General features: G+C 61.0%; 50 protein-coding genes and 1 tRNA gene (2 of these 51 cut by a window edge). 37 read left to right on the forward strand and 14 right to left on the reverse strand.

Annotation, left to right across the window (positions count from 1 at the left end):
• Both EJ076_RS31325 and EJ076_RS31330 read right to left on the reverse strand, forming a co-directional pair.
• Positions 1-13, reverse strand: the 5' portion of a protein-coding gene (locus tag EJ076_RS31325; protein WP_126070471.1) for an amino acid ABC transporter permease. 767 nt of this gene lie to the left of the window's left edge; only the first 13 of its 780 coding nucleotides appear in the window; it begins with the start codon at positions 11-13; the stop codon falls past the left edge of the window.
• Positions 14-22: 9 nt separating this feature from the next.
• Positions 23-832: an ABC transporter substrate-binding protein gene (locus EJ076_RS31330; RefSeq protein ID WP_126070472.1), complete on the reverse strand. Its 810-nt coding sequence runs from the start codon at positions 830-832 to the stop codon at positions 23-25.
• Between the two features lie 172 nt (positions 833-1,004).
• On the opposite strand from EJ076_RS31330, the gene EJ076_RS31335 reads away from it, so the two are divergent.
• Together EJ076_RS31335 and EJ076_RS31340 are read left to right on the forward strand one after the other, a co-directional pair.
• Positions 1,005-1,676 (forward strand): FCD domain-containing protein, encoded by a 672-nt coding sequence (locus EJ076_RS31335; protein WP_126070473.1) that lies wholly within the window; start codon positions 1,005-1,007, stop codon positions 1,674-1,676.
• 834 nt (positions 1,677-2,510) lie between these two features.
• Positions 2,511-3,110, forward strand: coding sequence for a sulfotransferase family protein (locus EJ076_RS31340; RefSeq protein ID WP_126070474.1), 600 nt, complete (start codon positions 2,511-2,513; stop codon positions 3,108-3,110).
• 917 nt (positions 3,111-4,027) lie between these two features.
• Here EJ076_RS31340 and EJ076_RS31345 read toward each other — a convergent pair.
• A complete protein-coding gene (locus EJ076_RS31345) occupies positions 4,028-4,252 on the reverse strand; it encodes a hypothetical protein (protein ID WP_126070475.1) in 225 nt (74 codons plus the stop codon).
• Positions 4,253-4,368: 116 nt separating this feature from the next.
• Between EJ076_RS31345 and EJ076_RS31350 the strand changes: the two genes are divergently transcribed.
• Entirely contained in the window at positions 4,369-5,109 is a 741-nt protein-coding gene (locus EJ076_RS31350) for a hypothetical protein (protein ID WP_126070476.1), read from the forward strand.
• A gap of 90 nt (positions 5,110-5,199) precedes the next feature.
• Here EJ076_RS31350 and EJ076_RS36175 read toward each other — a convergent pair whose 3' ends face one another.
• Positions 5,200-6,075 carry a PAN domain-containing protein gene (locus EJ076_RS36175; protein WP_348639805.1) on the reverse strand — a complete coding sequence of 292 codons (876 nt, stop codon included), beginning with the start codon at positions 6,073-6,075 and terminating at the stop codon, positions 5,200-5,202.
• 366 nt (positions 6,076-6,441) lie between these two features.
• On the opposite strand from EJ076_RS36175, the gene EJ076_RS31355 reads away from it, so the two are divergent.
• From EJ076_RS31355 to EJ076_RS31425, 15 genes are all read left to right on the forward strand, one after another.
• On the forward strand, positions 6,442-7,377 hold the full coding sequence (locus EJ076_RS31355) for a hypothetical protein (protein ID WP_126070477.1): 936 nt from the start codon (positions 6,442-6,444) through the stop codon (positions 7,375-7,377).
• Entirely contained in the window at positions 7,374-8,615 is a 1,242-nt protein-coding gene (locus EJ076_RS31360; protein WP_095804222.1) for a hypothetical protein, read from the forward strand. The genes EJ076_RS31355 and EJ076_RS31360 overlap by 4 nt, the downstream gene beginning before the upstream one ends.
• A gap of 37 nt (positions 8,616-8,652) precedes the next feature.
• Positions 8,653-11,778 (forward strand): virulence factor SrfB, encoded by a 3,126-nt coding sequence (locus tag EJ076_RS31365; RefSeq protein ID WP_126070478.1) that lies wholly within the window; start codon positions 8,653-8,655, stop codon positions 11,776-11,778.
• Between the two features lie 10 nt (positions 11,779-11,788).
• Positions 11,789-14,491, forward strand: coding sequence for a virulence factor SrfC family protein (locus EJ076_RS31370; protein WP_126070479.1), 2,703 nt, complete (start codon positions 11,789-11,791; stop codon positions 14,489-14,491).
• Entirely contained in the window at positions 14,488-15,447 is a 960-nt protein-coding gene (locus tag EJ076_RS31375) for a hypothetical protein (RefSeq protein WP_095775720.1), read from the forward strand. Before EJ076_RS31370 ends, EJ076_RS31375 begins: the two co-directional genes overlap by 4 nt.
• 62 nt (positions 15,448-15,509) lie before the next feature.
• Positions 15,510-16,253, forward strand: coding sequence for a PAN domain-containing protein (locus tag EJ076_RS31380; protein WP_126070480.1), 744 nt, complete (start codon positions 15,510-15,512; stop codon positions 16,251-16,253).
• A gap of 107 nt (positions 16,254-16,360) precedes the next feature.
• Positions 16,361-17,191 (forward strand): PAN domain-containing protein, encoded by an 831-nt coding sequence (locus tag EJ076_RS31385; RefSeq protein ID WP_245318361.1) that lies wholly within the window; start codon positions 16,361-16,363, stop codon positions 17,189-17,191.
• 3 nt (positions 17,192-17,194) lie between these two features.
• Positions 17,195-18,373 carry a glycoside hydrolase family 3 protein gene (locus EJ076_RS31390; RefSeq protein WP_126070481.1) on the forward strand — a complete coding sequence of 393 codons (1,179 nt, stop codon included), beginning with the start codon at positions 17,195-17,197 and terminating at the stop codon, positions 18,371-18,373.
• Positions 18,374-18,449: 76 nt separating this feature from the next.
• On the forward strand, positions 18,450-19,040 hold the full coding sequence (locus EJ076_RS35365) for a PAN domain-containing protein (protein WP_224673650.1): 591 nt from the start codon (positions 18,450-18,452) through the stop codon (positions 19,038-19,040).
• 133 nt (positions 19,041-19,173) lie between these two features.
• Complete coding sequence (locus tag EJ076_RS31400; RefSeq protein ID WP_164548781.1) at positions 19,174-19,767, forward strand: PAN domain-containing protein; 594 nt, start codon at positions 19,174-19,176, stop codon at positions 19,765-19,767.
• Between the two features lie 36 nt (positions 19,768-19,803).
• Positions 19,804-20,796, forward strand: a complete 993-nt coding sequence (locus tag EJ076_RS31405; protein WP_224673596.1) for a PAN domain-containing protein — start codon at positions 19,804-19,806, stop codon at positions 20,794-20,796.
• 346 nt (positions 20,797-21,142) lie between these two features.
• The gene (locus EJ076_RS31410; protein WP_126070483.1) at positions 21,143-21,547 is read left to right on the forward strand and encodes a hypothetical protein; all 405 of its coding nucleotides are present in this window, start codon (positions 21,143-21,145) and stop codon (positions 21,545-21,547) included.
• Between the two features lie 41 nt (positions 21,548-21,588).
• Positions 21,589-21,870, forward strand: a complete 282-nt coding sequence (locus EJ076_RS31415) for a hypothetical protein (RefSeq protein ID WP_126070484.1) — start codon at positions 21,589-21,591, stop codon at positions 21,868-21,870.
• A 58-nt stretch (positions 21,871-21,928) separates the two neighbouring features.
• Entirely contained in the window at positions 21,929-22,252 is a 324-nt protein-coding gene (locus EJ076_RS31420; RefSeq protein WP_126070485.1) for a hypothetical protein, read from the forward strand.
• Between the two features lie 256 nt (positions 22,253-22,508).
• Positions 22,509-23,195, forward strand: coding sequence for a hypothetical protein (locus EJ076_RS31425; RefSeq protein ID WP_126070486.1), 687 nt, complete (start codon positions 22,509-22,511; stop codon positions 23,193-23,195).
• A 173-nt stretch (positions 23,196-23,368) separates the two neighbouring features.
• Here the strand turns inward: EJ076_RS31425 and EJ076_RS31430 are convergent, their stop codons facing one another.
• Positions 23,369-24,547: a hypothetical protein gene (locus tag EJ076_RS31430; RefSeq protein WP_142886635.1), complete on the reverse strand. Its 1,179-nt coding sequence runs from the start codon at positions 24,545-24,547 to the stop codon at positions 23,369-23,371.
• A gap of 992 nt (positions 24,548-25,539) precedes the next feature.
• Between EJ076_RS31430 and EJ076_RS31435 the strand changes: the two genes are divergently transcribed.
• Positions 25,540-26,163, forward strand: coding sequence for a hypothetical protein (locus tag EJ076_RS31435; RefSeq protein ID WP_126070487.1), 624 nt, complete (start codon positions 25,540-25,542; stop codon positions 26,161-26,163).
• A 278-nt stretch (positions 26,164-26,441) separates the two neighbouring features.
• Here EJ076_RS31435 and EJ076_RS31445 read toward each other — a convergent pair whose 3' ends face one another.
• A complete protein-coding gene (locus tag EJ076_RS31445) occupies positions 26,442-27,767 on the reverse strand; it encodes a hypothetical protein (protein ID WP_126070488.1) in 1,326 nt (441 codons plus the stop codon).
• Between the two features lie 335 nt (positions 27,768-28,102).
• On the opposite strand from EJ076_RS31445, the gene EJ076_RS31450 reads away from it, so the two are divergent.
• The 6 genes from EJ076_RS31450 to EJ076_RS31475 all read left to right on the forward strand — a co-directional run bounded on the left by EJ076_RS31450 (position 28,103) and on the right by EJ076_RS31475 (position 34,907).
• Positions 28,103-29,380 carry a dsDNA nuclease domain-containing protein gene (locus EJ076_RS31450; protein WP_126070489.1) on the forward strand — a complete coding sequence of 426 codons (1,278 nt, stop codon included), beginning with the start codon at positions 28,103-28,105 and terminating at the stop codon, positions 29,378-29,380.
• Positions 29,377-29,985 (forward strand): hypothetical protein, encoded by a 609-nt coding sequence (locus tag EJ076_RS31455; RefSeq protein WP_126070490.1) that lies wholly within the window; start codon positions 29,377-29,379, stop codon positions 29,983-29,985. Before EJ076_RS31450 ends, EJ076_RS31455 begins: the two co-directional genes overlap by 4 nt.
• Positions 29,982-31,934, forward strand: coding sequence for a hypothetical protein (locus tag EJ076_RS31460; protein ID WP_126070491.1), 1,953 nt, complete (start codon positions 29,982-29,984; stop codon positions 31,932-31,934). The genes EJ076_RS31455 and EJ076_RS31460 overlap by 4 nt, the downstream gene beginning before the upstream one ends.
• Before the next feature lie 857 nt (positions 31,935-32,791).
• Positions 32,792-33,457 carry a thermonuclease family protein gene (locus EJ076_RS31465; RefSeq protein WP_224673595.1) on the forward strand — a complete coding sequence of 222 codons (666 nt, stop codon included), beginning with the start codon at positions 32,792-32,794 and terminating at the stop codon, positions 33,455-33,457.
• Between the two features lie 10 nt (positions 33,458-33,467).
• Complete coding sequence (locus EJ076_RS31470) at positions 33,468-34,073, forward strand: BRCT domain-containing protein (protein ID WP_095775707.1); 606 nt, start codon at positions 33,468-33,470, stop codon at positions 34,071-34,073.
• A gap of 186 nt (positions 34,074-34,259) precedes the next feature.
• Positions 34,260-34,907 carry a hypothetical protein gene (locus EJ076_RS31475; RefSeq protein WP_126070493.1) on the forward strand — a complete coding sequence of 216 codons (648 nt, stop codon included), beginning with the start codon at positions 34,260-34,262 and terminating at the stop codon, positions 34,905-34,907.
• Positions 34,908-35,274: 367 nt separating this feature from the next.
• Here EJ076_RS31475 and EJ076_RS31480 read toward each other — a convergent pair whose 3' ends face one another.
• Together EJ076_RS31480 and EJ076_RS31485 are read right to left on the reverse strand one after the other, a co-directional pair.
• The gene (locus EJ076_RS31480; protein ID WP_126070494.1) at positions 35,275-37,056 is read right to left on the reverse strand and encodes an ATP-dependent helicase; all 1,782 of its coding nucleotides are present in this window, start codon (positions 37,054-37,056) and stop codon (positions 35,275-35,277) included.
• Positions 37,049-38,845 carry an AAA family ATPase gene (locus EJ076_RS31485; protein WP_245463118.1) on the reverse strand — a complete coding sequence of 599 codons (1,797 nt, stop codon included), beginning with the start codon at positions 38,843-38,845 and terminating at the stop codon, positions 37,049-37,051. The genes EJ076_RS31480 and EJ076_RS31485 overlap by 8 nt, the downstream gene beginning before the upstream one ends.
• Before the next feature lie 46 nt (positions 38,846-38,891).
• Between EJ076_RS31485 and EJ076_RS31490 the strand changes: the two genes are divergently transcribed.
• A complete protein-coding gene (locus EJ076_RS31490) occupies positions 38,892-41,588 on the forward strand; it encodes a PD-(D/E)XK nuclease family protein (RefSeq protein WP_126070495.1) in 2,697 nt (898 codons plus the stop codon).
• Positions 41,585-44,833 carry a UvrD-helicase domain-containing protein gene (locus tag EJ076_RS31495; RefSeq protein ID WP_245462922.1) on the forward strand — a complete coding sequence of 1,083 codons (3,249 nt, stop codon included), beginning with the start codon at positions 41,585-41,587 and terminating at the stop codon, positions 44,831-44,833. Before EJ076_RS31490 ends, EJ076_RS31495 begins: the two co-directional genes overlap by 4 nt.
• Before the next feature lie 44 nt (positions 44,834-44,877).
• Here the strand turns inward: EJ076_RS31495 and EJ076_RS31500 are convergent, their stop codons facing one another.
• From EJ076_RS31500 to EJ076_RS31515, 4 genes are all read right to left on the reverse strand, one after another.
• On the reverse strand, positions 44,878-45,576 hold the full coding sequence (locus tag EJ076_RS31500; RefSeq protein ID WP_126070496.1) for an SMC-Scp complex subunit ScpB: 699 nt from the start codon (positions 45,574-45,576) through the stop codon (positions 44,878-44,880).
• A 2-nt stretch (positions 45,577-45,578) separates the two neighbouring features.
• Complete coding sequence (locus EJ076_RS31505) at positions 45,579-46,529, reverse strand: DUF1403 family protein (protein ID WP_126071192.1); 951 nt, start codon at positions 46,527-46,529, stop codon at positions 45,579-45,581.
• Between the two features lie 776 nt (positions 46,530-47,305).
• Entirely contained in the window at positions 47,306-47,683 is a 378-nt protein-coding gene (locus EJ076_RS31510; protein WP_126070497.1) for a hypothetical protein, read from the reverse strand.
• Positions 47,684-48,082: 399 nt separating this feature from the next.
• Positions 48,083-48,172 (reverse strand) — tRNA-Ser (locus EJ076_RS31515).
• A 360-nt stretch (positions 48,173-48,532) separates the two neighbouring features.
• Between EJ076_RS31515 and EJ076_RS31520 the strand changes: the two genes are divergently transcribed.
• The 5 genes from EJ076_RS31520 to EJ076_RS31540 all read left to right on the forward strand — a co-directional run bounded on the left by EJ076_RS31520 (position 48,533) and on the right by EJ076_RS31540 (position 52,229).
• Complete coding sequence (locus EJ076_RS31520) at positions 48,533-49,237, forward strand: hypothetical protein (RefSeq protein ID WP_245462923.1); 705 nt, start codon at positions 48,533-48,535, stop codon at positions 49,235-49,237.
• A gap of 115 nt (positions 49,238-49,352) precedes the next feature.
• On the forward strand, positions 49,353-49,676 hold the full coding sequence (locus EJ076_RS31525) for a hypothetical protein (protein WP_126070498.1): 324 nt from the start codon (positions 49,353-49,355) through the stop codon (positions 49,674-49,676).
• Positions 49,677-49,783: 107 nt separating this feature from the next.
• Positions 49,784-50,449, forward strand: coding sequence for a peptide-methionine (S)-S-oxide reductase MsrA (gene msrA / locus EJ076_RS31530; protein ID WP_126070499.1), 666 nt, complete (start codon positions 49,784-49,786; stop codon positions 50,447-50,449).
• Positions 50,450-50,660: 211 nt separating this feature from the next.
• The gene (locus EJ076_RS31535; protein ID WP_109661151.1) at positions 50,661-51,650 is read left to right on the forward strand and encodes a BMP family ABC transporter substrate-binding protein; all 990 of its coding nucleotides are present in this window, start codon (positions 50,661-50,663) and stop codon (positions 51,648-51,650) included.
• Positions 51,651-51,767: 117 nt separating this feature from the next.
• On the forward strand, positions 51,768-52,229 hold the full coding sequence (locus tag EJ076_RS31540; protein WP_126070500.1) for a GNAT family N-acetyltransferase: 462 nt from the start codon (positions 51,768-51,770) through the stop codon (positions 52,227-52,229).
• Here EJ076_RS31540 and EJ076_RS35925 read toward each other — a convergent pair.
• Entirely contained in the window at positions 52,152-52,622 is a 471-nt protein-coding gene (locus EJ076_RS35925) for a hypothetical protein (RefSeq protein ID WP_245462924.1), read from the reverse strand. The two genes, EJ076_RS31540 and EJ076_RS35925, sit on opposite strands and share 78 nt — an antisense overlap.
• A gap of 22 nt (positions 52,623-52,644) precedes the next feature.
• Complete coding sequence (locus tag EJ076_RS31550; protein WP_181956538.1) at positions 52,645-52,851, reverse strand: SlyX family protein; 207 nt, start codon at positions 52,849-52,851, stop codon at positions 52,645-52,647.
• A 203-nt stretch (positions 52,852-53,054) separates the two neighbouring features.
• Here EJ076_RS31550 and EJ076_RS31555 point away from each other — a divergent pair, with 203 nt between their 5' ends.
• From EJ076_RS31555 to EJ076_RS31575, 5 genes are all read left to right on the forward strand, one after another.
• Positions 53,055-54,587, forward strand: coding sequence for an ABC transporter ATP-binding protein (locus EJ076_RS31555; RefSeq protein ID WP_126070501.1), 1,533 nt, complete (start codon positions 53,055-53,057; stop codon positions 54,585-54,587).
• Positions 54,584-55,723, forward strand: a complete 1,140-nt coding sequence (locus tag EJ076_RS31560; protein WP_126070502.1) for an ABC transporter permease — start codon at positions 54,584-54,586, stop codon at positions 55,721-55,723. The genes EJ076_RS31555 and EJ076_RS31560 overlap by 4 nt, the downstream gene beginning before the upstream one ends.
• Position 55,724: 1 nt before the next feature.
• A complete protein-coding gene (locus tag EJ076_RS31565) occupies positions 55,725-56,696 on the forward strand; it encodes an ABC transporter permease (RefSeq protein ID WP_126070503.1) in 972 nt (323 codons plus the stop codon).
• Between the two features lie 62 nt (positions 56,697-56,758).
• Positions 56,759-57,151 (forward strand): cytidine deaminase, encoded by a 393-nt coding sequence (cdd, locus tag EJ076_RS31570; RefSeq protein ID WP_109658878.1) that lies wholly within the window; start codon positions 56,759-56,761, stop codon positions 57,149-57,151.
• Between the two features lie 30 nt (positions 57,152-57,181).
• Positions 57,182-57,671: the 5' portion of a purine-nucleoside phosphorylase gene (locus tag EJ076_RS31575; RefSeq protein WP_126070504.1), read on the forward strand. It continues 320 nt past the right edge of the window; only the first 490 of its 810 coding nucleotides appear in the window; its start codon is at positions 57,182-57,184; its stop codon lies beyond the right edge, outside the window.

Raw genomic sequence — 57,671 nt, forward strand, 5'->3', positions numbered from 1 at the left:
ATTCGAAGTTCATGAAGGCCGCCTATTCGATTGCGTCCCCTTCGAGCCCCCACTTCGCGAGTAACTTCTTGTAGGTACCGTCGGCCCTCATCGAATCGAAGGCCTTCTGAACGGCATCATGCATCTCGACCTCACCTTTGCGGGTGGCGATTCCGGTCTTGATCTTAGCGAACGGCTCGCCGCCAATGTCGAAAATATGGCCCGCTTTCTGGAGGAAGAAAGCAGCTGTTTCGAGAGTGGTTCCGTATGCATCCACCTGGCCAATTTGCAGCGCCTGGCGAGCATCGGAATCCTTTGGGAAGACCGTGACCGTTACCTCAGGTTTTCCAGCTTCCTTGAATTTCTTGTTCTGCTCGTCCAGCAGGCTCTGGATCGTCGTGCCATTGTCCACTGCGGCCTTGAGACCCGAAAGATCATCAAGTCCCTTGACATTCTTCGGGTTGCCCTTCGCCACTAAGAGCGACTGGCTCGAATACATGTAGTTGACAAAGTCGACGACCTCGCGGCGCGCCGGCTTGTCGAAAAGCTGCGACAGAATGGCATCGCACTGTTTCGCCAGGAGAGCCGGAACGATCGCGCTGAATGCAGTCTCCTTCCACTCGACCTTTACCCCCATCCGCTTCCCGATCTCTGTGCCGATATCGACATCCATACCGCCCAGAACCTGGTTTTCGTCGTAGAAACCGAGCGGCGGGTTCCCGAATTCGGCGCAATACGTGATCTTGCCCGCCTTGGCGATATCCGCTGGCGGCGCCACCTCAGCCGCATGAGCAACACCAACCGCGAAGACGAGCGCGATGGCACAACCGGCACTCTTGGAGAAACGAGACATCTGGCAACCTTCCCCTTGTTTATCGGCCCAACGATTTGGACCATTGCTTATTGGTCTATTTGTTGATAGTGTTCTTGTTATGAGTTTCATTATCTATTTCCCAACGCTTGCGCCCTGTCAACACACAGTGGGCGCTCGCCAATCAAAATAAGCCAATGCGGAATGGTCTAGTATGAAGAGGTCCGACTACGCTCACCAGAAGCTTGACGAAATGCTGCGTGAGAACCGTTTCCAGCCGCAGAGCCGGCTTCCGCCGGAACGCGATCTAGCGCGGCAGCTTGACGTCAGTCGAATGGGGTTGCGGGTGGCGCTTGATCGGCTCGAGGCGGAAGGACGGATCTGGCGCCATGTCGGTCAGGGTACCTTTGCTGGTTCGCGTCCCGAGAAAGCACCGACACAACTGTCGTTCGTTACCGCAAACACGAGCCCGGCCGAGGCGCTAGAGGCACGCCTAGCGATCGAACCTCAGATCGCCCGAATGGCAGCGCTGCGTGCGAGCGAACTTCAAATTTCCGATATGTTCGGACTAGTTCAGAAAGGAAGAGCCTCGGGAGATCCTGCAGCGTGGGAGTCTTGGGATGGGCAATTCCACCGGGCACTGTGTCTGGTCACGGGCAATCGACTCCTGCTTTCAATTTTCGATAGCTTTAATGCGATAAGACGGCAAAGGACGTGGAGCCAGCTGCGTCAGGCTGTACTCACGCCGGAGCGACGGGAGCACTATGCGCAGCAGCACAAGACCATTCTGGATGCCATCAGCGGTCGCGACGCCCTGCAAGCGGAAACCGCTATGCGCACGCACATAGAAGACGTAGCCCGCAGTCTGCTCGATCCCCGCAAGTAAGCGAGTATTCGGCTTCACAATTGCAGTCAGACGTATTCCAAATTCGCGCCTGAACACGTGCAGCCTGCGAAAATGGATCATATTGCTAGCCTGTCCGAGCTATCTTCGTTGGATCAGTGTTCGCGCTGCTAGCCCTGCTGGCCCTCCATGACCCCTCTGCCGAAGCGGTGGCGCATGTTGGGGTGCTACCGCAGTAGGAGTTATCCCACAGCCTTCCCTCACGGCTTGCGCCTTGGCGCAGCCTATGCATGCGCCGGTCGAGCTGGCGTGGGAGGCGGTCGGGCGGAGGGTTGGGCCGCAGCTTCGGTAACCTCGGCTTGCTCGTCTTTCTTAGTCGCCTCCACGCGCTATCCGGCGCACGCGCCAGAAGTCGATGCCTTCATAGCTATCCAAAACCCGAATCCCACTTTATCCATAAGCAACCGCAATTCGGGCTGAGGCGCGACCTAGAAAGTTCGAAAAGCTTCCAGGAGCACCGGTCGAATCCGAATTGTAGGACCATTCAACGACCCCCTCCGGGCCGGGAGCTGATAGGGAGCGTCCGGGCTGTGCAACGAGAATGCGGACATACGACCACCTACTGCCCGAGGCCGAAATTGCCCCGAAGCGACCCTTGTCGGGGCTATGATGTTGGAAACGAAGACTGCCGCCTAGTTCCTGCGGCTCGGATCGCTATCGACGCCGTAACCGGCCGGCCCGCTATGTAGCCTTCGGGCAGAGCGAGTTCGGCGCATCGCTCGATATGCCGATTTGGTCTCTCAGGGTGAGCGCCAGGACCATCCTCCCTTCCCAACCTCTGCAATCTATGATCCGCTCCCGCCACAGGAGGATTGCATGGCATTATCTGTTATCGGGGCAGGGTTCGGCCGCACCGGCACGCACACTCTGAACCTGGCGCTTGAAATGCTCGGGTTCGGGCCGTGCCATCACATGGAGGACGTCAACTCTAACCCCGAGCACCGCGACCTGATCCGCGCCGCGGGGCGCGGCGAGCCGGTGGCTTGGGACGTCGTCTATGCCGGCTACAAGTCGGCAGTCGACTGGCCGACGGCCTATTTCTGGCGCGAACTCGCAGAGTATTTCCCCGACGCCAAGCTGATCCTCACCGTTCGCAACCCCGAGGACTGGTACAGGAGCGCACGCGCCACGATCTTCAACACCATGGGCCAGACCTCCGACCCGCAAAGTTTTGGCCGGGCCGTCATAGAGACGAAAATTTTCAGCGGTCGTCTCGACGACGAAACCCATGCTATCGAAGTGCTCGAAGCCCACAACGCCGAAGTGATCTCGGCTTTCCCGCCGTCGCGCCTGCTGGTCTATCAGGTGGCCGAAGGCTGGCCGAACCTGTGCGCCTTTCTCGGCGTGCCGATCCCGGCCGAACCCTTCCCCCACAGCAACACCACTACCGAATTCCGAAGCCGCTTCGCCAAATAAGCCCCGCACCGAGTTCGACCCCGTAGCCCGGGTAACGCGCGTAGCAGCCTGTCCACGGCCGCTCCGATGCTTGTAACCAATAGAAGCGGGTGCACCAGCAAGGGGAAGGTGGCCGCTGTTGGGCGCAAAGGTGCCATTGCGGCTAGCCGCTCGGATGTCCGCTTCTGGACGGCGGCCATGATAAGTTCAATGGCCAACTTGAGGCGCATTGCCGAACGGCAGCCTTGGGCCAACTTGACGATCCGTAGACAGGCACACAAAACGGACGATGTTCAGTTTATGTGACGCGGCTTAGGCGATCGACATACCCCGCCCGAACCTGTTGCTCGCGACAGGCTCACCCAGCGCATCGAGCCGCGATCACGCCGAGGCCAGGGGGTCGTTGCGGGGACAGGATTTGACTCTGCTGATCTCGCTTGCGAAGTCCCGTCAGCAGACGAACTCGGTATTGGCGGTAGCTCTCTACCGACTCGAACCCAGTTGCACCACAGCGGATCCAGACAGCCCCACCTCCTTCAGAAGCGCGCGCATCTCAACGGGAGTCGCAAGACAGAAAGTTCGAAAACCTTCCAGGAACCCCAGGCAAATTGGACGCCGTATCGGACACAAAGGGCACGGATATCGCAGTGAACGTCCGCAATGGAACGGTCAATATCGTCGGCAAAAGAGCGTCCAAATAGGGCTGTCGGCGGCTTCATCGTGGGAACGAAAAAAGAAGAGAAGCGGAACTTTCGTGTGCGTTTTTTGCACACAGAGACTCGTAAATGGCCATCCATCATGGGTGCTATCGGCGTATCCGCTGCCGTGGAGCGCGATTGGATAACGCCTAGCTGGGCTGTCACGCGTGTGCCAATTCCAGTCTGCCATTTATGCGACTTTCTGAGAACAAAAAGAGATCATGTAATGCCAATGGCACGTCATGGTTCTGGCAAAGCTGCACCAGTGTGGTCTGCTGGCTTTGTTTCGACGATTTTGCGGTGACGACCGCGGAAATTCAGAGCGCGTTGATGCCAGCTGTTGCGCCGATAGGCATTGAAGCCTGCGTCCAGCAAACCCTTGCGGAACAAAGGATTAGGATCGCGCTGCCCCAAAGACGCCGCAGCAATCAAACCTGGCTGTGGGCAGAGAAGTATAATGTTCATTGAACATTTTAGTGACGATCGTTCTCGGAGACGACTGAGGGTTTATACATTTGGTCAAGTACCGGTTGAAGCCTCAATGAATGAATGCCATCAGTGGGCTTTTTGGGGAGCGACCTATGAGACGACTTGCGGCAAGCGTATTGATTTCCATAGCTGCGGCCAGCGGGGGCCAGGCCGCCTGTTACGATATCTCGAAAGGGCAGCCGTCGCGGCTGAGCGGCGATCTCCATCGACGAATACTTCCCGGGCCGCCGAACTATAAAGACGTGCAGACAGGAGACCAGCCCGAGCCGACTTACTTACTGGAGCTGGATGCCGACATTTGCCTTGAGGGCGAGGGCTTTGCTGATTCCGCCTCCAGCTTCCGCGAGGTTCACGTCGTGCCGGTCGGCGGCATGGAGGGCGCCATGGCATCATTGATCGGACGCCGCGTGACTGTCGGCATCGTTGATCGATGGGCTCCAAAAAACGCAAATCGCCGAGCCCCGCTGATGGCCATTGTAGGGAGCATCGCGCCTGAAGAGGACATCACTGAACAGCCCGGCACCGCAGCGACCGTTGTGCGGGCCTTTTACCTGGCCCTCGGCACTGGGGACGGCAAGGAGGCGGCGCGGTTTGTAGTCCCTGAAAAGAGCGCCAGGGGTCCTCTCTCCGCCGCGGCCCTGAGTGGCTTCTACGGAGGGATGCAGGCGCCCCTTAAGCTTCTCGGCATCGAAGCGAAGGGAGATGACTTATTCTTCGTCAGCTATGCGTTCAGGAAGGGTGCCACAGCATGTTCTGGCCGCGCGGAAGTGACGACCGTGAACGAGGGCGGCAAGGACTACATCAAAGGCATTAAGGCGCTCGACGGCTGCTGATACGATCGCACGGCTAGAACTGGGCAATTGAGCGGCTTACGCGCAGACATCAACGCCTAGCTGCTGCGCCCGATAGAGTAGCCGGGAAATTCACTCGTGGCTAAGCCATATGTCGATGCGGTATCGGTCGGAACCTTGCATGGGCAATAGACCGTCCGCCCGTGTTCCCACTCCGGCAGGACGAAGGAGCGGACGCATCTCCTCTAGCGCCGCTCCGATTCTCCACTCCTCGGCGCCCGGCGAGGCATACCCGACGGCCTTGGGTACGAGCGCACATTGCGGTGTGGTACTCCTGTCAAACTGTTCAATCCTGCCCGGAATGAGCCGCAATGACTCAAAAACAAATCCGTTGATAGAACTGCGAAGTGAATCCGCTTCCACCGGGGCTCCGCTGCAGACATTGATATACACCCAGCCTATCGGCCTGGGGTCGCCGGGAATCGATCGATAACTCACCTTGCGGCCGCTGATGTTCGGCGGCGCCGCGCGTGAAACTTGGGGTTTCGGCTGGGCGGCGGAAGGCGTTGCGGGCGGGTTTGAGGGAGGACGATACCCAATGATCAGATTCCGCGTAGCTGCTGTCGACGCCCGGCTTTCGCCGGCGGAGCTGACCCCTGCCAAAAGCCGACAACTGTTGTCGGCGGACGAGTGATCAAAACCTACGCAGCCCGAACGCGAGGTGCAAAGGGATCGACATGCCTGCAGGGGTGCGATGACCTGCGCGCTGACAACCCCGTTCAGTGAGGTCCCGGGATAGTCGAAGAACACTGCCGTGGTCTGCGCGCCGATTGGTTGAATGCCAACCAGAACGACGAGAGCTGCCAGAGACGAGCCAGCGGCTCTAAGTAGGAGCTCTCGGTATCCGCAGAAAAAAAGATGCGCAAACATGTTTCCCGTGTCACTATTATTCTGTTTCAAGCGGGTCTTGACCGACAAGTCAGCGCGGTTGGCTGACTTTGACGTCATGACTGGCGAGGAGGAAGGCGAGTTAGACGGCTAGCCAGAAACCTCATGACAGATCGCGATCTTTCCCGTTGCCCCATTTTCTTTTGACGTTGGCAATGCCCCTGTTGCGCTCGGCAAATTCGGCCCGGCGCGACCGTAATCCTCCAGTTTTTGCATTTCCACCCCAAATGGGGGATGTGCAATGCCAGAATGCAATTCAACTAGAATTGGCGCTAAGATGGGAAATAGGCTGCGGTCCGCTACAGGTTAAGCATCTGAGTCGAATCTACTTGAGCGCTCGTTGACACTACGTTTTTTTCCGTCGAAGTATGCCGGAGGGGATGCCGCATAGTTAACGATTTCTTGCGGCAAGGGGAAGGTGCTTAAATGGCTCGAGGGGGCAACGTCCACTTCGTTCGTTCAACGTCGGCGCTTTCCGGCGACGTGTTGGCCGTCGCCGGAAAGCCGATGTGGCGGGACTGCGAAACGACGTTCGCCCGGATAGACGAACTGTGCGGTGACAATGCGTCCCGGCTGTTCGCCGAACCGAACGCCAAGGAGCAGGAGGGCGGGCGCCTGGCAGTGGCGTGGTTCAGCAGCTTTGACGACGAGCCGAAGCAGCTGAGCGAAATCGACCGAGGAAAGCGCGCCAGGGTCGAATCGATTTTGGTGGCGCGGATCGACGCGCTGCGTCCGGCGCTGGCAGACCGGGAAATCGGCGAAACGGTTGGCGCGATGCTCAACGTCGCGGACGAAGCCTCGATCGTCGCCGTCGGCGAGAACGCCGTGCTCACGAATTGGGGGGTGCTGCCAGAGGAAGCCCGCTCCTCCCGCGCCGCATTCGTGCGGCACTGCGAGAAGACAATTGGCCCCTACCTTCCAAGCGGCATCTCTCCCTGGGTGCCGGGGCAGTCCTGGGCCGCCGTCGGAGGTTTCGCCACCGCCGGACTGTCTCCCCTGCGGCGCGTGATTGTTCCCGAACCCACCGCAGCGTCCGCCCAAGAGGCTCACCCAGCGGCCTCCGCAAGACATAGGCAGGCTTGGCTTTGGCCCATAGCTGCCCTTTCTCTAGTTTTCGCCGCCAGCCTGATCTACGCGGCTTGGCCTGGCAACCTCGTTTATCCGATGGCGCTTCCGCCGCGGACGGCAGCTCCCGTGAACAGCGATGAGGTCAACCGCATCATTGAAGAGCGGATCGCTAAAATGAATGCCGAGCTCACGAAGACTGGATGCGAGACAGATTCTTCTATTCTTGGTCCACTCCTCGACGACGGAAGCGGTGGACCCGCCGCCCCGGCGCCAGCCGGAGGCCCGGCCCAATGAGCCAGTTCGTTGCCACCACGACCCTCAGCCTGATGCGATCCCTCGGATCGACCGCGGAGCGCTCGGTCCATAGGCTTCAAGCCGTGCTCGGGCGGGAATTCCCCGGAGGCATCGGGCTTGAGCTGGCCGAACCAGTGCCACGCAAGGACGGCTCGGGGATCGACTGGTATACCGAACGGGACGAGACGCTTGTCCGCCTGACAGACCTCCCGCCCGAAACGGCGTCCGTCTACAAGGCGCGGCTGGACCAATCCGTCCGATCAGTTCTCCGTGCGGCCGCCGCGCACGAGGCTCGCACCGACCCGGCGGCCCGGTCGACGGCTACCGCGCTGCGCAACGCGGTGACATTCCCCGACGACGAGAACGTGTGGGTCTCCGGCGATTCCGACGGGGGCGACGGAGTGCTCGTCCTCACTGCATGGGGTTATGAAAAACATGACGCGGAGACCAGCGGCCGGGGGCAGATTGCTGCGGTCGCCCGGGACCGGCCCCCGACGCCCGTTCCGGATGCAGTGGTGGAGCGGCCCGTGCTGCCCGCCGGTCCTTCCCGGTGGCGGCCGATCGCCCGCTGGCTGCTTTGGCTTGTTCCCATAGCGCTCGCGGGGGCGACCGCGTGGCTGCTGCTGCCCGCCTGCGGCTTGGTCCTTCCTTTCGGCGTAACGGCATTCGGAAAGGGCGGGGGCGCGTATTGCGCACTTGTCGCGCCGGCGCCAGCCGTCGATCAAGCCAGCCTGCGAACGCAGGAGCTAATTTCTGAGGCCACTGTGATCGAGGGGCGGCTGCGCCAGCATATGAACTCGTGCCAGCAGGCCTCGCTAGATCAGGCGGCGATAGCCAAGAAGCGCGTCGACCGCGAGCAGGGACTGCACGGCAAGATGGAGGTAGCTCTCACTTGGAACAACCGCACGGATTTGGATCTTGCCGTGAAATGCCCCAGCGGGGAAATAGTGAAACGGCGACAACCCGCATGCGGCGGCACTCATGATATCGATATGAATGTCCCTGACCGAATGAGCAATGAGCCTATCGAACACATAAGGTGGGCGGACGATCCCCCGCCGGGCCACTACGAGGTTTTCGTAAACCTCTTCGACCGCCGGGATGACCCGTCGGTGCAAACCGACTTCACCGTCCTCCTGAAGAGGGGTGATTCCACTACCCCCCAGTCCGGTTCCCTGAGCGTAGTGAAAGCCAACGATGCTACGCAACTGAAGGTCATGGAGTTCGATATCCCATGACTACGGCAAGCCGAAACAAGCCTGACAGGACGACTCAATGCTGACCAACCTCGCCGATTTCAGCGATGGCTTCACGCTGGTGCCTGACAGTGGCATCCAGTTCGTCGAGTTCGGGTTCGACTTCGACGCTTCTCCGCGCCTGTCGAGGTCGTTCATCGAGCGGCTGTCGCCGGGCGAAACGGGTTCGGATGGAAAGACGCTGATCCGCCTGCTTCCGAACTGGAACGATGACGATCCTGACTCGGACCAGCCGCCCTACCCCCCGAAAGGCGACGACGTGGTGTACGACATCGCGAAATCGAGGGCGCTCGAGACCTTCCTCGACCGCTGGGTTCCGGTGCCGTTCTTCAAGATCGAACCCGGCAAAGACTCGCTGGGCAACGAAATATACGCGCAGGGCCCGACCGACTGGGTCCGGGTGAGGGTTACGGAGACGCGGAATGCCCACGGCGACCGCAAGGGAACGCACAGGGCGATCTTCGCGTTCGACAGCTCGCTCGCGCCCCGGAAGACGAACCGTCCCTACCTCGCTCCCTGTCCTGAGGACGCGATGCGGACCGAATCGTTCCGGTTCGTCAGCCAGCTCCCCGACGTCATCTCGTTCCTGTCGCACAAGCTCGACGTTCCCGGACAAGGGCCAGTGGACGCGCAGAAGTGGCTGGACGACTGGCTGAGGGACATCCTCTATTCCTTCAAGAAACTCCAGAGGAAGGGCAAGGAGCTGAGGCCCGAGGACTTTCCTTTCCAGTTCGAGCACCTCGCCCGGTACATAACTTTCGTTCAGTTTCTCGCCAGCGTGATTAAGCCCGTTCGCGTCACCCTCATCGATACGGTTAGCGACAACAGGAACGTCCATCCGGTCGATGTCGACCTGGTGCTCGACATCGGTAACTCGCGGTCGTGCGGCCTTCTGATCCAGTCGTTTCCCGACGACGTGAACGTCGATCTCAACAACTCCGTCGTCCTGGAGCTGCGCGACCTCTCCAAGCCTGAACTCGTCTATCGCGATCCCTTCGAAAGCCAGTGCGAGCTGGTGGCAGGGGAATTCGGCGCGGAAGACATAGCGAGGCGGTCGGGCCGCCCCCGGGCCTTCTTCTGGCCAAGCCTGCTCCGCATCGGTCCCGAAGCCTCGCGCCTGCGCGGAGAGTCCGAAGGCACCGAGGCCGCGACGGGGCTTTCTTCGCCGAAGCGGTACCTATGGAGTTCCGATCCGGTTCTCCAGGAGTGGAAGTTCCGTTCGGCTTCGGCGGGCCATGCGGGAACCGAGCCGCTGATCGAGCGCTCCATGTACCGCTTCATAAACGACCGCGGCGACGTCCTCGAGCAACTCGAGAGCGACAGGCGCCAGTTCAAGCTGAAAGTCAAAGAGAGCGAACTGCAGACGGCGAGCCGCTTCTGTTTCTCGAGGTCGTCCTTCTTCACCTTCATGCTCGTCGAAATCATCGCGCAGGCGATGTCGATGATGAACAACCCCGGCACCCGCCGGGAAAGGAGGTTGAAAGACTCTCCGCGCCGCCTGCGGAGGATCATCCTGACGATCCCGTCGGCGACCCCGATCCAGGAACAGCGCATTCTCCGGTCGCGCGCCGAAGCCGCGGTGAAGCTCCTCTGGTCCCTGTCGGGATGGGGCGACAGCGACAGTGGCATAAACAGCCAGCGCCCCGAAATCCACTGTTCATGGGACGAGGCGAGTTCGGTTCATCTCGTCTATCTCTACGGCGAGGCCGTGCACAAGCTGGGCGGGTCGATCAGGACGCTGTTCGACATGCTCGGCAAGGACAGGGAGAGGCCGAAAACGCTCCCGCCCTCCAAGGGCAAGGAGAAGCTGGAGCGGTCCCTTCGCGTCGCCAGCGTCGACGTGGGCGGCGGCACCACCGACCTTATGGTTACGACCTACTTCCAAACGGACAATGTCGCCCTGTTCCCCGACCAGAATTTCCGGGAGGGGTTCCGCATCGCGGGCGACGACCTTCTCAAGGTGGTCATCGAGCGGCTTGTCATACCGAGGCTGGAGGAAGGGCTCGCCCAAGCGGGCCTTCCGAACGCGCGGAACTATCTCAAGGACCGCTTCGCCGGCGACAACCCGAACATGTCGGAGCAGGAAAAGCACCTGCGCCGCCAGTTCGTGCTGCAGGTCCTGCAGCCGATCGCCATCGCGGTCCTGTCCGAATGCGAAGCCATGCCGGCGACGAGCCGTAAGACGGAAATCCGGAAGGCTGGCAGCTTCTTCGAAACCACGGGAAGGACGACGGCCGGAGGCGACATTCCGGTGGACGCGCGCATCCTCGGATATCTCAAGGACAGCATAGGCGCGCTCGGGGCCGGAGAGTTCACGATCGCCGACTGCGACGTAGCGGTCGACCCGCTTGCCGTCGAAGAGTGCGTTCTGTCGATCTTCGACACCGTCTTCGACAACATCGCGGAAGCGATCAACCATCTGGACGCGGACGTGGTGCTCCTGACCGGGCGGCCGATGCGGCTGCCGCAGATGATAAGCCTGTTCATGAACAAGATGTCTGTCCTGCCTGACCGCGTCATTCCGATCAAGGACTACCGGGTCGGCACGTGGTATCCGTTCCGGGGCGTCAGCAACACGCACATCGACGACCCGAAGACGACCGCGGTCGTGGGAGCCATGCTGTGCGCGCTCGCGGAGCGGCAGATCACCAACTTCACCCTCTACTCCCAGTATCTCCGGATGAAGTCGACGGCCCGGTACATCGGGCGGCTTCAGGGCAGCTCAGCGCTTCCGGACGAGACCCTGCTTTTCTCTGACATCGACCTCGACGCCGCCACGGCGGAAGCCGAGGCCGAGTTCGACTACCACAGCCCACTGCGCATTGGCTTCAGGCAGCTTCCGCTGGAGCGCTGGGTGGCGACGCCGCTCTACAAGCTGACGACCGCTCAGACGCGGTCGGCGCGGAGCGTGCGAAAGCCGGTCCGCGTCACGATCGCGCGCAACGTGCAGGCGCCGGAAGACGACGAGGCGAACGAGATCGCGCTTCTTACGAGCGAGGCGACCCGCGAGGAATTCGTGATCCAGGACGCGGAGGACGCCGACGGCTCTCCGGTCAAGCGCATCATGGAGCTGAAGCTGGACACGCTCGCGGTCGAGGCGGGCGACGGTTACTGGCTCGACACCGGAATTATCTCCATCCAGTGAAAGCTGAAGCATGCGTAAAGAATTGAAGAAGACCTGCGACACGGCGCTGAAATCGGCGCAGGACGGTCTTGCCTGGATAGGAGCCGCCGCGAACGCGGAGCGGGTCGGCAGCACGCGCCTGATCGCCGAGCAACAGCTCAGGAAGTCCATAGTCGCCACCCGGAAGGCGATGCTGGCCATCGACCGCCCCATGTGCGTCGGGGTGTTCGGACCCAGCCAGGCTGGCAAGTCCTATTTGGTGTCGGTCCTGGCCCGCAACGGAAGCGCGCCCTTGATGGCCCGTTTCGGCGATCTCGGGCGTGAGGTCGACTTCATCCGGGAGATCAACCCCGGCGGCGACCGAGAGTCGACCGGGCTCGTCACCCGCTTTTCGGTCCGGGAAGAGCCAAGTCCTGCGGGCGCGCCCGTCGTGCTGAGGATGCTGAGCGAAACGGACGTGGCCAAGGTGCTGGGCAACAGCTTCTTTCTTGACGGGGACGCGAAGAAACGCGCGCCGCTGACTTCCGACGCCGTCCTGTCCGCTCTTGAACAAGCAAAAAGCCGGGCGAGGCCGCAGGCAGCTTCGGATGGCCTGACAGAGGAGGACGTGTGGGACCTTCAGGAGTATTTCGAGAAGCAGTTCGCAGGCCTGGCCAACATCGAAACGCTGGGGGCCTACTGGGAGGAAGCGGCCTTCCTTGCCTCCCGGCTCTCCATTGCCGACCGCGCCGACCTCTTTTCCGTGCTATGGGGCGGACTGCCGGAATTCACCGATCTCTACGTTGAACTCGTCACCGCCCTCGAAAGCCTCGGGTTCGCCAAGGACGCCTACTGTCCCGTCGAGGCGTTGGTTCCCCGGGAAAGCAGCATCATAGACGTAGAGACTCTGCGGGGGCTCGGAAAACCCGGCCAGGACGAGCTGCTGATAAGGCCAATGAAGGGATCGGCGGTTTCATTGCCGAGACCTGTGATCACCGCATTGGTGGCTGAACTGCGGATAGCGATATCGGAACAGCCATGGCCCTTCTTCGAGCATACTGACCTCTTGGATTTCCCGGGAGCCCGCAGCAGGCAGAAAGTCGACCTTCAGGCCTTCATCGAGGGCAACCCCGACGCGCTCAAGGAGCTCTTCGTCCGGGGCAAGGTCGCCTACCTCTTCGACCGCTACGTGGCGGAGCAGGAACTTTCGAGCATGCTGCTCTGCATCAAGCCGTCGAACCAGGACGTGGCGACCCTTCCCGACATGATCGACGACTGGATCCGGACCTCGCACGGGGAGAGCCCGCTCGACCGCGCCCGGACCGAGACCGCGCTGTTCCTGGTGCTGACGATGTTCGACATGCACTTCAGCGAAAAGGCGGGCGAGGAGGGGCAGAGCCTGGCGGATCGTTTCAGCGCGCGCCTGGGCGCCTCGCTGACGCGCTTTTTCGGCAAGGCCCACAAGTGGCCGTTCGAATGGATGCCGGACAAGCCTTTCAACAACTCCTACTGGCTGCGCAACCCGAACTTCAAGGCAGAGTCCCTGATCAAGTACAAGGGCGGCACCGAGATCGAGATCCTGCCCGACAAGGTCGCGAAGGTCGCCGCCATGCGGGAGGCGTATCTTGAAGTCAGTGAAGTTCAGCAGCATTTCCGGGAGCCGGCCAAGGCCTTCGACGAGGCCCTTAGGCTGAACGATGGCGGCGTCAGCTATCTGGCGGAAAACCTCGCGGCCATCTGCCGCCCCGAGATCAAATACGGACAGATACGGGGCCGCGTCGGCAACATTGCCCACGATATCCGCCGCGTGCTCGCTCCGTATTTCATCGAGAGCGACATCAACAAGCGCATTGCCGAGCGCCGTGAGGTTTCCGACCAGATTCTCGCAAACCTCACCGAGGTCTGGGAACGGGACCACTTCGGAACCGCCATGAAGATGCTGCAGATATCGCAGAACGGAATCTCCGAACACCTTCACATCGAATACGGCAACCGCCTCAAGCGCCAGAACGCGCCGGAGGAAGGTTCCGAAGGGCGAGCCGAAGCCGCGGCGAAAAAGCGCCCGACCCCGCCGCGCCCGGGAGCCCCTCCCTTGCCCGGCAAGAAGAAGGTGGCCGCAGCCGCGGTTTCCTCCGGGGGAGCGGTTTCGCAGAAAGCCTTGCCTCGCGAGACCTATCTCGCCCGCTCGGCCATCAGGCATTGGACGGACAGCCTCTTCGCCCTCGCGAGAAACGACAATGCGCTGCAGGCCATTGGCCTCGGCCAGGAGTCCGCAAGCGAACTGGTAGCCGAACTGACTGCCGCAGCCCGGCGGTCGGGCCTCGAAGCACGCATAGCCGCGGATCTCGCCAAGCTATCGGGAAGTTCGGTCGAGCGGTCCGATGTCCTGCTCGAAAAGGCTGGCTTTCTCGCAACGAGCCACATCAACCGTTTCGTCAGCACGCTAGGCTTCGACGCGATGCCCGAGAATAAGCGGCCACTTGCTCCAGACGGCACTGAGAACGGCGAAGTCAGGGTGTTCGCGCGCCGTCCGAGCGTTTCCGACTGCGACGGCCTTGGCGTGGAGCGGCGGAACTTCTCCTACCTCGCGCTCTCGGAATGGATGTACGCCTTCCACCAGGCGGTCACCGACAACGTCCTCTCGGGCGAAGGGATCACCATCAACGTCGAGGAGAACGAGCGCCTGAGAGCCATCCTGGACGTGCTTGATGACTCGGCGCCGCTGCTTGCCACGCCCGCTGGGACGGTTCGATGAACAAGGTTGCCGTCAAAGTCAGCGAGGACGAGACACGCCTGTTCGGGCATGCCCTGATCACGTTCCCGCAGGAATTGGGCAGCTCCCAAAGGGTGCGGCTGTCGATTATGCGCAAGTCCAAGGACGCTCCCTATCTTGGCGGCGCCGGTTGGCAGGCGCGTCCGGCAACCGTAGATGCGGCGGTGGTCAGCCGCGGCGCTAATTCGGCCACGGTAGTTGTCGGACCCGAGGTCTGCGACCAGATTCCGGTCGACCTGCAGGTGAAGATCGAAGTCGAAGGCCATGACATAGAGGGGAGCGCTTTCTGGCCGCCGATCCCGCCCAGCCCGGGGGCTTGGTCACAGGAACTGACCCCTTTCAAGACAGCGTCCCCCCAAGCCATAGAGCGGGAGATGGAAGAGGCTGTCGAACAGGCCGTGGAGCTCCCTCGGGCGGCGGAGCCGCCGAAACCCCAGCCTGTGACCCCGCCGCCGAAGTCGAAGTGGCGGTTCCTGTACCTCCTGATCCCGCTGGCGCTGCTCGTGGCGGGCGGAGGGTACTACATCGCCGACAGCAGGGGCTGGTTCAACAAGCCCGAGCCTTTGCTCGCGCGTTTCGAGAGGCTGAAGCTGACGGACACCAACGGCGCTGAACTGTTCGCCCTGAGCGGCGAGGCATACCGGGAAGGCGACGGCGGAATTGGCTTGCAGGCGATTAATCTTGCGATGGAGCGGGGCAACAAGGACGCGAAACTCGAAATCGCGCGCTGGTACGATCCAGGTTCCTTTGACCCCGCCAAAGCCGATCGAGCCGACGCCAACAGGGCGGCCAGGGCCTATTTCGAGCTGTCGATAGAAGGCCAGACAGCGGCCAAGGAACTGCTCCGTTCCCTCTGCGCGAAGAGCGCGAGTTCGCCCCAGGATCCTGCGTTCAGCGGGTTCCTGAGGGACACTTACTGCGAGGGGACGCTGGAATAATGATCGAAAATAACAATGTCCGGCAAATGCGCCGCCTATGGAACCGTCAGAGGGACAAAAGCATGCTGAAGAGCAGCTTAGACAAGTATTTTCTCCCCTTCAGGGGGTGCATGGCCGCTGTGGCTGCCACAATGCTGCTAGGCCTGACCCTGTCGGCGGTAGCACAGGAAAGCTCAACGGCCAACGAGCTTTTCAACTACCCGGACACCGTGCTGAACGGGATCGTCAGCGCCCAGTTTTCCAAGCCGATGGAAGAATGCCGGAAACTCTGCGAGGCGCGTTCCGGATGTCAGGGGTTTGACCACTCTCAAAAGGACGAGTGCCGCCTGTTCGCAAGCGTAGGAGCCGGACGCGTGAACGTGGGTTCGACCGCGGAAACGCGAAGCCTGCTTTCGAACTACACCGATCCAACAAATCCTCCGCTAGCCGCCAGGCTGGCGAAGCTCAAGGAGACGGACGCGGACGGCCATGAGCTCTTCGCCCTGAGCAAGGAGGCTTTCAAGCGCGGAGACCGGAGCGTCGGGCTGCAGGCGATCAATCTCGCAATGCAGAGAGGCAATCAGGACGCGAAACTCGAAATGGCGAAATGGTACGATCCAAGGACTTTCGCCCCGGACCGCGTCGACGCGATCGACTCCAATAAGGCGGCGCGTTCGTATTTCGAGCTCGCGCTGGAGGGCAATGCGCAAGCCAACAACCTGCTGAGTTCGCTTTGCCTCGACGCCAGCGACACGGGTTCGAGCCACGCCAACGCATACGAGAATTTCCTTCGCACCACCTACTGCGAAGGATCGATCAGTCCTTGACCCGGCCGCGCTTTCGTATCGGTTTCACGGGCTGGGCAAGGGGGGAAGCGGGAATGCGGCAGGGGGGTCGTCGGTTGCGCATGGCCGCGGCGGGGATAGCGTCGTCCTTGCTTCTGCTGTCAATTTCGCTTGCGATGCCCGGAATCGCCCCAATGGCGTCAGCACAGGAGTCTGGCGGCGAATTCCTCGACTATCCAGGGACGGCGCTGAGGGGAAGCGCCAGCGCCGAGTTTCGGCGGCCTTTGGACGACTGCCGCCAAATCTGCCAGGAACGTTCCGGCTGCGCCGGCTTCGACCATTCCTCCGTGACCAATCTCTGCCGCTTGTTTCCAGCAGTCGCGTCAGCGCAGTCCGATCCGCTCTCGACGGGTGGCGCGCGCCAGAAGATTCCAGGCTACCGCGATCCCGCCAACGCCGAGTCCTGGTACTACGCGTCCTTCAGCGGCGTTGACCTCTGGGGCGGGGATCTCGTGACGAAAGGCCTGGATGCGCCCAATGCCGAAAGCTGTTCGGCCCTGTGCGACAGCCGAACCTCCTGCCGAGCGTTCACCTACAACCAGGAAGTGAACCGATGCTTCCTGAAATCCGGCTTCGATTTCGTGCAGTCCTACCCGTTGGGACGGTCCGGCCTCTATTTCAAGGCAAAGCCATCGGCCCCTCCTCCGACCTTGAATGCCGATTGGGAGCTTTTCACCACGAGCGGCCTCATTGGAAACAGCATGGAGTCAGCTGCCATCTCGTACCAGGAATGCATGCAGCAATGTAGTTCGGACGGCGGCTGCGGCGGATTCACCTGGGTGACCGCGCGTCCCAACCGATGTTTCCTGGTCAACGGGACAAACCTCTACCCGGTGCGGAAAAAAGGCATGACGTCGGCGCGAAAAAACAGCCGGACGGTCACTCCCGACTTCGTGCGTGCTGTCGCTCCGAGGGACTGAAACATGCCGCTGCGGATCACGTCTTGCATCGCCTTCGCCTGCGCCCTCTTTGGCCTTTGCGCCCCGCTGAAGGCTGACCCGGTCCCGTCCCATATGCCGAACGCGCAGCGCAGCGTCCTCGACGACGCCACTCTGCGCCAGATGATAGGGCAGATGGTGCTTGTTGGCTTCCTCGGCAGCGAACCGGACGCCGACGGCTACGCGAAGGTCGTCACGCAAGCGAAAGAAGGAAAGATAACAGGCGTCATCTATCTCGGGCGCAATATCGACAGCCTGAACCAGGTGCGGCGACTGAACGAAGGCCTGCAGCGGTTCGCGGCAACCCCGCTGCTGATCGCGGTCGACCAGGAGGGTGGCCGCATCCAGAGGCTCACGGGCGCCATGGGGTTCAAGGAGACTCCAAGCGAGTCGACTGTGGCCAAGTCAATGAGTCCCGCCAAGGCCGCCGCGGTGTACCAGAACCTCGCTTCCGCTCTTTCCGACCTGGGGTTCAACCTCAACCTGGCTCCGGTCGTCGACCTCAACGTCAACCCGGCGAACCCCATCATTGGCAAGCTTGGCAGGAGCTTTTCCGCCGATCCTCAGACGGTCGAGACATACGCGAAGGTTTTCATCGAAGCGCATCGGTCGAAGGGAGTGCTGACGGCCTTGAAACACTTCCCGGGACACGGTTCCAGCACCAAGGACAGCCACAAAGGCATGACCGACGTTTCCAAGACATGGAGCGACAAGGAACTTCTACCCTACAGGAACCTGATCGCGTCGGGAGATGTCGACATGGTCATGTCCGCCCATGTGATAAATGACAAGCTGTCCTTTTCGGACCAAATCCCATCCTCGCTTTCCCGCGCGACGTTGACCGGGCTGCTGCGGGACAACATGCACTTCAAGGGCGTGGTCATCAGCGACGACATGCAGATGCAGGCCATTACCGACAACATAAGCTTCGAGGACTCGGTGCTGCGCGCCGTTCGGGCAGGGAACGACATCCTGATATTCGCCAACGACAAACATCCAGACCCCCTGGTCCCGGAAAAGGTCGCCGCCCTCCTGTCTGAAGAAGCTCGCAAAGACCCGGAAATGCTCGAGCGGATACAGAAATCCTATGAGAACGTCATGCGCCTGAAAAAGAAGCTGGCCCCGGCCATGTCCCAGGAAACGACCATTGTACAGGAGCGGTAGCGCTCGCGCGCCCAGGCAAGGAGGCAGCATGCTGGCGTATCGTCTTCGTCACTGTACAGCGGGACTTCTTTTGGGAATGGCAGGCGCGGTTGCAGCTCTCCTGCCGCCGACCGGGATTCGGCCAGCGAACGCACAGTCGGCAGAAGAGTTCTTCGATTACCCGCAGACCCTCCTGAACGGAGCCGTCAGCGCTACGGTCAGCGTGCCGGCCGGGTCGTGCATGAAACTGTGCGTAGCCCGCACTGGATGCGTCGGCTTCGACCACTCGTCGTCCGACGGACTTTGCAGGCTGTTCTCGAGCGTGGACGGTGCGGAGGAAAGCCAGCCAGGCGTCGCCGGCACCCGGAGTCTCGTCACGGGTTACCGTCCGCCAGCCAATCCGCCGGTGCAGGCTCCATCGCCCAAGCCAGCGGAGGCGGAGGCGCCTAAGCCTCGGGATGCGCCCTCTCCGAAGTCGGCCGAGGCCCCGAAAAGCGCGCGAAAGAACGGCGTTCGCAAATCTGCGCCGCCTTCCGTCGCGCCCAAGCCCAAGCCGCCTGCCGCCGCGCCGCCTTCGCCGCAGCTTAGAAAGCCTGCCGCGAAGCAAGGCGGCCGATTCAAGATGTGCACGACTGTAAGAGGCGTTTTCCAAGTGCCGGCGAACGAAGTCTGCTCGCCTGGCATGTGAATTCGAGCGGGCGCGCGATCAGGAGGACCACGAAGTGAGGTTGCGACAATTCGAATGGCTTGTCAGGCTCATCGCCGTTCGTCCGCTCCGCAAAGACCGTCCCCGCGACAGGGCCGCCGGACTGCTCTTGAGAGTGGCAGCCGCAATTGCGGCTGCAGTCGTTCCGTCGGGCGGATTACGGCCTGCGAACGCCCAATCGTCCGAGGAGCTGTTCCGTTATCCGCAGACCCTCCTGCGCGGGACCGTCAGCGCCACGGTCAGCGTGCCGCTGGAGGCCTGCAAGGTATTCTGCTCGGCGCGGTCAGGCTGCCTCGGCTTCGATTACTCGTCGTCGGACCAAATCTGCAGGCTGTTCGCGAGCGTCGGCGGCGCGACCCAAAACCAGCAATATATCGCCGGAACCCGAAATCTGGTCACGGGTTACCTTCCGCCGGCCAATCCGCCTGTCCCGGCTCAAACGAAAGCACCGCCGGAAGCCAAGAAGCAGGAATCCACATCGCAGAAAGCGCGGGAGCCTGCGCCGATCGTCCGCGCGAAGCCGAAACGGGAAAAGAAACGCGAGACGGCAAGACCGCGGCCGCCAGCAAAGCCAACGCCAGTACCAGCGCCGGCGGCGCCAGCCCCGGCGGCACGTCAGTCCAAGTTCCGCATCTGCAACAATCATTTCGGGACCTTCTCGGTGCCCGCATCCCGGAGATGTCCGGTGAGCGGCCCCGGGAGCTTTTGAGGTCCTGTTCGGGAAAGCGGCGGAGAAAGGCAACCAATGTCACAGATGAACAACCGGCGGATGCGCCAGGTATCCGAGCCACCAGCCGACATGCGTTTTCCTGGTCCGCGTACGTTCGCGACCCGCATTCTCCGCCAATGCTTTTATGACAGGATCGCAGGCCTTCTCTTAGCCGTGATTGGCGCAATCGCGGCTGCTGTCATCCTGCCGTCCGGAGTTAGACCCGCCAGCGCGCAATCGACCGAGGAACTCTTCCGCTACCCGCAGACATTCCTGAACGGGGTCGTAAGCGCGACAGTCAGCGTGCCGCTGGACTCCTGCAGCAACCTTTGTGCAGCGCGCTCGGGATGTGCCGGCTTTGACCATTCGTCGGATGGCGGCGTCTGCAGGCTGTTCGCGAGCGTAGCGGGCGCTGGGCAAAGCCAAGGACATACGGCCGCCACCCGCAGCCTTGTCACTGGCTACCGCCAGCCAATGAATCCGCCTGCCCCTCCGCAGGCTTCCGAACCGTCGCCGCAGCCTGTCCCGCCGGAGCAAGAGGCAGTGGCCGTAATGCCGCCCCCTGCCACGTTCACGCGTTTCCTCAACAGGGATCTCAAAAGCGAAGCGGCCGAGACGCGTCAAACGGAGAGCGTAGAACAATGCGAATCCATGTGCCGAACCTCAGGAGGCTGGTGCAAGGCTTTCACTTACGACGCATGGAACCGGAAGTGCTTCCTCAAGGAGCGGCCTGGCCAGCTCTCGATGAACGCCCGCGCCACCAGCGGCGTCGTGTCGGGGAGTGAAACCCCCTCCGCTTCGGGCTCGGCTGTCTATTTCGAGTATTTCAACGGCAAGGCTTTTTCGGGGAACGGATTCCGGGTGCTTGCTGCCCGCAGCCGCGACGAGTGCGAACGGGATTGCTCGTCACAGGACCAATGCATCGCTTTCGGATTCACCCAGTCACAGAAGCGCTGCGTCCTGTTCGACCAGCCGGGTGAGTATTCAAGCAGCCGGGGAACTGACAGTGGCGCAAAACGCCAAGATTGATCAAGAGGCAAGCCGGGGCTGTCCTACTGGAACCGCAAAGGACTCCACGCCCTAAACGCACGGCTGCTACTGGCAGCTCCGGATCGCACCTGCCACAACGACCCACTTGGCGCCATCACAAGCCTCCGCGTCCATGAGGCAACCGCACTCCTCAATCTACCCCGCGCCAGCCTCACGTTCTGTTCGCAAGTCGATGCCCGAATATCAAGTTATCGGCACCTTCGAAGCCACTTTCTACTCGGAATGAGCCGGAAATAAAATAGTTCCGCAGACTGTCTCCCCCGAACGAGGGATGTTTCGGCCCTATGGAACTGCTCAACTCCTTGACGCATAGGGGGCGGGCAAAATGGCCAGGAGCAATGTTGAAACTTCAGGACATGCGAGAACACGGCACGGGCAGCCCGTTGCTTACATAGTCTGCGCCGGGCTGGCGATAGCCTTCTATTCGAATGTTCCTGCCGTAGCGGGCGAGCTGACACTCTCCTGCCTACTTATGAAAGACGTCAACGGCAACGATCTGAAGAATCCGCCAAACCTGACGATGACCGTCGACGTCGATGCGCGATCGGTGCTGTTGATGGGCGCTGAGCCGCAACGAGACGTGGCGATCTCCAAATCGACGATCACGTTCACGAGGGCCAACAGCCTGTTTTCGATCGATCGCGGAACGGGCCGAATACAGATCATCGACAACGGAGACCCGAGTAAGATCGTGACGGGCGTTTGCCAACCGACTGAAAACAAGTTCTGAGACAGACACCACCCGATCGAAACATGACGGAGATCAGTTCCATGCTTAGACTACTCATCCCGACGCTGCTTTTGGTGTCGATCATGGCAGCCATGTCAATCCAAGCCTATGCGGGGAGCTGTGGTGCCGAGGTCAACCGCGTCTTCGAGCTCAAGCAATATTACGACTCGGTTCCAAGTTCGAATCGGGCTGAAAAGCGGAACGCTGCCCAGGCTCTGGAAGAGCAGCAAGCTCTCGCAGTCGAATGTGCGCACAACGAAACAAACAATTCTGAGCCGGATCAATTCACGACGAAAATGCGAAACAACTATAAGGTTAACTGACACACACCGCATCCGATGCCTTTGGCAACATCGGAAACCATAGTATGGAGATTGAACGATGTTAAAATTGTCGACGTACGCGGCGCCGCTATTAGCTGTATTGCCTCTTGTCGTCGGTTTTGCGCAAGCAGCAAGAGCCGACGAGGCATGTACCGATGAGGAACTTACTCGCAAGATTCAACCCACGGTCGATCTCATAAACTCCCGCTTGGGCGAAGGCGTCTGCGTCGGAGCCCGGGATGGCGTGCTGCTATTCTCGACATCGCTTGGCCTGTTGGAAAATTGCACGAAGGACTCCGCAGATCTCAAGAGAATGCGGGCTACGTTCAGAAAGAGCCTGAACGAAGCCCGGGAAGAAGAAGCAGGTGCGTGCTCTCAGTAGCGAGAGCGGGGGAATGAACCAATCGAGAGTGCGTCGGGCCCCCTTGCTCTAACGAAGCTACTCTCTCGTTTTGAATGATCGGGTGCCGATATCGAAGGTTTTTGAGAGCAAGCTCCAACTGGTCGATATCTATTGCATTTAGGCGCCATAAAGAGCGCAACATGCCATTCAGTCATGAGGCAAGTTTGGCTTTAACGACCTCTGGCGTGTGTAAAAAGATTGGGCTTTTCCGAGACTATATAGGGGAGGATGGCGTATGAAAAACCTCAAGAGTTCGTCCGTTTGCACAGTGGTGTTCGCTGCCTCGATGATTTCGATGTCCAGTTCTTTGGTCCAAGCGGCCGAGTGCGATTTCAAGAAGCCAATCGGGGTATGCACTGGAACGATCAAGGTTGGAAAAACGGCCGGCTCCAAGAAGAGCTTCACCACAACTCTCTATGTGAAAAGCTCTGCAGGAGCCTGCTCGAAAGTGGAATACTTCGTAGATAGCACCCCTTACCAAACGGTTCTCAATAATTCCAACTCGGATACGGAGAGTGTATTTGGCACCAAGCCAACCATCAAAAGCGATGTAGAGGTCGAAAAGTGCACCGCATACGCGATCAAGGGTAAGGATGTGGTCGGAGAGGAAACGTCGACGTCAGGGCAACAAAGCTTTGCGGGCCACTGGACCGGAAGCTTGAGGTGGATGATCGTTTCCAGTCCCGCCACGGTCGATATCGCTGTCCAAGGTAGTTCCGCGAGAGGGACTTGGGTTGATGGCAAGTCACATGTCACTACCAATTTTTCGACCACGATCAGAAGCAACAGACTGTCATTTTCGTTCACCGATCAAAGTGGCGCACCGTCGCAGGGCGTAATCGTTTTCCAGTCGAATAATGCGGCCACGTTTAAAGTGTCAGGCTCTGGAATCGAGTTTGTAGGCAAGCTGCGCAAGGAGTAGCGTAGGAGTATCGGCAACTTAGAGGGATTGGTCGAGTTGGGGGTTAGGCGCGAGGTGCAGGCCCGTCATCGAAAGTGCGCGGAGGAACGGTCGAAATTTAAGACATGTGCTTTCGGCGACTCTAAGTGCAGCTCCAAAGAATAGCCGTGGAAGGGCACCAGTGGGATAGCCTCTCAATCGTCGACAGAAAACTGCCTGCCGGCAGCTGCACGGCTTGTAACCAGCGTGACGACATCTCTCTGTTTGGAGGTGCCAGTCTTAGCGAAGATCGACTTGAGGTGAGATTGGACGGTCGACCGCGAAACCCCACGCCGATCGGCGATTTCCGACAGGGTGCCGCCGCGTCCAAACTCTAGAATGAGGCCGACTTCGGCTGTAGTAAGCCCGAAATGTCGACGCAGATCGTCAACTACTATTGACGCGTCTTGGCTTGCGCGAGGGCGGATAATGACCAAGGACACCGTTCTTGGAGCGAAAATCGACAAGAGTCCTGCTGGCAGCGCACTTGTTTGCTCTATAGCCATCGGCACGCACGTAATGATGTACCCTCCCGATCGGGTGTTGACGATCAAATCGTTCGGCCTAGCCCGGTCCTGAAAAACAGCACAGCAATCTCTGACAAGCCGGACGAAGGCCGCATTCGCCTCCGAGTCCTTGATCTCTACTTTGTCCTTCGCCTTAACCAACAAAACCCGGGCATCGGTTAAAACCTGGTTTGCTGGCACGTTGGACGCCAGAAGTCGACAATCTTGATCAACGACCATTGCCGCGTCGACGAGTTGGTCAATTAGCCCACGTCCTCCTGGGAGGTGAAACGTTGGGTTGGCGAGGCGGTTTAATTCGAGCGCGGTTCGCAGGGCAGGAACAACGGTCTGAAGCAAGGCTAGACTTCGAGCATGGATCTGCTCATGATGCCGGAAATCATGATGCACGGCCAGAACCGCATATCGATCGCTGTGCGCTGCAAACTTCAGAGCCGTGGCTCCATCGCACTCACGCTCCGGATTCACAAGATCAGTAAAGAATTCCGTCTTCCTCAACAATTCGTCAGGATATAGTTCTGATGAGCTTTTGAACGACGACATATGCATCGCGTTCGTACCGCTGGTCCAGGGATTAAGCTTCCAATAATGATCACCGTAAGCCTGAATGGTTTTGTCGTTGAAGCCTGAATAGACAACCTGATGCACAACGGTGCTTTCTTTCTCCACCACCTGAAACAAGATCTTTGATCCAGGGATAAAGCGCTGCAGCGCGCCGGCGACGTCAGCCCAGCGATTTGCATCACAGGCTGCAGCGTTGATGACCGTGTTGAGTTCTGCAATCTGAGACTGTTTTTCACTCGACGCCATGATCGCTCGCATTGGGGCCGTCTGAAGTACTCATGGACGCTCCATGGTAGGAGGTCTGTAAGCAATCGAGATGTAAATTTTCTTTCTCGGTCTGGCTAACACCATCTCCCTCCGAAACTCGTTGGCAAACGTGGCACAAGCGTCGATGGGTTGCCAGCCTTTGCATGAAGTCTGCACCATTTAACACTTCTAACGGCTCGACATCCCCCGTTTGGGGGAAGCAGCCGATCCTCCATCTGCTAGTCGTCCGCTGGTAGATTTCGTCGACAAAGACGGCGCTGCATGGGGGATCTATGTCCAACTCGCTTACTCATCATCTTTCGTATTTCATCGCTACTCATCGAGTGAGAATTAAGTCGCTATTGGTGGCAGGCATTGTTATGCTCACAGGTTGCGCGGTATCGGGGGCACAAGTACTGGCGCCTTACCGACTGGCGGATGGAACAAGGCTTCAGGACGTTGTGACGATAGGCGCTGACAAGACCGGCACCGCGCCTGTAGTGACACACGTCAAGACATTCAGGATTGGCGAACGCGGAGGCGCGGCTCTTGTTGCGGAGGGGGCCGGCTCCGGTGCGGGTCTTGGCACCGTCGTCGTTGGTGCAACGGTGGCAGGCGTCACAGGAGGAGTAACGGGCGGGCTCATCGCCAAAGCGGTTCGTTACCGTTCCAATTCGTCGTCGAGCGCATCATGCTCAGAGCCCGCCAACGCCCAGACGCCTACATGTCTGTGTCAAGCAAATCCAAGGCTTCCTGGCTGCGAAATGCCCTTCAGCCTGTTGGGGATGGAAGTGGATCCCTTAGCAGACCACCGTTGGGAAACTGATAGTCCGGGGGAGATCGCACACTGCGATGCAGGCTGCACCGCGGGTCACGGATTAGCGGGATGGCGCGCGCATCACGCGAGAACCGATTCACCTGCCGTCTGAGGACTCTAGACTCTTCGAGCCGACCCTGATTTTCTAGCTACCGGGCAAGTGGGAGTAATGACGATGCGTTATTTTCAAGGAATTGTTTGTTCTCTTTTTATCGCGATTGCCAATGCCCCTGCGATAGCAGCGGACTGTGATTTCAATCAGAAAATCGGCTCCTGTGCGGGCACGATCGAAGTTCTGAGCACCTCAGGATCTAAGAAGAGCTACGCTGCTGAGCTGATGATTCACAGTTCTGCTGCAACATGCTCACGAGTCGAATATTATGTGAACAGCACGCCCTACAGAACAGTATTGGGTGGTTCCAACTCGGAGCCGGAGAGCCTTTCGTCCACGTCGCCGATCCAGCCAAAAGATGTGAGCGTCGGCCGCTGTACCGCGTATCTTGACAGAGACACTGCAGATGGAAAGGCTCAAGAGGAAAACAAGAAGGCGGCGGATATGTCAGCAGGCCTTCACGCCTGCGCCGTCGACTACTGCAATAGCTTTTTTTCCAGGGCTCCAAGCTTCAACGTTCACATGACGGTGAGTTTATCTCAGTGCATCGCTCGGGATGAGGCATACAAAGCCATTTCCGATCTCCAGGCATCGCTAAACAAATGGCTAGCCTCAAGCGAAGGAGACCCGTTTCAAGACCTGAGAGTGAACCTTTTCCGTTGCAAAATATCTGCCGAGGGAGGTTGACCCCCGGCAGCAGCGTTACTTGCCCCACGGATTTTACCGATAACTGGGCGCAGCTGCTGGGCAGCCTCTTTTTGCTGATTGTGCCTCCCCCCAGGTCGCTCGCATCGACAAGAAGATCCCGCCATCGTTGAAGCTCGCGGACCTGATCATCATCGCCGGGCTTCGACCCCATTGCGTCCTTTCCTGTCTCCCTTACGAGGTGGCGCTTTGAGCGATTCCGACCGATGTCATGCGCAATCCGAATAACTGCTTCGGCTAGCCCGTCTTACTAGAGAGCGTCACAGCCGGGCCTCGCGCTTCTCGATTTTCCGTTCGTGCAGCAGATCGAAGATGCACCCCTGTTGGACCTGCCAGATGCCTTCATCAGTCGGCATGGCGATGTCACCATTGGCCGTATGACGGAATGCCGGGATCAAGAAATTGCCGCTGACATTTCCTTTAATACTTTGACCGAGCATTCGAACGTGCGCTTCCGCCCGTACGACCGTTGTCTGAGACACCGAGAGCATATCGAACTCAACGAGTTGCACATGCTCCACATCTGCTCGCATACGCCCTGCGAGATGCCCATGTTTCTGCTGTGTAATGTTGACGGCTCGCTTCGCCATGAGGCCGAAGTTCCTGGTCTGCCAGCCAGCGAGGAATTCCCGGAACGCAAACGGAGGCTCGTCCTCCGCCATGTCCCCGGCGAATGGCCCCTCCCACTGGCGAGGCACGAACGCTTCGATAGACGCCCGGTCCGCGCGGTTCTTCTGCACCGATGTAGAGATGTCGCCCCAGTTTGTGGATCGTCGCGCCTGGTCTTTCGCCCGTCGCGCCTCCTCGTCCCGTTTGTCTGCCGCCCAATCGACCAACGCGATCATCAGCATCCAAGCCTTCCCGCAGACTGTACGATTAGCGTATCCCAGCGACCGGCCGTGAAGGATGCCGTGCCGAAGCGGCACGGACAGTGCATCGTCGCTCGACTTGCGCACTCCCTTCGTAATCCGCTCGATCGCCGCTGGCAGCGAAGAAGAGTGAGCTACCATCGAGTCGAACAAACTCAGGTCTGCATTTTTTTCGAACGGAGAGGTTCCCAGCACATCGGACGCAAAACCATCGCAGGCTATCAGGACTAGCGGAACTGCGGACCAGTAGCGGCCTTCTTCGGTCAGCGCGACTGCCTCGCGCAGCTGATGCCATCGACCGTGCACATCGCCGAAAGACTTGCTCCGTGTGATGGCGAAGAGGTTGATGATCTCTGGGTCTAGTACCCAGTCAATTAGGACCTCTTCCCCCGAATCCGTATCACCTTCTCTATGCTTCTCCAATGCAACACGCATCGCGTCCACCGACATGGATGAGGTCGCGAACCAACTGCGTTCTGCGAATACCGCGTTAAAGCGGTCGGGAAGATTGACGATTTCGGATTGGGCGAGAAGCTGATCTGCACTGTCCACAACTTGCTTCGCCTTGTCACCTCCAAAACCCGTCTTGAGGGCTAGCTTCGCTAGAAAACGCCCCGCTCGCACTGCAGGGAGCGCGGCCGAGAGTTCCTCCGTAGATGGCAGATCAGCAATTCGGTTGTACTTCTTCGCCATCTCAGCCGCAGCTTTCGCTTCCATCTTGTCGGTGTCTGGCCGCCAGCATAAACGTCCGTAAAAAAAGTAACAACGACCGGTATCCGTCCGCATAATTGCTGCCACCAACTGACGGTCGGAATATCAGCCATTGCGTGCTTTCAGGCTGAGCCGGGCACCTACCAAATCCCATCGAACATTCGACGAGTTGTGATCGCTTGAGGGGCGCAAGCGACATCCGCGACGCGGCGTTTCAGATAATTGCGGCGCGATACCAGATAAAGCGGCGTGTGTACCGTTGTAGGAAAAGTGAAATCTGATTAGAATTATCTGCGCGGGAGGGCGACTAGTTATGCTTCAAAAAATCCGGTTCGTTTCGGTTGAGTAGCGGCGACATTCAAGTACAGGAAGTCACAGTCCCTGCTCGGCTGGAAAATACTGCCAGCAGGGATCCAGGCGACGAAACTGAACGCAACTTTCGCTACCAGCATCAGTATGGCGTGGTGATTCTGGCAGCGGTGCGGCGCGGCACGCTCAACTACATCGCCCTGTATTGTGAACACCACGAAGACTTCCTGGCCGAACGGCCCGATGGCCTCTTCGACGGCTACCAGATCAAGACATCAAGACCTGAAAACGGTGCTTGGACGCTTGCGTCCGCCGCCCTCACCAAGTCGATCGGCCGCTTCGTCGATCTCGTGACTGCATTTCCCGGCCAGGTCGGGAAGTTCGTATTCGTGTCTAACTCCGACGTGGATTCGGTTACACCGGCCAGCACGGACGACAAGCGTCGCGGCCGTTGCCCCCGCCTCATGCTGGACCACGTGAGATCCTGCAGCGAAGCCGACGGGATACAGCCGCCATTTCGGAACACCTTCGGCGCCTTGGCGGCGGAGCTCGGCGCGGAGAAAGCGCATCTCTTCGAAGTGTTGCGCCGGCTCGAAATCGTCAAAGGCCCCTCGCGTGAAGAATTCGATGCAGCACTCGCTCAAGAACATATCGGCGGACTAAGCGAATGTGCGCACCTCGCGCCGGATCCTCTCCGCGAGCTCTGCAACGACCTCGTCGCCCGATTCCACCGCGCCGCATCGCTGTATGTGGTCGACCCGGATCGTCACCTTGCGAAAGTTGCCTCGGGGACGATTGACGATCCGGTGATCACGGCCAAACGCATTATCATCGCTGATGTGGCTTTGGTCCCGGTGTCGAGGATCAGCGACACATTCCGCTACCAAGGCTCGCCGACCATCAGCCTCGGTCAAGTTCGGCCGAAGCGGATCTTGGAGCAGAAGCTGGCGCGCGGCGGCGTCGGCGCCCTGGTCGACTACATGAAGGCTCGCGAGCAGGCGGCAGAGTATCATTTTCTGGAAGAGCAGGCCAAGGATCCCGTGGCGGCGGCCCGCCAGCTACGACAAGTGGAAGAGGCGGTTCACGGAGAATGCCTAGAATCCTACATGGCGCTTCATACCCCCGGCGCACCATTCGGGCAGGCCATGTTCAATGAGGTGGCGACCCGTCTACGCAGCTTGGAGACCAAGCGGAAAGATTTGCTTGGAGGCGCGCCCTATGAACTGCTTATGGGAACCGCAGCGCTTTTGACCGACGATTGCCGCGTGTGGTGGAGCGACCGTTTTCAGATCGATGGAGGAGAAGGGTGAGCCTTTCCGTCCTCAAGGCCGCGGCTGATGCGGAGAACGCCGACGGTCTACATCTCGCCCGCCTGCTGGTGCTCCTGCGAAGCGCCGACAAGCGCGGCAAGAGTGCCCCGAAGCCAATCGAGGGCATAACCAAACTCGCAAAGTTGGACTTCCTGCTGCGATACCCGGTCTATCTGGAGCGGGCATTGGAGGCGCTAGACAAGTCGCCGGCCGACGCGGCGGTGCTGCCGCGAGAACGCACGACCGTCGAGACGAAGATGATCCGGTTCCGCTACGGGCCGTGGGACGGACGCTATCGGCGCTGGCTCAGCCTCCTATCATCTCGCGACCTCATTACCCTGTCATTCAGCGGCCGCAAGATCGAAATCGGCTTGACTGAACGCGGCCGCGCCCTGGCCGACGATCTAGCCAACCGTCCGACCTTCAAGGACTTCGAGACGCGAGGCGCCGTCTTGATGAAAGCGGTCGGCGCCATGTCGGCCACGAAACTCAAAGACTTCGTCTACGAGATCGTCCCGGAAATCGCTGGCATGAAATGGGGCGCTGAGATCGGCGCCAGCGACCCGGCGGCGGAGACTTCCGCTTTCAGTGGAGAGCGGCAATGAAGTTTAATCTCATATCCCTAAAACTGTCGCTGCGCCGTGCCGACGATCAGATCAACTTCTCAAAGCTAAGCTACTTCTGGGGGCAGATGGGTGCGGGCAAGTCGAGCATCGCCCGGCTGGTCGACTACTGTCTTGGGGGCACTATCCAGCTGTCCCCCGCGCTGCAGTCCGAGTTCGTCTCGGCGACCCTGACCCTTGAGCTTGAACGGGCTACGCTCAGCATTGAGCGGGCCCGGGACGCAGCCGACGTCTTTGCATCCTGGGAGGACGATCAAGGTCGCTATTCGATCGTCATCCCGTCCCGTGTGGCTGCCGGCGAGGTCATCCCGCAAACGGGCGTGGAGACCTTATCGGACTTAATATTCTGGCTATCGGAGATTAACCCGCCGCGTGTGCGCAAGAGCAAGACCAAGGCGGACAGCAAGATCGTTCGCTTGTCATTGCGCGACTTGCTTTGGTACTGCTACCTCGATCAAGACCACATCGACAGTTCTTTTTTTTACCTAGAAGAATCGGCGGAATTCTACATGCGGCTCAAGAGTCGCGACGTGATCCGCTACATCATCGGCTACCATGACGAGCGGGTCGCTGATCTGGAAGCAGAGCTCGATCAGCTCCGGGCGAATCGAACAGCGCGCGCTGCCTCGATCGATAGCCTATCCAGGGCATTGGCGGAGGTCGGCATTGAGTCGGAGGCTCAAGTGACAGAGCGCGAGTCGGGACTTCGCGCGTCGATAGTCAAGGTTACCGCAGAGCTGGAGGTGCTGCGCAAGGGGCGCCGCGAGGACCAGACCACTCATGCCATCGACGAGCTGGCGAAGACGGCCCGGAGCCTAGGGTCTGATATCGCCAAGCTCGACCTTAACGCCGAGGAACTCCGCGCCATGCGGGACCGTCACGTGCGGCATCGCAACGAAATCGATATGCTTAGCCTGAAATTCCGGCGCTCCGCGGAGGCCCGCGAAATCCTCGGGGACGTTGCCTTTAGCGCCTGCCCGAGATGCACCCAAGCCCTGCCTGCCCGCTCAGCACAATGCTGCGACGTGTGCGGTCGGGAAGATCTGGTCGACTTAGCCGATCCCGCCGAACTCGCAGCCCTTGAGGCCGATATCGCCAGCCGATACTCCGAGCTCAAGGACGCCGTCGCAGCGATCGACAATAATCTTGCCAGAATGCGGGCACAGCGGTCGAACTTGCTGCAGACCAAGGATAAGGCCGAAGCCGACATCAATCGCGCCATCGCCGAGCAGGACTCTGCCTTTCTGTCGATGAGCCTGCTGAAGGAACGCGAGCGCGCCACGCTAGAAGCCGAATTGGCGAGCTTCGCCTGGCTATTGCGCCTACCCGTTTTGCTGCAGCAGCAGCGCGAAGCTCTCGCCCAAATCGTCGCCCTAGAACAGTCGAAGCGCGAGGCGCTCAAACAGGCACGCAGCAAAGCAGAGGCGGATCGCACAAGCCTCGATCGTTTCGCCGGCTATTTCCTAGATTGCCTAGTTCTGTCCGGGGTACCGGGCATCAAGCGCAACGACCATGTCGAGTTGGACCCGCCCGACTTCTACCCGGCGATACTCAGCGCCGACCCCAGCGACCTCACCCGCTCGACATTCACCTCCCTTAGCAGCGGCGGCAAGAAGACCCTCTTCAAATGCTGCTTCGCGATCGCCCTGCACCGCATCGCGGCACAGCTTCACGCGCCTCTTCCCGAGCTCCTAATCGTCGACTCCCCGATGAAGAACATCAGCGAGCGGGAGAATAAGGCACAGTTCGAAGGGTTCTATCGACTGCTCTACCAGCTCAACGCTGGAGAACTTCGGCAGACCCAGTTCATCTTGATCGACAAGGAGTTCTTCCCGCCACCCGGCGACTTCGCTGCCGGCATCACGAACCGGCACATGCAGCCGGATAGTGACGTACACCAGCCACTGATACGCTACTACCGAGGCAAATAGCACGCTATCGCATTGAGAACCTTTCCCGGCTTGCGTCCGAATAGTCGTTATCGGATTGGAGAGCGACTACGACATGATCTGATCACTGGCGCACGACCCTCTCCTAGGGAGTGCTTGAGGCTACGCTTGCAAGGCTAAGACAGTAGCAATGTCAGCTTTCGGTAAGTCGTAGGTTTGGGTCGAACAGCCGGAATGAGGCGCAAAGCTGCCGTCGAAATCGGACCCGCGTACGCCGCGATCCATTGTCCGGAGGGGTTATCCAGACTAAACATTGTGGCTGATCAAACGGCTCGCCACGATCGCAGCTCGCTCGCATCCTCAGGAATGCTGACGCCAATTACGTAGCTCAACGAGACGCAAAACACCTGTTGGCAGTGGCCAAAGCGATCTTGAAGGCCATCTCGATTCCTGCGAGCTTCTCACGGTCAACGGAGGGCACACACCCATGGCACATAAAATGGCCCAAGTGCGCCGGTCGAAGACAATAACTAATAGCCTACGACTCCACACAATGCTGCGGCAGTTCCTAAGCTAGAGCATATTGGCTTCGGAACGAGCCTCGGCTCGGCACTGACACTTGTTGCGCTAGGGCAAGTGAAACCGTGATCTCCTAAGGGAATCATCAGCAAATAGGCTTCGCTAGACCTCTGATACATTTAGGAGCATTCTCCCGCTTGGGGAGATAGGGTGTGGATAGGTCTCGTTACGACAATCGTTCTAATCGCTGGCGCAAGCGCACTGGAGCAAAACGCTCTCGTGCACTGCGGTGGGCAAGTGTCCCGCGACGGTTGATTTTCGTCACCGCTGCTGCAGTCGGTGCCTTAGCTGCTCAGACGGTCATGATGCATAGTGACCGCTTGCCAGACCTGACCCCTGCGAACTGGATCGAGCCAAAGCCCGCCCCCATGACCGGCGTGGCGTCCGTCATTGACGGTGACACGATTGAGATCCGCGGCCAGCGCATTCGGTTCAGCGGGATCGATGCGCCAGAGAGCAAGCAATATTGCGACGACGCCAAAGGCTTCGAGTATCCATGCGGTCGGCGATCCGCCGAAGCGCTGGATAGCTTCCTCGCGGCCTCTAGGCCGTTGGCATGCATCTTTGTGACTTGGGATCGCTATCACCGCTTCGTCGGCGACTGCCGGCGCGCCGACGGCGCCAGCGTGGCCGCGTGGATGGTAGAGCATGGCCAGGCGCTCGATTGGCCGCACTACAGCAACGGCGCCTACGCGCCGCAGCAGGCAAAGGCCAAGGCGGCGAGACTTGGTCTATGGGTTGGCAAGTTCGACGCGCCTTGGGACTGGCGCGCATCGCATGGCGACGGCGCTGCGCCGTCGAGCCAGCCGCTCGGCATCATCAGTCGCAAGCTGGTCGCGCAAAGCCGCGGCCTTTCGTGCGAGCCCCGGCGATACTGCTCGCAAATCAGCTCCTGCGAAGACGCCCAATGGTACCTGCACAACTGTGCGTGGGGCCGCAAGCTGGATAGGGATGGTGACGGGGTAGCGTGCGAGACGCTTTGCTAGGGAGGGGTCCATGGATGACAAGTTTTACAACCGCGTCGGCGGCGATCGTATTTCTTCGCGGCAGATCGATGAGTTGATTGGGTTAGCGCGCGGCCTCGCTGCAGACGGAAGTATCAACAAGGCGGAAGTCGAGTTCCTTCAAAAGTGGCTGGCCGCCAATGTCGAGATTAGCGATCAGCCGATCGTCCGGACCTTGTACCGACGGGTCAATGAAATCCTTGCGGACGGGGTGCTCGATGCCGATGAACACACCGAACTTCTCGATACGTTGAACAGCTTCTCGAACCGAGATTTCGAACTCGGGGAAGTGTTGAAGCCGACCACCCTGCCCCTTTGCAATCCGCCTCCGAATTTGACCTTTGAAGGTCGGTCGTACTGTTTCACCGGGACGTTCAATTATGGCCAGCGAAAATACTGCGAGCAGGCCATAGCGGATCGTGGCGGCCGCGCCGGCAGTTTGACGCAAAAGACCGACGTGCTCGTGATCGGTGCCTACGCCACGGAGTCTTGGAAGCACTCATCGTTTGGCGACAAGATTTTCAAAGCGACCGCCTGGCGCGACGAGGGGTTGCCAATCTCGATTGTCGCCGAGAGCCACTGGGTCGGTTTTCTCTGACTTCGTCCGTTCGTTTGGCAGCGTCTCATACCATCAGCATCCTATTCGACCGAGGTGGAACGATGCGGCACAATGCGTTCAGCGATCAGATCCGCCTGTCTCGGCGATTTACAGGTCGCTTCTTTACGAGCGTGATCGCGCTCGCAGTTACAACGGCAGCTGGGTGCAGCTCCATAGACTACCAGAATGCTTACCACCGGTGAGATATCCGGCAGCTTGTTCGTGATGTGGGTCGGTGAGGGCAACAGTTCCGGTGACGGGAGTTTCCTGTTCGTGCCCGACCCTCAGGATCCCTTGATCTTCCACAGGGCAGATCCGGCAGCGCCAGGAAGCACGATCAAGCCGGGCCTCATGTACACGGACGGCGGCTCAATCCCGAAGATCGCGCAGGTCTTCAAAGGGCTGTCGCCTTGGGGCTACGCCCCAGCCTACATGATCCACGACTGGATCTTCATTGCGCATCACTGCATCGTTGACGGGAGCACGGAGAAGAGGTTCGATCAAGTTCGCGGGGTTGGCTTCGACGACTCCGCTGCGATCCTCGGTGAGGCAATCAAGGCGTTGATCGCGACGCGCCAAGTCGCGCCGAACGATGTCGCACCCACTGCCATCACGGCGGCGGTGGGAAGCGCGGTTGCCAAGAATCTTTGGTACGAGAAGGGAGCCTGCAAGTCGCTGCAGGTGAGTGCAAAAGACATTGCTTCCGCAGAGGCAGCGATACCGGGCGCCACATCCAAAGCTCAGAACCTGAGGACCTTCCAAGTACCAGAAGCCGTAATACCTTCGATCCGAGCAGTGAGGCCAGCGAAGATCATCGCTCGTCTGTCCTTCTGACCTGAGCGTCGAGCAAGCCCATGGCGGGCCGGCGTGCGGCGACCGACCGTCGAAACAGCCGTCATGGTGATCGTCATGAACTTAGCGCGAATGGCGGCCCTTATCGGAGAAGTCCGGTTTCAGCAGACGTCATTAACCAATTGAAATGGAGGTTTTGTGGTCTCGATCAATCGCGCCTGGTGGGAGCATCTCGCGCCAAAACCGATGCATCGCCGGTTTCACGAGGTTGAGACCTTGCTGCGCCAATGGTGTACCCGAGTGATTTAGACAAGGTCGAGCATGTTGAACGTCAGGCTGAAGATCGGCCGCCAGGATAGGGGCACAGCTCGGATGAGGAGCTGGTTGACTACGCCGATTTACTCGGGATTCAATCCTGCTGACTTCGCTGGTAAAGCTCGAAGACCCATGGTGAGTGGTGATGTTCCTGGTAGACCAGGCTGAGGTGTTTTTTCGGGCGCGTCACTCCGACGTAAAACAAGCGCCTGGCCTCACGAAGGCTCGCGGGAGTCTGCTTGTCGCGCGTGCTCGGAATGTCGGAAGCGTTTACTCCATACACGATGACCGCATCGAACTCCCTGCCTTTGGCGCTGTGCAGGGTGCTCAGGTTGACGCGACCTGATCCCTCGACCCGCCCGGCGAAGTGCGCGAGGGGAAGATCGAGGTCTCGGGCCGGATCGGTGTTGGTGATCATTTCCCCACAGACGTCCCATTCCTGTTCGGAGTTGCGCGCAATGTTGCGCCACGGCGTAACAAGTTCACGAGAAAAGCGCTGGAGCCAGACGTGGGTCGTCTCGACGCTTGCGAGCGAGGTGTTGAGAAACTCCATGAGTTGCACGGACAACTCCTGCTCCTCGCGTTCGCTGGCGTGGCGCCCATAGACCAGCGTCAGCGCTTGCGACAGCAACCGCGCGTATGGCGGTTCGGCATCGCGCCAGCCGCCGGTGATCCAGCGAGCGCACTCCTCGATGAAGCGCGCCAGCCGGGAACTTCGCTTGACCAGCGCATTCATGTCGGTCCGGACAAAAGGGATCCCCGCCTCTTTCAAGGCGGCCGCCACCTTGTCGCCGAGCCAGGCGGCCCGATAAAGAACCGCGATTGTTCCGAGCTCGAACCCTTGCTCCACAAGCTTGGGAATGATCGTGTTGGCGACCGCTTCAGCCTGATTGTCGTGTCCGTAGGGAACCGGCCAGAAGTTCAGATCGCCGTCGGGCGCGCCGTCGATGCCATGATAGTCGCGCTCCTCGCCAAGCGCGCCGAGCGACGCGCGGATGATCTTTGCACCGGATCGATAGTTGAAGCGAAGCCTGATCGTACGCACATCGGGCCGGCGCGTCAGGCTCTCGAGCAATTCGGGATTGGCGCCGGCGAAGGCGTAGATCGATTGGTCGGTGTCGCCGACCGCGAAGAGCCGAATTCCGCCTTCGAAGCAGAGCACCAGGACGAGTTCATGCAGCGCGTGGCCCAGGTCCTGGTATTCGTCCACAAACAATATAGGAAAGCGAGCGCGTAGCGCGTCGCGAATCCAGCCATTTTCCTTGATCATGCGATAGGCGATCAGGGGCATGTCGTCGAAGTCGATCAAGCCTTGCCGGTGCAGTTCCGCCTCGTACGCTTCGATGAAATCGGCCAGCTCCGGATTGTGTCCCCGCCATTCAGGCCGCGTGCGGTCGACATCGCGAAGGCGCTTTTCGGAAGCGAACTTCCATCGGTCGTGCGGGTTGCCGTAACCGCCGATCGAGTTCCTGTAGGCCGTTTCGACTGTCGCTTTCATCTGCGACTTGCTTGCGACCTTGAAGTCTGCCGGAAGCCCCATGGGTACGCAACGCGCGTAGGGGCTGATAACCTGGCGCAGCGCGAAACTGTGCACGGTGCCGATGAAAGCGCGGTCGCCCGGCGTGATCCCGAGGCGGGCGAGCCGCGTTTCCAGTTCGATCGCGCAGTCGTTGTTGTAGGTAATACAGGCAACACTACGCGGTTCGGAAACATCCTGGATCAGCCCGCGCGCCATCGCGGTCGTCAGCGTCTTGGTCTTCCCGCTCCCCGGACCGGCCAGCACTACGCAATGACCCTTCTCGACGACCGCGGCCGCCTGCTCCGGGTTGCCCTTTAGATCAGCCAACGCCTGAACAAGTGCCCGGTCGCTAAGCATTGGAGACCAGCGTGACGAGGGCGGCGAGGGCGGCGGCGATGTAGGGGGGCGGTGGGAGACCAGCGGCTTTTTTCGCCAGCCGGGCACCGAGTCGTCCCTTGCCGACGCTTCCAACCATCGCGAGCAGCTGCTCGGCATCGACTGGCGTGCCTGCACGCCAGTCGGCAATTCGCTTGGTTCGCACGGACCCGAAATCCTGGTCGCTGAGGATGTCGAGGAGCGAGCTCAACAGGGCGGGCGTGTTGGCGACGGAGACTTCGAAGGTCCGATCGTTGAGAAAGACGCTGGTCGTCATCGCACCGGCACTGAATGCCGCATAGTCCTTTCCCTCCCACTCCGCCAGTTGCGCCGGCGTCAGTGGGGGCTTGCCGCGGATGGTGAGCATGTCTGCCCACAGATCCATAGTGCGTTTCTTGCCGAGAGGCGGTTTGGTGCCGTCCAGAGGATCCCAGTCAGTGATGACGCAATAGGGCAGCGCCAGCGCCTCGGCGAGCTTGACATAGGGGCGGAAGTTCGTGCCGGCGACGTTGCAGACGGTGATACCGAGATCGTCAAGCGAATGGCCGAGAGACGACGCGAAGACGGGCATGAGCGCCTCTTCCGCATCGCCCTCGACAAAGATGGCGCCACGCGCGAACAGCAACTCGGCGCGTGTCGCGTCGAGATAGTTCTCGAGATCGTCAAGCTCATCGGGTGTCACCGGAAGATGCGCCAATGAGAATGCCTGCGTCGCGCCCCCTCTCCTCTTCAGCTGGACGAGTGACCGCAACGGGGCGACCGCAGCCAGGGTGGGCGAGTGGCTGGTGACTATCATGGCCTGAGCGGCCTCGGCATTACCAAGCAGCTTGGAAAAAACCGATCGCTGCAGGTGCGGGTGAAGATGGGCTTCCGGCTCCTCGATGCACAGCAGCGAGAAATTGCGTTCGTTCTTCTTCCGGCGCCACGCGAATTCCGCAAGCTTCAGTGCCAGCAGAGCAACGTTCGCCGAGCCGAGGCTGGCCTCCGCGATGCCGCGCTTGCCGCCGTCGATGTACATCGCGATAGCCCGGAAAAGGCGAAGCGGGTCGGCTGGCGCGAATCTCAAACGGGCGTCGATGTCATGCGCCTTTCCGGACAGGTAGCCGATACCGGCGCGCAGTTCATCTTCAAGCGTCTTGATGGTCGGAAGGGTTTCAAGCGCCTTGCTCGCTTTGTCGAGCTCGGCCGCCACGGCGTCGAGTTCGGGGCGGCTAATGCTCGAGACGGCCTCTTCGAGGAGATGGCGCAGCGGAGAGGCTCGCCAGCTACCGAGCTGGCCTTCGGCGTCGCGCAAGGCGTCGAGCAGATCGATCGTAATGCGGCGGCGCACTTTGCTCGGCAGCGATCGCGTTTCATCGCCACCACCGAAGACCAGGAACTCGCAGTCGGCGCTGGATTGCGGCGGGCCCGTAACGTCCGACTTCTTGCGAAAGACATAACTAAGCTGTGCGATCGTCGGATCATGGCGCGCCCGGAAATCGGTCAATAGCGCGGTCAGCGCCATGTCCGTGGCGAAATCGGAGATTTCCAGATGCACCTCGATGGGCGCGGTATAGTCGGCCGGCCCGCCATCCCAGAAATCGGTGAGCTTCAGTTGCCGTGCCGAATCGGGCAGGGTCGGATCGAGGATGAGCTGAATGGCGAAGAGCAGATTGCTCTTGCCAACACGGTTCTCGCCGAGCAGCACGACATTGCCGGCCAGCGCGACGTCGATCGACTGGAAGTTCCTAAAATTCCTGATGCTCAGCTTACTCAGCCGCATTTCCGTCACCAATGCCCGAAGTTTTTCTTTGCCTAAGCTTCAATAGCCGGTGATCTTGGGCGATCACAGTGCCCTGTTGGAACAACAACACGAAAACACGATGCCGAGTCGCTCCACTTACGTCGTCGATGGTATGTTGGCGCTTCGCAGCGCCCGCGCCGCTGCGGCGCGGGGCGGAGCGATCGGCCGCGAGATCGTAACTCTGCCTCTGCTTGCGGCGCGGCTGGTTGGTGGTTTTGCCACACCTGCCGGCACCGATGTTCTCTATCCGGCAATCAAGGCCGCGCTGGCGTCCGAAAGCTTTGGCGATATCGGAATGGTGGCGGCGTTGCCGGGGATGCCGCGTGCGGTCCTGCACGCGCTCGATTGCGCCTGGCGGGCGGATCTCGATCTGTCGTCATTGGCAGGCGAGGTGCCGAGGTTTGACGATCTTCATCGCGTCGAGACCTACGTTCGCGATCACATCCCACCCGCGCATATGCTTCCGCGCGATCTTCGTGATGCAGCCGCCAAGCGGATCGATCGTGCGCGTAGCCTGCTGGGTCCGGTCACGCTTTCGGGAGTGGTGGACGTCGATCCGCTTTGGCTGTCTCTTCTCAATGACCTCGCTCGGGTCACCGACATTACTTGGGAACTGCCGGCGCCTGCCGAGCACGCATGGTTTAGAGGGTCGATCCAAAGAAGGGCTGCGACTACTCCGGTCCGTAAATCCGCCGAGGCGAGCGCGGACCCGAAGTCGGAGGTTATCGAGGCGCTGCGCTGGACCCGGCAGTTGCTGGCGACCGGAAAGGTGCAAGCGCGAGACATCGCGATCGCCGCGACTTCGACACAGGACTGGGACGATCACTTTCTGGCCTATGCGAGAAGTGCCGGATTGCCGTTGCATTTCTCTCATGGGGTGCCCGCTTTGAGCACGCCGGAGGGCCAGGCCTGTGCCGCCCTGGCCGACATTCTCGCAAACGGGCTCAACCAGGAACGGGTCTGGCGCTTGGTCCGGCGCCTCCCCGCGCACCCGTTCGCCAGCCGGCTGCCGCCGGACTGGTTCGCCGCAATCCCGCGAAGCGCCGGCTTGCGCAGCCTCGACCAGTGGCGAGAAGTTCTGGCCGCGGCGAGGCCGCGGCGAGACGACGGCGAATTGGCCGAGCAAATCCTGCTTCCCGTTCTCGAACTCCTCGCGCGCGGCGCCGACATAGCGGCAGAGGCCGGAGCGCGGTTGCTAAGCGGCGCCAGCCTGGCGATGTGGGAGGAGGCTCTGCGAAGCGCCCCGGCACAAGCCATCGCGCTCTCCTTGCAAGCGCTGCGCGTCGCCGACCAGCGTGATCCGGCCAATAGCGTCGTCTGGTGTCCCGCATGGCAACTGGCCGCATGTCCGCGCCCGTATACGCGGCTGCTCGGCCTCACCAGCCGATCCTGGCCGCGTTCGGAAAACGACGACCCGCTGCTGCCTCACCATTTGCTCGACCGCCGCAGGCTTCATCCCGTGGGGGTCGCCGAGCGCGACCGGCACCATTTCGAGGTCATCCAGGCGCACACCCATGAACAACTCGTCTTGTCCCGCTCGCTGCGCAACCCCAACGGCGGCGTTCTGTCACCCAGCTCGCTCTGGCCTTCGGCAGAGATCGTGTACAAGCGCGATCGCATTCCGGAACATGCTTTCAGCGAAGCGGACCGGCTTTTGGCGAGACCCCGCGATGCCGGCCAACTCGCCCATGTTCGCCAAAGCCAGCTTTGCTGGCGCAACTGGCAACGGCCTTTGATATTGACGCCGCATGATGGCCTTTCAGGAGCCAATCATCCGGCGATTGAGAGAGCCTTGACGCGGGTTCAGTCGACGACATCGCTCCAGAGGCTGTTGCGAGATCCGCTCGGGTTCGTCTGGCGTTACGCTCTGGGCTGGCGCTCTGTCCGGTTCCTATCCGACCCGCTGCAACTCGGTGCGGCCTCGTTTGGCGAACTGGTTCATGAGCTGATCAGCGGCGCAATCATAGCGCTCGAGCCGACGCCGGGATTTGCGCGCGCCAGCGCCGATGAGATCGAAGCCGCGATCGCCGATGCGTCGACGGCGATCCTGCACGCATGGCCACTACAGCGTTCCGTTCCGCCACCCATCCTGTGGCGGCATACGGTGAGCGAGGCCGCGCGTCGCACTGCCAGAGGCCTCAACGCCGATGATCAGGTCAGATCCGATACGCGCAGTTGGACGGAGGTGCCGTTCGGGCAAGGCGGCGGCGCCGGGGAAGGCGCGCCGTGGGACACGACGATCACGGTCCCGATCGAGCAGACTGGCCTGGTGTTCGGCGGCCGCATGGATCGGCTCGATATTCGCGCCACCGGCGACGGCGCTCGGATCACCGACTACAAGAGCGCGAAGCCGCCTCCGAGACATCAACGCATTGCGTTGGGCCAGGGGCGAGAGCTGCAGCGCGTTCTTTATGCGATCGCGGCCCGTGCGCTGCTGCCTGAAGTCAGGACCGTAGTGGCGCGCCTGGTCTATCTCGCCGACGATCCGGCAATCTTCGAGCTCAAGGGCGACGAGCTCGATGCGGTGGTCGGCGAGGCGGCGGGTTTTCTGTCGGCGGCCATGACCATCCTGCGCAGCGGCCGGATCGCGCCGCGTTGGGAGCAGGACGCCGATTACGACGATATGCGCCTCGCGCTTCCTGCCGATCGCGAGACTTATCTGCGCCGCAAGGCTTCAGAGTTCCGGGCAGCCAACCAGCCGCTCAACAAGCTCTGGAGTGCCTTGACATGACGCTCGCCGATCAGGAGGCCCGGCGCCAGGCCATGACCGATTTTTCCTCGATCCTGTTGGTCGAAGCGGCCGCGGGAACGGGCAAGACCTCGCTGATGGCCGGTCGTGTGGCGATGATGCTGGCGGCCGGCCGCCACCCTGGCGAGATCGCCGCCATCACCTTTACCGAGCTCGCCGCGAGCCAGCTCGCGCGCCGGATCAGGGAAACGGTCGATAAGCTGCTGGCAGGCGATGTTCCCGCGTTCATCGAGGCGGTTCTTCCGCAGGGCCTTTCGGAGCAGCAGCGCGAGGCGCTTGTCGTCGCTTTTCCCCGGCTCGACGAGCTCACGGCGACGACAATTCACGGATTTTGCCAGTCGGTCATCCGCAGCCATGGCGTCCAGGCCGGGCTCGACCCCGGCGCCCGTGTGGTCGATGCCACCGTCGCCGGCAATCTATTCATGGCGGAGCTGTCGGCGTGGTTTTCGCATCGGCTCGCGGCCGATGCCGCGGAAGGCGACCCGATTGTCGTGTTGGCTGAGGAGATTCCGCTTCAGGTGGTGGATCTCATCCGTGAACTCGCGAACCTTCGGCGCAAGCATCCCGACGCCCAACCGATCCGTCCGTCCGCCGGCGCGCGGCCCGACATTGATTTCGTCCAGGCGGTCGACGATTTCGACCGGTGGCAGACGAGCGCCGAACCCGACACATGGCTTTCCGACATCGCGCACGAATTGCGCGGGCTTGCGCAGCGATATCATGACTGCCTCGCAAGCAAAGAGAGTTTCCGAGCCCTGTGGCGCCTCTGCGATCCGGGAACCGGCCTCCTCTTCGAGCGCAAAGGCCTGCAGCTAAAAACCTACGATGAGGCTGCGCGGGCCTTCGGCGCTCACCGCAATGATGTCGGTTCAACTGATGGCCGGGAGCTTTATGAAACCGTCGTCACCGCCTGGAGCGAGCTCGTCGGTCATATCGCCAGCACGTTGGTGTGCTCGCTGTCGACCTCCCTCGACCAGTTGCTGGAAAGCTATCAGGCGCGCAAGCGCGCTGCCGCCGTCCTGGATTTCGACGATCTGTTGATTCACGTCCGCTCGCTGGTCCGCGACCATGACGAGGTGCGCCAGGCCATCGGCCAGCGCTATCGCTACATCCTGGTCGATGAGTTCCAGGACACCGACGGCATCCAGAGCGAGATCCTGTTCTCGATCGCCGCGACCCAAGCGCGGCCAGGACAATGGGAGAAGTCGGAGCTACGGTCCGGGGCGCTCTTCCTCGTCGGCGATCCGAAACAGGCGATCTATCGCTTTCGCGGCGCCGACATAGAAGCCTACGAACTCTGCCGCCAGCTGATCGACGGCCAGGATCATGGTGCGGTGCTTGAGATCACCGCTAATTTCCGATCGCTGAAACCGATCATCGAGCATGTCAACGCCTGCTTCGAGCCGGTCTTTGCCAAGCCCTCGCAGCCCCGATATGTCGCGCTCGCACCGACCCTCTTCGAAGCGTCGCACCCGCTTCCCTGCGTCGCCCGCTTCACCGTCGAGGTGGCTACCGAGGGTCGCATCTACGCGGAAATGTTTCGCGAGACCGAAGCCGAGCGCGTTGCCGACATTTGCGCTGCCTTGATCGGCAATGTGTCGATAAAACGTGCGGACAAGACATCCACTCCGCTGCAGGCCGGCGACATCGCGCTGCTCTCTCCGGGACACACGGAACTGTGGCGTTACGAACGCGCGCTTGAGCAGCGCGGCCTCGCGGTATCCTCGCAAGCCGGCCAGACTCTGATGCGGCGGCAGGAAACGCAGGACATTCTGGCGTTGCTACGGGTCCTGGCGGATTCCTCCGACACGCTGGCCTTTGGCGCGCTGATGCGAGGGCCGCTGGTGGGCCTGAGCGAACAGGAACTGCTGGACATCACCTCAGCCCTTGTCGAGCAAGCCGACGGCCAACGCTTTTTCACTGTGCGGACGGATCCTGAGCTCGTGCAGCATGCTGTCGCCAGAGATATTCTCGTCGAGTTGCAGCGGCTTCGTCGGCGCGCCTCAATCGTGACCCCAAGCCTGATTTTGGCGGAGGCCATCGAACGCCTGAATGTTCGCGTGATCATGGCAGCGCGACATCGCAACAGGAATGCCCGCGCGCTCGTCAACCTCGACGCATTGATCGAGAGGGCGCGCGGCTACTCGATCGCTGGCCTGCGCGCTTTCATTCGCGATCTGCAGGAAGATTGGGAGCGCAAGGCCCGGGCGCAGGAAGGACGCATCGATGCTGCCAAGGATGCCGTCGAGATCGTCACCATTCATAGCGCTAAGGGATCGGAGTGGCCAATTGTCATTCCGGTCAATTCGACGACCGAACTCTACCGGCCGGATCAGTTCGTGCATCGGCAGTCCGACAACACGTTGCACTGGATGCTGGGGGGCGTCGCGCCGCCGGAGCTGGCTGCAGCGCGCGCCGCGGAAAGCCTGGAGGATGCCAATCAACGTGAGCGTATCTGGTACGTGGCATGCACGCGGGCACGGGATCTCCTGATCCTTCCCCACATTCCCCAGGCGTCCAAAGATTCCTGGTTCAGCTCGATAGACCTGCGTCAGCTGGACATTCCTGAGCTGGACCTTACGTCCTTTGCGCGGCGCGAAATGCCGGCACCGGCGTCTCTGACCAACGAGCAGTCTTCTGATATTTTTGCCGCCGAGCAACGGTGCGTCGAGGAAAGCGCGCCGCCGATAGTGTGGCGCCGGCCCAGCGAACATGATGCCGATCGACTCGGCGACCCTCTCGAGGGCGTCGTAACTTCGGAGAGCCACATTGAGCATTTCGAGGTGGCCGGTGCCGGCGCCCGCCGCGGCGTCATCCTTCACAAGCTGATGGAAGAGCTTCTTACCGGTGAGCTCGCGGGAGAACTCGGTGCAAGCGTTGACCGCGCTCGCGAACTGCTCAATCAATTGGTGACCGACGTAAATGACGATGAACCTCAGCCCGATCCTTATGAGATGGGAGCAGTGGCGCTCCGCGGGCTCGCTTTGCCGCAGATTGCCGAACTGCGGCCCACCTTGTGCCCGAAATCGCAATCTGGGGGCGCGACCAGGCGAGCCTTATTGCCGGGCGGGCCGACGCTTTGGCGATCATCGAAGACCGTGTCGACGCTGCCATCGATTGGAAATCCGACGTCCATCCCGCACCTGCTGTGCGCGAAGCACATATGCGGCAACTGCGTGACTACCTGTCTGCGACCGGTGCCGTGCGTGGCGCAATCGTCTATCTGACAATCGGCGAGATCACCTGGGTTGTCCCGCCATGACGGGATCATCTATTCGTCGAGGAAGCCGTTGGCGCCATCTTCTTCGATATCTGCAAATCCTGGGATGATGTTTCCGGCGAGGAGCTTCTCCTTCGACAGCAACCCGGCGTCCTCAAGCGCCTCGAAATCAGGCAGTTGGCGCAGCGTGTCAAGCCCGAACTGCGACAGAAAGTCTTTTGTCGTCACGTAGGTGTAGGGCGCGCCCGGCTGCGGGCTGCGCGGCCCGGAGGCGATAAGATCCTGCGCGCGCAGAACGCCGATCAGATCGCGCGACACCTCCTTGCCGAAGAAGGTCGATAGCTCGGCGCGGGTGATCGGCTGGAAATAGGCAATGCACATCAAAACCAGTGCCTCCGCCTGCGACAATTCTTTTGCCCCCTCGCCCGTTACCGTGCCGAAGGCGGCGCGGATGACGTCGCCGAAAATTCTCTTGGTCCGGTGCTGCCAGCCGCCAGCGACCGCGACCAGTTCATAGGGCCGGCCGGCGAGCTCGGCGCGGATGTCGTCGATGATCAGCTCGAGATTGCAGTTCTTCCCCACCACCCGCGCGAGGACACTACGTGTCACCGGTTCGCTAGCGGAAAAAATCACCGCTTCGACGCGGCCCATCCACTCGCGCCAGCGCAGCTCCGGCGGCAGGTGGTCCAGCTCGGTGTCGAGCAGCACAGGCTGTTCATTCGGCTTGCGGCGCGCAGACACTTCGCTCATCCCTACAACCCAAACAGCCGAAAGGTGGTGCGGCCAGAAAGCTCGCGCACGGCATCCAATTGTTGCAGCCGGTCGAACAGGCGCCGCGCCGCAAAGCGGGACAGGTTTTTGGTCGTCAGCGAGCCCGAAACGGCGTCTTCACTGAGCAGCAGAAAGATTACATCGCCGGCGCCTTTGGCGCGCAGTCTTGGCGCCACCGCCAGGAGTTTTTCGGCCCGGCGCGACAGCTCGGCGGCCAAACGGCAGGCCTCCGCCGCGGCTTTAACCAGCGCCAGGCAAACCGCCCGCTCAAAACTCTTGTCCGCAGGTCGGATGCGCTTGCCGCCAGCCTCATCGCGAAAAGCCGGACCAAAGGCCTGCGCCATCAGCAGCGGCAGCGGCCGCGGCCAGCGCAGGCTTTGCGCCAGCACCAGGTCGGCGAGCCACCAGGCCAAAAGCTCGGAGTCGGGGCGCATGGCGACGACGTGCGCGGCGACAGCCGCGGCAGCGAATGGCGCTGGCCGCTGGGACCGCCCCAATTCATCGATTTGCGTGGAAAGCGCTGCCCGTGCTGTCGCATCCCAATGCAGGCCGAGCTGGTCGACGATCCTTTCGAGCCGGTCGGTGTTGGCGACGGGGGGCTCCGCGGCTAACTGCCGCCAGGCGCCATAGATGGCGCCTGCAGGGCCGGGATCGGCGCCGGCCGGACGCAAGTGCCAGGCGTCGCGCAGAGCGGCCGCGTCCTCTGACCGGCCGGCGAGCCGCATGCTGGCAGCAGCACAACGAAGCGCCAGCCGCCGCCGCCAGGCCCCGGCCCAGCTGGCTTGCGTCCGGGATAGACTGTCGAGCACACCCAGGGCGGCACCGGCCTGGAAGGCGGCGTCGGCCTCGTTGGCGGCGCCGGCGACGAGCGCCCAGGCCGGCACGGTCGGCGGCTGGGCAGGGCTGGCGGTCGCGGGATCGAGACGAATCATGATTTCAGAGTAAATCGTTCGTGCGCTTTCTGCCATGATGTTCGTATCAAAACGCACAGCCTGTCGCACGATAGAAACGAATGATAATGTTGCATTATCGTTCGCCCCAAGAAATACTGAAGAGAATTCGTTGTACACTCGTACAACCGAATTCATCTTACTGGCTACGCGGCAAATTCCATGCGCCTGTCGCGTTTCACGGCAAATCTTTCTTTTATTAACCTGAGCAACCCTGTACCGTTACCAATAGTGAGTCGGAAGTGCTGGAATGCTGAATCGGGCGTTACGGGCCGACGTAGATACGCAAACGCCGTTTGGCTGAGGAATGGGGGGAACATGACGGACAGCTCGCAAACGCGGTTCGAACAAGGTACCCTGCCATGCGCAGCAGGAATGGACTGCTCCTAGAAACACCAGCAGGAGGGTAGTCAGCCGCAAAGGCAGTCGTGACCCTCTGCCTTCGGAGGACATCGGCCAGACTCTTCCTCAAAATGGAATTTCGACTATTTAAGCCGCGCTCCGTAGATAGCAAAAGAACGCCTCGTCGATAGTGGGTGTTGCGATGTAGCGGTCTATGCTCGCATCCTGCGGGAAACGCACTACGCTGTCTGCCGTCCAGTTCTCCTCGCTACCGGCTGCTTGTCTAATCAGGAGGATATCGAGGCTCGCAAAGCCGGGCCTTGCCGCTCGATCTTCCCAGCCCTTGATCTGAACGGGGAGTTTCGCGTCGACATCACCATCTTCGTTCTTGGCGTCCCAAACGACAGCCTGGTCCGTCATGTTCGAGGGTTGGTTTTGGACGCGACCGCAATGTCCTTCACGAAGATCGCCCGTCTATTCCAGTTCACTATTCTGATAACAAGCGTGTTTTTGTCTTTCAAATGTTCGATGACGTCGAGGGTTGGATCTTCGTCGCCGATCACGAATCTCGTTTGCTTTTTGGCCTCGCGCCACTGTCCTATCAAATAGGGCAAGCTTGCCGCTGCTGCGACGAATGCTGCCCAGCCGGACAAAGCTCCAACCCAATCTCGGCCCCGGTCCCAGGTCAGATTGTATTCAAGGCTTGCGATCAGCCAAGTTTGGCTTGTGATCGCCAAAGTCACAGCAACTCCAACTGCGACCCCAATCAACAACCAGCAGACGCGCATCAGCATCGTGTCCCCCTTCGGAAAGTGCGGCAGCATAACATGTCGCAAGGCATGGTACCCGCATGAGCGAAGAGGCGATTAAGCAATTCATCGAAGACGCGCGCGCGGTGTTGATCGAGGCGGCCGCGAAGACGCGCGCGCGGTGTTGATCGAGGCGGCCGCAAAGGATTTACAGAACAGCGCTACACAGAAAGGCCAGATTCACCCCAGCCTAGTAGTCGCTCATCGCCTTTGCCAGAATTGTGATCTCGATGGGTCCAAGATATCGTCTTATGATGGGAATGGCGCCCCGGCCGGATGTCTCATGCCGTCGCATGCTGCCTAAATCAATAGCATCCTGCATGATGGGCTCTTTGGCGGGTAAGTTCTGAAATTCACTATAAGTTGTTGATTTTTTTGATGATATGGCGGAGAGAGCGGGATTCGAACCCGCGTTACGGTCTCCCGTAAACACACTTTCCAGGCGTGCGCCTTCAACCACTCGGCCACCTCTCCGTCCATGCATGTCGCGTCGGCCGGTTTCGCCGCGCGGGTTGGGGAGATGCACCTCCCTTGGGGCAAGGCGGAATTTCCGCCATCGGCGTCGCCAACCAGCAAGCGCCCTTCCCCCGCACCTGAGCCGTCAAAGCAACAGGCGCGGGGCTCATCTAGTCGATCCGACGGCGAATGCCAAGCCATAACGGCAGTCTATTCGCTTTGCCGGCCACACAGTGTTTCGCAAGGCCGCCGGCGCGCCCGTTTTTGCAGCGCCGCGACCGCAATGGTGTGCAAAGGCAGGACCGCAGGCCGGCCGCCCTTGACTTCCCCCGGAGCCGCCTGTCGAGTGACAAGGCTTTGCGGGGGCATCGTGCGGACATGACATCGAGCAATGGACAGACGCCAGCCAGGCGGCCGGACAGCGGGCTGTCCTTCGTGCCGCCGGGCTGGCTCGTCTTCGTCATGGCGTGGTCGGTCTACGGCCTGATATCCACCTGGCGACTGGTGTGGGACTACAGCCTGCCGGACGGAGTTTTCTACCTGATCTATGGCGGGCTCGCCGTCGACATCATCACCATTCTATGGGGGCTCTATCTGCTCGGCCTCGCCTTTGGCCGCTCGGCGCGCTTCCCGCGCCAGTTCACCATCTGGCAGATCGCCACCATCGTCTGGCTGCTGGCGCGGCAGGCCTATGTGCTGACGATTTCCGATTTCGTCTTTTCAGGCAAGGCGCTTACCATCACCGTTGCGGAAATCGCCATCGGGGTTCTCTGCATCTATCTGCTGCGCCGCGGGTCTGAAGCCGAGACTGTCTATGCCAAGCCGGAAACCGAAGCGCCGCCGGTTCTCGTTTCGATCGTCGCCGCCCTGCTCGGCATCGTCCTCGGCGCGGTCGTTGGCGCCCTCGCCGGCTTCTTCGCGGGCTCGATCATTGCGAATGGTACCGACATGAGTTGCTTCGAAGGCGCCTGCGGGTATTTCGCCGTGTTCATCGGCCTGGCCGGGCTGGTAGTCGGCGCCATAGGCGGCGGCATTTTCGCCGTCTGGCGCGTCCACCGGCGCAAACGCAAGCCGGCGGCTTAGTCGGGCTTCAAATTCGCATATGGCGATTGCGAACCAGACATGCGCATTCTATCTCTCGTTTGAAACCGGAAGGCCCTCGGGAGGAGCTTGAGGGCTGGCCGGAGGAAGGTCTCCAATGTTTCGCTTCGTTTTCCGTCTTGCCGCAATGGTCGCTCTGTCGATTTCCGTCATCATGGCGGTGCTCGATGCGACACGCACTGTGGCGGCCTCAGTGCTGGTGCTGACCCCGCTCAACACGAGTTGGCTGGCCGTCTCGCCCGACACGCGGGCTGCCTTCGAGACCTTCGTTCGCGCCAAGGCCGGTCCGCTGCTTTGGGACGGCGCCATCGCCTGGGTGCTCAACCAGCCGGGCTTCGCCGTGTTCGCGGTGCTGGCCTTCCTGCTCTATGCGATCGGCTACAGGCGGCAACGGCGCACGGGACAGTTCGCGGCCACCTAGAGCATCGGACCCAAAAGTGGTTGCCGGTTTTGGGAAAATCCGATGCTCAAACGAAAGAGCCGCCGTCAGGCGGCTTCTTGCCTTCCACCCAGAGAGGAAAACCGCGCATGTTCTTTCTCAGCGACATGCTGAACAAGAAGCTCAATCTGCCGAAGCCATCCGAGGCGTTGCCGGGACGCGCCAGAGCGATCCCGACCGCCCCCAAGCACAAGGTCTTGAAAAGACCGCTGAAGGGTCCCTATCCCGAGGGGCTGGAGACGGCGATGTTCGGGCTGGGCTGCTTCTGGGGTGCGGAGCGGCTGTTCTGGCAACTCGAAGGCGTGTGGGTCACAGCGGTCGGCTATGCCGGCGGCTTCACGCCCAATCCGACCTATCAGGAAACCTGTACCGGGCTCACCGGCCATGCTGAAGTGGTGTTGGTCGTCCACGATCCCAAGATCATCTCCTATGCCGCGCTTCTGAAGCTGTTCTGGGAAAGCCACGACCCGACGCAAGGCATGCGCCAGGGCAATGATGTCGGCACCGCCTACCGCTCCGCGATCTACACATCAGGTGATGCGCAATTGCGGACGGCGAGCGCTTCGCGCGATGCCTATGAGGCCTCGCTGCGCGGTGCCGGCCACGGCAGGATCACCACCGAGATCGCGCCGGCGCCCGAATTCTACTTTGCCGAAGGCGATCACCAGCAATATCTGGCGAAGAACCCTTACGGCACTTGCAACCTCAAAGGTACCGGCGTCGCTTGCACCATTCCGGCTGCTGCCTCCGCCTGAGTCCCGTGGCGCAGGGAACAAGCAGCCGTGCGGCTTACCCACGCCATGCTTTTCCAAAAGGTCAAAATTCCGCGTGAATTTTGTTTCGGGCCATGCCAGATTGACCCGAGCGGGAGGGGAGTACACTCCTGGCTGACGTCGTATGCCTGCCGGAGAACCGGGTGGGTATCCGGTGCGTAACGGAAAAAATAACCGACAGGGTGTGGATCACATGAAACGTATCGTTCTCGGCCTTCTGGCCGCAACCGCAATGGTTCTTCCGGCTTTCGCCGCGGATGTCCAGCCGGCCATCCTCTATGATCTCGGCGGCAAATTCGACAAATCCTTCAACGAGGCTGCCTATCACGGCGCCGAGAAGTTCAAGACCGAGACCGGCGTCGCTTATGTCGAGTTCGAGGTGTCCAATGCCTCGCAGCGCGAGCAGGCGCTGCGCCGCTTCGCCGAGGACGGCCACAACCCGATCGTCATGGCCGGCTTCGCCTGGGAGGATGCGCTGAAGAAGGTCGCGGCCGAATATCCCGATCTCAACTTCGCCATCATCGACGACGCCGTCGACCTGCCCAATGTTCGCTCGCTGGTATTCAAGGAGAACGAAGGCTCCTATCTCGTCGGCATCCTGGCGGCGATGGCCTCGAAGTCCAAGAAAGTCAGCTTCGTCGGCGGCATGGACATCCCGCTGATCCGCAAGTTCGAATGCGGCTATGTCGGCGGCGCCAAGTCGGCCGGTGCGACCGACGTCATCCAGAACATGACCGGTGATACGCCGGCGGCGTGGAACGACCCGGCCAAGGGCGGCGAGATCGCCAAGACGCAGATCGACCAGGGCTCCGACGTGGTCTACGCGGCGGCCGGCGGCACCGGCGTCGGCGTGCTGCAGGCGGCGGCTGATGCCGGCAAGCTCGGCATCGGCGTCGATTCCAACCAGAACGGCCTGCAGCCGGGCAAAGTGCTGACCTCGATGATGAAGCGCGTCGACGTTGCCGTCTACACCGCCTTCATGGACGGCAAGAACGGCACCTTCAAGGGTGGCGTCGAGAACCTCGGCCTCAAGGAAGGCGGCGTCGACTACGCCATGGACGACAACAACAAGGCGCTGGTGACGGACGAGATGAAGGCGGCGGTCGAAAAGGCCAAGGCCGACATCATCGCTGGCAAGCTCGAAGTGCACGACTATACGGCTGACAACGCCTGCCCGTACTGAGCGGCACGGACATAAGCCAAGATCTGCAAACCGCCGGGCGCAAGCCCGGCGGTTTTGCCTTCTACCGGGTCGAGCGAAATATTCGCCACCCGCAACGGACACCATTCCGGGACAACGATGCAGCCGACGATCGAACCCATGCGGGAGCGCGATGTAGCAGCCGTCGCGCGACTGCGCCTGGCCACCTTTTTCGAGGGGACGGCAAGGACTGTCGAAGAGGATGCGGCAGGCCTTCGCCGACTGCTTGCCGGTGATGGCTTCGAGGTCGCATTCGTGGCCCGGCTCGGCGACATACCGGTTGGGGCGTGCCTGCTGGTCCGCCACGAACTTGAACCAGCGCATGATCTCACGCCATGGCTGGCCGGGTTGGTTGTCGATGCCGGGTATCGAGGCGCAGGGATCGGCAGCGCGCTGGTCAGGGCGACTGAAGCCCATGCGGCTGTGCGAGGTGTTGAGACCCTCTATCTCCACACATGGGAAGCACGTGATTTCTACGCAGCCCTAGGCTGGAACATGATTGAGGTTTTTGCGCAGGACGACGAAACGATGGCTCTGATGTCGTGCCAGCCGCGAGCATGATCCCGAAAACAAAGCTCTAAAACTTGCCGACCCGCGCGCCACGATCACCGACCAGACAATCGCCGGCGCCAGCGGCCAATGCGCGGTGCGGCCAATGCCGTGCGGCCGCTGTGGCAGGCTTCGGATCACGGTTGGCGACCTGGCATCGCTCAGGCCAGAGGTGCGCATCTGCGGCAGGTCGGCAATGCGCTGCGTGATCTGCTTCCAGCGCTTTTCGCCATCCGCTGGTTCGGCACGGTCGAAGACATGCATGCGTTCGGCAAGCCGCACCACGGCATCGCGGAAGGCCGGGTCGATCTCCAGATCCCGTTCTGCCCGCTCCCGGTCCTTATCGTTCATCAGGCCGAGCACATAGTCGCCGGCCCGCGCGATGCGATCGCTTTCACCGGCCATGGCGTGCACCCTCCCTTTTTCCTCACCAATGCGGCGGCTTGGTTACAGGCACGTCATCTCCTGCCTGCTCTTCAAGCGCCAGGAAGCGATCCGTCAGGGCATCGAGCTTGCGCTGCATGCGCTCGATCACCTTCCACTGCTCGGCGATCTGGCCGGACAGTTCCTCGATGGTCTTCTCCTGTTCGGCGGCGCGGATCTCCAGCGTCGTCAGCCGGTCGGCGGGCATGATCATTCAGAATCCCTAGTCTCGCATCGTCCTGCGAATTTGAGCCTCGCCATATTAGCGAATATGAAGGTCCCGGCCACGTTGGAAATTGACAAGCGCACCGGGATTTGTCGAGAGTGAACCCTGCTCCGGCCAATTGGCATGGACGGAGCGTCATGCTAGGCGTTTTGACCAAGCGATAAAAAAATAAGAGTGGGACAGGCTGCATGGCGCAAGCCGCAATCGAGCTGATCGGCATCAACAAGAGTTTTGGCGCCGTGCGCGCCAACCGCGACATCAATCTGGAGATCGCGCGCGGCACCATCCACGGCATCGTTGGCGAGAACGGGGCCGGAAAGTCGACGCTGATGTCGATCCTCTATGGCTTCTACCAGGCCGACAGCGGCGAGATCCGCGTCGGCGGCCAGCCGGCCTCGATCAAGACGCCCAATGACGCGATCGCGCTTGGCATCGGCATGGTGCATCAGCATTTCATGCTGGTCGACAATTTCTCGGTGCTGGAAAACGTCATCCTCGGCGCCGAAAGCGATGCGCTGCTGAAGAAGAGCATTGCCAAGGCGCGCTCCGAACTGGAGCGGCTTGAGCGCGAATACGGGCTGGAAGTCGATCCCGATGCGATCATCGAGGAACTGCCGGTCGGCCTGCAGCAGCGTGTGGAGATACTCAAGGCGCTCTATCGCGGCGCCGAGATCCTGATCCTCGACGAGCCGACGGGTGTGCTGACGCCTGCCGAGGCCGACCATCTGTTCCGCATCCTCAGGCAGTTGAAGGATCAAGGCAAGACGGTGGTGCTGATCACCCACAAACTGCGCGAGATCATGGCCATCACCGACATGGTGTCGGTTATGCGCCAGGGCACGATGGTGGCGACGCGCGAGACAGCCAAGACCACGGTCGAGGAACTGGCCGAACTGATGGTCGGGCGGCGCGTGCTGCTCAGGGTCGAAAAGGGCGAGGCGGAAGCCGGCGGCGTCAAGCTCGCGGTCAAGAACCTGACGGTGAAGGACACGCGCGGCGTCACCATGGTCGACGACATCTCCTTCGATATAAGGGCCGGCGAGATCGTCGGCATCGCCGGCGTCGCCGGCAACGGCCAATCCGAACTGCTCGAGGCGATTTCCGGCATCAGGCGTGCCGTCTCCGGCTCGGTCATGCTCGACGGCAAGCCCATCGACCTGACCGGCGCCGCCGATCCGGGCGAGTTGCGCGACCGCGGCCTGGCGCACGTGCCGGAGGACCGCCACCATGTCGGGCTGGTGCTGGCCTTCGAGGAGAATGAGAATTCCATCCTTGGCTATCATGACGACCCGCGCTATTTGAAGGGGCCGTTCCTCAACATCGATGCGATCCGTGACGATGCCAAGGACAAGATCGCCAAATACGACATCCGCCCGGCGGACTGCCGGCTGAAGACCGCCAATTTCTCCGGCGGCAACCAGCAGAAGATTGTGCTTGCGCGGGAAATGGAACAAGACCCGGGTGTTCTCATCGTCGGCCAGCCGACGCGCGGCGTCGATGTCGGCGCCATCGAATTCATCCACAAGCGTCTGATCGCCATGCGCGACCAGGGCAAGGCGGTGCTGGTGGTCTCGGTCGAGCTGGATGAGATCCGATCCCTCTCAGATCGCATCCTGGTGATGTTTGCCGGCCGCATCGTCGGCGAGCGCGGCCCGGAAGCGACCGAAGGCGAGCTCGGCCTGCTAATGGCCGGCGTCGAGCAGCAGGAGGCCGCGCAATGAGCACGCCTTACGCCAAACTGCCGGCCTGGGCCGACTATGGCCTGATCCCGCTGATCAATCTGTTCGTCGCCTTCGTCGTCGCCGGCTTCGTCGTGCTTCTGGTCGGCGAGAACCCGTTGCGTGCCGCCGTCATCCTGGTCGAGGGCGCCTTCGGCAAGGGCACTGGCATTGCCTTCACCCTGTTCTATGCCACCACATTCATCTTCACCGGGCTTTCGGTCGCCGTGGCAGCGCATTGCGGCCTGTTCAACATCGGCACTGAGGGACAGGCCTACATTGCCGGCCTCGGCATCGCCATCGTCTGTCTTTCCTTCGACAGCACGCTGCCGTGGTGGCTGACCTTTCCGCTGGCCATCGTCGCTGCGGCGGTCGTGGGCGCGTTGTGGGCGCTTATTCCCGCCTATCTGCAGGCCAAGCGCGGCTCGCACATCGTCATCACCACCATCATGTTCAACTTCATCGCCGCCTCGATCATGGTCTACCTGCTGGTGGGCCCGTTGAAGCCGGCAGCATCGCAAGCGCCGCAGACGCGCAACTTCCTCGCCGGAGCGGAATTGCCGAAGCTCAATTGGATCATCGAGCTGTTCGGCGCCAAGATCCGTTCGGCGCCGCTCAACATTTCCTTTCTGCTGGCGCTGGCCATGGCCTTCCTGGTCTGGCTGCTGATCTGGCGCACCAAGCTCGGCTATGAGATGCGCACCTACGGTCACAGCCCAAAGGCGGCGCGCTATGCCGGCATTTCCGAAACCCGCATCATCATCACCGCCATGATGATCTCCGGTGCACTCGCCGGCATGATGGCGCTCAACCCGGTGATGGGCGACCAGCACAATGTCGCCATCGACTTCGTTTCCGGCGCCGGCTTCGTCGGCATCGCCGTGGCGCTGATGGGCCGCCTGCACCCGGTCGGCATCGTCCTGGCGGCGATCCTGTTTGGCATGCTCTACCAGGGCGGCGCCGAGCTTGCCTTCGAGATGCCGGCGATCAGCCGCGACATGATCGTCATCATCCAGGGTCTGGTGATCCTGTTTGCCGGCGCCCTCGAGCACATGTTCCGGCCCTACATCCAGGCGCTGTTCGCCTCGTTCAGTCCGCGATCGGTCGGCATGGAAGCGGTCAAGGGGAAGGGTGCCTGAGATGGACGTGTTCAACGCAATCGTCCAGACACTGGACTCCACCATCCGCCTCTCGGTGCCGCTGCTGCTTGCTTGCCTCGCCGGCCTCTATTCGGAGCGCGCCGGCATCTTCGACATCGGCCTCGAAGGCAAGATGCTGGTCGGCGCCTTCGCCGGTGCTGCGGCCGCTTCCGTGTTCCATTCGGCCTTTCTCGGCCTCGGCATGGCGATCCTGATCTCGGTCGCCTTTGCCATGATCCACGGCTTTGCCTCCATCACCCATCGCGGCAACCAGATCGTCTCCGGCGTGGCGATCAATTTCATCGCCGCCGGCTCGACCATCATTCTCGGCCAGGCCTGGTTCCAGCAGGGTGGACGCACGCCGGCGCTGCAACCGGGCGAGCGCTTCGAGGCCATCACTCTGCCGGGTGCCGACGCCATCCGCGACGTGCCGATCGTTGGGCCGATCTATGCCGAGCTACTGTCGGGTCACTCGATCCTGGTCTATCTCGCCTTCGCGATGGTGCCGTTCACCTGGTGGGTGCTGTTTCGCACCCGCTTCGGCCTGCGCCTGCGCGCCGTGGGCGAGAACCCGGCGGCCGTCGACACCGCCGGCATCTCGGTCGCCTGGCTGCGCTACCGGGCGCTGATCTGCACCGGCATCCTCACCGGCATTGCAGGCGCCTATCTGTCGATGGTGCAAAATGGCGGCTTCGTGAAGGACATGACCGCCGGCAAGGGCTATATCGCGCTGGCTGCGCTGATCTTCGCCAAGTGGAAACCGGTCAACGCCATGTTCGCCTGCCTGTTGTTCGGCTTCCTCGACGCGCTGTCGATCCGCCTGCAAGGCTCGCCACTGCCCATCATCGGCAAGGTGCCGGTGCAGTTCATGCAGGCGCTGCCCTACATCCTCACCGTCATCCTGCTCGCCGGCTTCATCGGCAAGGCCATTCCGCCACGCGCCGGCGGCGTGCCTTACGTCAAGGAACGCTGAGCCGCAGCAGCGGGGCGGCTTGGTGCCGGGTTTTGGACACGATCATCGGAGAGAACACCTGAATGTCGCATGATCTGTTCGAGGCCGCCAAGGCTGCCATGGCCAAGGCCTACGCACCCTATTCGAAATTTCCGGTGGGCGCTGCCTTGCGCACCGAGGACGGGCGCGTCTTTACCGGCGCCAATATCGAGGTCGCCTCCTACCCGGAAGGCTGGTGCGCCGAGACCACAGCCCTCGGCCACTACATCATGGGCGGTGGCGGCAAGATCGTGGAAATCGCCGTTCTTGCCGAGCGCATGGCGAAATGCTCGCCTTGCGGCGGCTGCCGGCAGCGACTGGCTGAATTCTGCCGGCCGGAAACAAAGCTCTATCTCTGCGACAATGCCGGTGTGGCCGAGACCGTGACCATGGGCGAGATGCTGCCCTATGGCTTCCGCGGCGACATTTTGAAATGAACAACGGGCTGAAATGAAGAGCTGGCTGCAATGACGGAAAAGGCTCTGGATCATCTCATCGAAAGACTGGACGGCTTGGCGCCGTTGACAGCGCTGGTGCTGGGTTCGGGTCTGGGCGGGCTGGTCGACCAGATCGAGCATCCGATCCGCATCCCCTATGCCGACCTGCCGGGCTTTCCCAGAAGCGGCGTCACCGGCCATACCGGCGAAGTGGTCGCGGGGCTGTTTGCCGGTGTGCCGGTGCTGATGCTGTCCGGCCGCGCCCACTACTACGAGCACGGCAACGCGGCGGCGATGCGCCCAGTGCTGGAAGTGCTTGCCGGCATCGGCATCACGAAACTGATCCTCACCAATGCCGCCGGTTCGGTCGATCCGGACATGCCGCCGGGCTCGGTGATGCTGATATCGGACCACATCAATTTCTCGGGCACCAATCCGCTGATCGGCGAGCCCAGCGACCGCCGCTTCGTTGGTCTCACCGAGGCCTATGATGCCGACATCCGCAAGGCCATCGAACGGG

This window comes from Mesorhizobium sp. M7D.F.Ca.US.005.01.1.1 (assembly GCF_003952545.1).
GTDB classification, from domain to species: Bacteria; Pseudomonadota; Alphaproteobacteria; order Rhizobiales; family Rhizobiaceae; genus Mesorhizobium; species Mesorhizobium loti.

What these genes read in the sequence shown, in the direction of transcription:
- EJ076_RS31330 (WP_126070472.1), bottom strand. Translation starts at nt 832, where the DNA reads ATGTCTCGTTTCTCCAAGAGTGCCGGTTGTGCCATCGCGCTCGTCTTC.
- EJ076_RS31335 (WP_126070473.1), top strand. Translation starts at nt 1,005, where the DNA reads ATGAAGAGGTCCGACTACGCTCACCAGAAGCTTGACGAAATGCTGCGT.
- EJ076_RS31340 (WP_126070474.1), top strand. Translation starts at nt 2,511, where the DNA reads ATGGCATTATCTGTTATCGGGGCAGGGTTCGGCCGCACCGGCACGCAC.
- EJ076_RS31345 (WP_126070475.1), bottom strand. Translation starts at nt 4,252, where the DNA reads ATGAACATTATACTTCTCTGCCCACAGCCAGGTTTGATTGCTGCGGCG.
- EJ076_RS31350 (WP_126070476.1), top strand. Translation starts at nt 4,369, where the DNA reads ATGAGACGACTTGCGGCAAGCGTATTGATTTCCATAGCTGCGGCCAGC.
- EJ076_RS36175 (WP_348639805.1), bottom strand. Translation starts at nt 6,075, where the DNA reads ATGACGTCAAAGTCAGCCAACCGCGCTGACTTGTCGGTCAAGACCCGC.
- EJ076_RS31355 (WP_126070477.1), top strand. Translation starts at nt 6,442, where the DNA reads ATGGCTCGAGGGGGCAACGTCCACTTCGTTCGTTCAACGTCGGCGCTT.
- EJ076_RS31360 (WP_095804222.1), top strand. Translation starts at nt 7,374, where the DNA reads ATGAGCCAGTTCGTTGCCACCACGACCCTCAGCCTGATGCGATCCCTC.
- EJ076_RS31365 (WP_126070478.1), top strand. Translation starts at nt 8,653, where the DNA reads ATGCTGACCAACCTCGCCGATTTCAGCGATGGCTTCACGCTGGTGCCT.
- EJ076_RS31370 (WP_126070479.1), top strand. Translation starts at nt 11,789, where the DNA reads ATGCGTAAAGAATTGAAGAAGACCTGCGACACGGCGCTGAAATCGGCG.
- EJ076_RS31375 (WP_095775720.1), top strand. Translation starts at nt 14,488, where the DNA reads ATGAACAAGGTTGCCGTCAAAGTCAGCGAGGACGAGACACGCCTGTTC.
- EJ076_RS31380 (WP_126070480.1), top strand. Translation starts at nt 15,510, where the DNA reads ATGCTGAAGAGCAGCTTAGACAAGTATTTTCTCCCCTTCAGGGGGTGC.
- EJ076_RS31390 (WP_126070481.1), top strand. Translation starts at nt 17,195, where the DNA reads ATGCCGCTGCGGATCACGTCTTGCATCGCCTTCGCCTGCGCCCTCTTT.
- EJ076_RS35365 (WP_224673650.1), top strand. Translation starts at nt 18,450, where the DNA reads ATGGCAGGCGCGGTTGCAGCTCTCCTGCCGCCGACCGGGATTCGGCCA.
- EJ076_RS31405 (WP_224673596.1), top strand. Translation starts at nt 19,804, where the DNA reads ATGTCACAGATGAACAACCGGCGGATGCGCCAGGTATCCGAGCCACCA.
- EJ076_RS31410 (WP_126070483.1), top strand. Translation starts at nt 21,143, where the DNA reads ATGGCCAGGAGCAATGTTGAAACTTCAGGACATGCGAGAACACGGCAC.
- EJ076_RS31415 (WP_126070484.1), top strand. Translation starts at nt 21,589, where the DNA reads ATGCTTAGACTACTCATCCCGACGCTGCTTTTGGTGTCGATCATGGCA.
- EJ076_RS31420 (WP_126070485.1), top strand. Translation starts at nt 21,929, where the DNA reads ATGTTAAAATTGTCGACGTACGCGGCGCCGCTATTAGCTGTATTGCCT.
- EJ076_RS31425 (WP_126070486.1), top strand. Translation starts at nt 22,509, where the DNA reads ATGAAAAACCTCAAGAGTTCGTCCGTTTGCACAGTGGTGTTCGCTGCC.
- EJ076_RS31430 (WP_142886635.1), bottom strand. Translation starts at nt 24,547, where the DNA reads ATGGCGTCGAGTGAAAAACAGTCTCAGATTGCAGAACTCAACACGGTC.
- EJ076_RS31435 (WP_126070487.1), top strand. Translation starts at nt 25,540, where the DNA reads ATGCGTTATTTTCAAGGAATTGTTTGTTCTCTTTTTATCGCGATTGCC.
- EJ076_RS31445 (WP_126070488.1), bottom strand. Translation starts at nt 27,767, where the DNA reads ATGGAAGCGAAAGCTGCGGCTGAGATGGCGAAGAAGTACAACCGAATT.
- EJ076_RS31460 (WP_126070491.1), top strand. Translation starts at nt 29,982, where the DNA reads ATGAAGTTTAATCTCATATCCCTAAAACTGTCGCTGCGCCGTGCCGAC.
- EJ076_RS31470 (WP_095775707.1), top strand. Translation starts at nt 33,468, where the DNA reads ATGGATGACAAGTTTTACAACCGCGTCGGCGGCGATCGTATTTCTTCG.
- EJ076_RS31475 (WP_126070493.1), top strand. Translation starts at nt 34,260, where the DNA reads ATGCTTACCACCGGTGAGATATCCGGCAGCTTGTTCGTGATGTGGGTC.
- EJ076_RS31480 (WP_126070494.1), bottom strand. Translation starts at nt 37,056, where the DNA reads ATGCTTAGCGACCGGGCACTTGTTCAGGCGTTGGCTGATCTAAAGGGC.
- EJ076_RS31495 (WP_245462922.1), top strand. Translation starts at nt 41,585, where the DNA reads ATGACGCTCGCCGATCAGGAGGCCCGGCGCCAGGCCATGACCGATTTT.
- EJ076_RS31500 (WP_126070496.1), bottom strand. Translation starts at nt 45,576, where the DNA reads ATGAGCGAAGTGTCTGCGCGCCGCAAGCCGAATGAACAGCCTGTGCTG.
- EJ076_RS31505 (WP_126071192.1), bottom strand. Translation starts at nt 46,529, where the DNA reads ATGATTCGTCTCGATCCCGCGACCGCCAGCCCTGCCCAGCCGCCGACC.
- EJ076_RS31510 (WP_126070497.1), bottom strand. Translation starts at nt 47,683, where the DNA reads ATGCTGATGCGCGTCTGCTGGTTGTTGATTGGGGTCGCAGTTGGAGTT.
- EJ076_RS31520 (WP_245462923.1), top strand. Translation starts at nt 48,533, where the DNA reads ATGACATCGAGCAATGGACAGACGCCAGCCAGGCGGCCGGACAGCGGG.
- EJ076_RS31525 (WP_126070498.1), top strand. Translation starts at nt 49,353, where the DNA reads ATGTTTCGCTTCGTTTTCCGTCTTGCCGCAATGGTCGCTCTGTCGATT.
- msrA (WP_126070499.1), top strand. Translation starts at nt 49,784, where the DNA reads ATGTTCTTTCTCAGCGACATGCTGAACAAGAAGCTCAATCTGCCGAAG.
- EJ076_RS31535 (WP_109661151.1), top strand. Translation starts at nt 50,661, where the DNA reads ATGAAACGTATCGTTCTCGGCCTTCTGGCCGCAACCGCAATGGTTCTT.
- EJ076_RS31540 (WP_126070500.1), top strand. Translation starts at nt 51,768, where the DNA reads ATGCAGCCGACGATCGAACCCATGCGGGAGCGCGATGTAGCAGCCGTC.
- EJ076_RS35925 (WP_245462924.1), bottom strand. Translation starts at nt 52,622, where the DNA reads ATGGCCGGTGAAAGCGATCGCATCGCGCGGGCCGGCGACTATGTGCTC.
- EJ076_RS31555 (WP_126070501.1), top strand. Translation starts at nt 53,055, where the DNA reads ATGGCGCAAGCCGCAATCGAGCTGATCGGCATCAACAAGAGTTTTGGC.
- EJ076_RS31560 (WP_126070502.1), top strand. Translation starts at nt 54,584, where the DNA reads ATGAGCACGCCTTACGCCAAACTGCCGGCCTGGGCCGACTATGGCCTG.
- EJ076_RS31565 (WP_126070503.1), top strand. Translation starts at nt 55,725, where the DNA reads ATGGACGTGTTCAACGCAATCGTCCAGACACTGGACTCCACCATCCGC.
- cdd (WP_109658878.1), top strand. Translation starts at nt 56,759, where the DNA reads ATGTCGCATGATCTGTTCGAGGCCGCCAAGGCTGCCATGGCCAAGGCC.